Annotated in this window: 39 protein-coding genes (2 of these 39 cut by a window edge); 24 read left to right on the top strand and 15 right to left on the bottom strand. The window is 48.9% G+C overall.

What is annotated here, in order from left to right:
• On the bottom strand, positions 1–142 hold the beginning of the coding sequence (locus Q4491_RS04360) for an FIST N-terminal domain-containing protein (RefSeq protein ID WP_368393384.1). The gene continues 398 nt to the left of window position 1, outside the view; 142 of the gene's 540 nt are visible here — the first part of the coding sequence; its start codon is at positions 140–142; its stop codon lies beyond the left edge, outside the window.
• Positions 143–294: 152 nt separating this feature from the next.
• On the opposite strand from Q4491_RS04360, the gene Q4491_RS04355 reads away from it, so the two are divergent.
• From Q4491_RS04355 to Q4491_RS04295, 13 genes are all read left to right on the top strand, one after another.
• Positions 295–984 (top strand): SDR family oxidoreductase, encoded by a 690-nt coding sequence (locus tag Q4491_RS04355; RefSeq protein WP_303455013.1) that lies wholly within the window; start codon positions 295–297, stop codon positions 982–984.
• 781 nt (positions 985–1,765) lie between these two features.
• Positions 1,766–3,193 carry a cytochrome-c oxidase, cbb3-type subunit I gene (gene ccoN, locus Q4491_RS04350; protein WP_192017109.1) on the top strand — a complete coding sequence of 476 codons (1,428 nt, stop codon included), beginning with the start codon at positions 1,766–1,768 and terminating at the stop codon, positions 3,191–3,193.
• A gap of 12 nt (positions 3,194–3,205) precedes the next feature.
• On the top strand, positions 3,206–3,814 hold the full coding sequence (gene ccoO / locus Q4491_RS04345; RefSeq protein ID WP_192017110.1) for a cytochrome-c oxidase, cbb3-type subunit II: 609 nt from the start codon (positions 3,206–3,208) through the stop codon (positions 3,812–3,814).
• A gap of 9 nt (positions 3,815–3,823) precedes the next feature.
• Positions 3,824–4,000: a CcoQ/FixQ family Cbb3-type cytochrome c oxidase assembly chaperone gene (locus Q4491_RS04340; protein ID WP_027252218.1), complete on the top strand. Its 177-nt coding sequence runs from the start codon at positions 3,824–3,826 to the stop codon at positions 3,998–4,000.
• 2 nt (positions 4,001–4,002) lie between these two features.
• Complete coding sequence (gene ccoP, locus Q4491_RS04335) at positions 4,003–4,980, top strand: cytochrome-c oxidase, cbb3-type subunit III (RefSeq protein WP_192017111.1); 978 nt, start codon at positions 4,003–4,005, stop codon at positions 4,978–4,980.
• A gap of 120 nt (positions 4,981–5,100) precedes the next feature.
• Positions 5,101–5,592, top strand: a complete 492-nt coding sequence (locus Q4491_RS04330) for a FixH family protein (RefSeq protein ID WP_192017112.1) — start codon at positions 5,101–5,103, stop codon at positions 5,590–5,592.
• Positions 5,589–7,967 carry a heavy metal translocating P-type ATPase gene (locus tag Q4491_RS04325; RefSeq protein WP_303455005.1) on the top strand — a complete coding sequence of 793 codons (2,379 nt, stop codon included), beginning with the start codon at positions 5,589–5,591 and terminating at the stop codon, positions 7,965–7,967. The genes Q4491_RS04330 and Q4491_RS04325 overlap by 4 nt, the downstream gene beginning before the upstream one ends.
• Positions 7,960–8,157 carry a cbb3-type cytochrome oxidase assembly protein CcoS gene (gene ccoS, locus Q4491_RS04320; RefSeq protein WP_192017114.1) on the top strand — a complete coding sequence of 66 codons (198 nt, stop codon included), beginning with the start codon at positions 7,960–7,962 and terminating at the stop codon, positions 8,155–8,157. Before Q4491_RS04325 ends, ccoS begins: the two co-directional genes overlap by 8 nt.
• The gene (locus Q4491_RS04315; protein ID WP_192017115.1) at positions 8,154–8,831 is read left to right on the top strand and encodes a sulfite exporter TauE/SafE family protein; all 678 of its coding nucleotides are present in this window, start codon (positions 8,154–8,156) and stop codon (positions 8,829–8,831) included. The genes ccoS and Q4491_RS04315 overlap by 4 nt, the downstream gene beginning before the upstream one ends.
• Positions 8,832–8,906: 75 nt before the next feature.
• The gene (locus Q4491_RS04310; protein ID WP_303455000.1) at positions 8,907–9,656 is read left to right on the top strand and encodes an FNR family transcription factor; all 750 of its coding nucleotides are present in this window, start codon (positions 8,907–8,909) and stop codon (positions 9,654–9,656) included.
• A 164-nt stretch (positions 9,657–9,820) separates the two neighbouring features.
• Entirely contained in the window at positions 9,821–10,759 is a 939-nt protein-coding gene (uspE, locus tag Q4491_RS04305) for a universal stress protein UspE (RefSeq protein ID WP_303454997.1), read from the top strand.
• Positions 10,760–11,045: 286 nt separating this feature from the next.
• Complete coding sequence (gene ttcA, locus Q4491_RS04300; protein ID WP_192017118.1) at positions 11,046–11,975, top strand: tRNA 2-thiocytidine(32) synthetase TtcA; 930 nt, start codon at positions 11,046–11,048, stop codon at positions 11,973–11,975.
• A gap of 485 nt (positions 11,976–12,460) precedes the next feature.
• Positions 12,461–13,948, top strand: a complete 1,488-nt coding sequence (locus tag Q4491_RS04295; RefSeq protein ID WP_218384652.1) for a carboxypeptidase M32 — start codon at positions 12,461–12,463, stop codon at positions 13,946–13,948.
• A 58-nt stretch (positions 13,949–14,006) separates the two neighbouring features.
• Here Q4491_RS04295 and Q4491_RS04290 read toward each other — a convergent pair whose 3' ends face one another.
• The 5 genes from Q4491_RS04290 to Q4491_RS04270 form a co-directional block, all read right to left on the bottom strand.
• Positions 14,007–14,693, bottom strand: a complete 687-nt coding sequence (locus Q4491_RS04290; protein ID WP_218384653.1) for an RES family NAD+ phosphorylase — start codon at positions 14,691–14,693, stop codon at positions 14,007–14,009.
• A gap of 1 nt (position 14,694) precedes the next feature.
• Positions 14,695–15,099, bottom strand: a complete 405-nt coding sequence (locus Q4491_RS04285; protein ID WP_036759448.1) for an MbcA/ParS/Xre antitoxin family protein — start codon at positions 15,097–15,099, stop codon at positions 14,695–14,697.
• Positions 15,100–15,256: 157 nt separating this feature from the next.
• Positions 15,257–15,922 (bottom strand): DUF2987 domain-containing protein, encoded by a 666-nt coding sequence (locus Q4491_RS04280; protein WP_303454988.1) that lies wholly within the window; start codon positions 15,920–15,922, stop codon positions 15,257–15,259.
• Positions 15,923–15,928: 6 nt separating this feature from the next.
• Complete coding sequence (locus Q4491_RS04275) at positions 15,929–16,615, bottom strand: glucosaminidase domain-containing protein (protein ID WP_303454986.1); 687 nt, start codon at positions 16,613–16,615, stop codon at positions 15,929–15,931.
• A 77-nt stretch (positions 16,616–16,692) separates the two neighbouring features.
• The gene (locus Q4491_RS04270) at positions 16,693–17,499 is read right to left on the bottom strand and encodes a hypothetical protein (RefSeq protein ID WP_303454983.1); all 807 of its coding nucleotides are present in this window, start codon (positions 17,497–17,499) and stop codon (positions 16,693–16,695) included.
• Between the two features lie 386 nt (positions 17,500–17,885).
• On the opposite strand from Q4491_RS04270, the gene potA reads away from it, so the two are divergent.
• The 5 genes from potA (at position 17,886) to Q4491_RS04245 (ending at position 23,052) form a co-directional block, all read left to right on the top strand.
• Entirely contained in the window at positions 17,886–19,004 is a 1,119-nt protein-coding gene (potA, locus tag Q4491_RS04265; protein ID WP_303454980.1) for a spermidine/putrescine ABC transporter ATP-binding protein PotA, read from the top strand.
• Entirely contained in the window at positions 18,988–19,845 is an 858-nt protein-coding gene (potB, locus tag Q4491_RS04260) for a spermidine/putrescine ABC transporter permease PotB (protein WP_192017124.1), read from the top strand. Before potA ends, potB begins: the two co-directional genes overlap by 17 nt.
• A gap of 2 nt (positions 19,846–19,847) precedes the next feature.
• Entirely contained in the window at positions 19,848–20,618 is a 771-nt protein-coding gene (gene potC / locus Q4491_RS04255; protein ID WP_027252235.1) for a spermidine/putrescine ABC transporter permease PotC, read from the top strand.
• Positions 20,619–20,752: 134 nt separating this feature from the next.
• The gene (locus Q4491_RS04250; RefSeq protein ID WP_192017126.1) at positions 20,753–21,784 is read left to right on the top strand and encodes an extracellular solute-binding protein; all 1,032 of its coding nucleotides are present in this window, start codon (positions 20,753–20,755) and stop codon (positions 21,782–21,784) included.
• A 245-nt stretch (positions 21,785–22,029) separates the two neighbouring features.
• Positions 22,030–23,052: an extracellular solute-binding protein gene (locus Q4491_RS04245; protein ID WP_225445315.1), complete on the top strand. Its 1,023-nt coding sequence runs from the start codon at positions 22,030–22,032 to the stop codon at positions 23,050–23,052.
• Positions 23,053–23,133: 81 nt separating this feature from the next.
• Here the strand turns inward: Q4491_RS04245 and cobB are convergent, their stop codons facing one another.
• Positions 23,134–23,853 (bottom strand): Sir2 family NAD+-dependent deacetylase, encoded by a 720-nt coding sequence (cobB, locus tag Q4491_RS04240; RefSeq protein WP_192017128.1) that lies wholly within the window; start codon positions 23,851–23,853, stop codon positions 23,134–23,136.
• A 386-nt stretch (positions 23,854–24,239) separates the two neighbouring features.
• Here cobB and Q4491_RS04235 point away from each other — a divergent pair, with 386 nt between their 5' ends.
• Together Q4491_RS04235 and Q4491_RS04230 are read left to right on the top strand one after the other, a co-directional pair.
• Entirely contained in the window at positions 24,240–24,776 is a 537-nt protein-coding gene (locus tag Q4491_RS04235; protein WP_192017129.1) for an outer membrane beta-barrel protein, read from the top strand.
• 294 nt (positions 24,777–25,070) lie between these two features.
• On the top strand, positions 25,071–26,210 hold the full coding sequence (locus Q4491_RS04230) for a transglycosylase SLT domain-containing protein (protein ID WP_303454973.1): 1,140 nt from the start codon (positions 25,071–25,073) through the stop codon (positions 26,208–26,210).
• Between the two features lie 3 nt (positions 26,211–26,213).
• Here the strand turns inward: Q4491_RS04230 and Q4491_RS04225 are convergent, their stop codons facing one another.
• A complete protein-coding gene (locus Q4491_RS04225) occupies positions 26,214–26,531 on the bottom strand; it encodes a hypothetical protein (protein ID WP_303454970.1) in 318 nt (105 codons plus the stop codon).
• A 733-nt stretch (positions 26,532–27,264) separates the two neighbouring features.
• Here Q4491_RS04225 and Q4491_RS04220 point away from each other — a divergent pair.
• Complete coding sequence (locus Q4491_RS04220; RefSeq protein ID WP_192017132.1) at positions 27,265–27,975, top strand: DUF3581 domain-containing protein; 711 nt, start codon at positions 27,265–27,267, stop codon at positions 27,973–27,975.
• Between the two features lie 297 nt (positions 27,976–28,272).
• A complete protein-coding gene (gene rsgA / locus Q4491_RS04215) occupies positions 28,273–29,331 on the top strand; it encodes a ribosome small subunit-dependent GTPase A (protein ID WP_303454967.1) in 1,059 nt (352 codons plus the stop codon).
• 62 nt (positions 29,332–29,393) lie between these two features.
• Here rsgA and Q4491_RS04210 read toward each other — a convergent pair whose 3' ends face one another.
• The 4 genes from Q4491_RS04210 to Q4491_RS04195 all read right to left on the bottom strand — a co-directional run bounded on the left by Q4491_RS04210 (position 29,394) and on the right by Q4491_RS04195 (position 32,967).
• Complete coding sequence (locus tag Q4491_RS04210) at positions 29,394–30,941, bottom strand: BCCT family transporter (protein ID WP_303454963.1); 1,548 nt, start codon at positions 30,939–30,941, stop codon at positions 29,394–29,396.
• A 233-nt stretch (positions 30,942–31,174) separates the two neighbouring features.
• Positions 31,175–32,095: a Gfo/Idh/MocA family protein gene (locus tag Q4491_RS04205; protein ID WP_192017164.1), complete on the bottom strand. Its 921-nt coding sequence runs from the start codon at positions 32,093–32,095 to the stop codon at positions 31,175–31,177.
• A 96-nt stretch (positions 32,096–32,191) separates the two neighbouring features.
• Complete coding sequence (locus Q4491_RS04200; RefSeq protein WP_027252244.1) at positions 32,192–32,548, bottom strand: helix-turn-helix transcriptional regulator; 357 nt, start codon at positions 32,546–32,548, stop codon at positions 32,192–32,194.
• A 269-nt stretch (positions 32,549–32,817) separates the two neighbouring features.
• A complete protein-coding gene (locus tag Q4491_RS04195; RefSeq protein ID WP_192017135.1) occupies positions 32,818–32,967 on the bottom strand; it encodes a hypothetical protein in 150 nt (49 codons plus the stop codon).
• A 354-nt stretch (positions 32,968–33,321) separates the two neighbouring features.
• Here Q4491_RS04195 and Q4491_RS04190 point away from each other — a divergent pair, with 354 nt between their 5' ends.
• Positions 33,322–33,783 (top strand): DUF411 domain-containing protein, encoded by a 462-nt coding sequence (locus Q4491_RS04190; RefSeq protein WP_218384815.1) that lies wholly within the window; start codon positions 33,322–33,324, stop codon positions 33,781–33,783.
• 62 nt (positions 33,784–33,845) lie between these two features.
• Here the strand turns inward: Q4491_RS04190 and Q4491_RS04185 are convergent, their stop codons facing one another.
• The gene (locus Q4491_RS04185) at positions 33,846–34,808 is read right to left on the bottom strand and encodes a hypothetical protein (RefSeq protein ID WP_303454953.1); all 963 of its coding nucleotides are present in this window, start codon (positions 34,806–34,808) and stop codon (positions 33,846–33,848) included.
• Positions 34,809–34,985: 177 nt separating this feature from the next.
• On the opposite strand from Q4491_RS04185, the gene Q4491_RS04180 reads away from it, so the two are divergent.
• Positions 34,986–35,684 carry a DUF2786 domain-containing protein gene (locus Q4491_RS04180; protein WP_192017138.1) on the top strand — a complete coding sequence of 233 codons (699 nt, stop codon included), beginning with the start codon at positions 34,986–34,988 and terminating at the stop codon, positions 35,682–35,684.
• Between the two features lie 111 nt (positions 35,685–35,795).
• Here the strand turns inward: Q4491_RS04180 and Q4491_RS04175 are convergent, their stop codons facing one another.
• Positions 35,796–53,636: a non-ribosomal peptide synthetase gene (locus Q4491_RS04175; protein WP_303454950.1), complete on the bottom strand. Its 17,841-nt coding sequence runs from the start codon at positions 53,634–53,636 to the stop codon at positions 35,796–35,798.
• Positions 53,637–54,170: 534 nt separating this feature from the next.
• Positions 54,171–57,671: the 3' portion of an ATP-dependent RNA helicase HrpA gene (gene hrpA, locus Q4491_RS04170; RefSeq protein WP_303454947.1), read on the bottom strand. The gene runs 423 nt beyond the window's last position; the window shows 3,501 of its 3,924 coding nt (coding positions 424–3,924); its start codon lies off the right edge, out of view; it ends in the stop codon at positions 54,171–54,173.

The following is a 57,671-nucleotide window of genomic DNA, read 5'->3' as shown; positions in this document are numbered from 1 at the left end:
GGATAACTTGCGCATTGTCATGCCCTGAAAAGTACACCAACAACAGGCTGGGACGCACTAATCTGGCTTTGAGTTGACTGACAGCTTCATCTACTGCTGCTGCTGTCGTTTCTATCGTTGAGTAACTGGTAACAATTTCCATGTAGTGTTCACGGCTGGGTGTGTATCTTCACCATAATAGACAGTTTCAATTTGAGGATCAGCAGAGTATTGAATTTTTATAAAAAAAACTCTTAAGTCTGTGTGCGATTTACCGTTATTAGTATTTAACTATTCGACAAAGAAGATTTGGGTATGACAAAGCAACCAGTAATCATTGTCACAGAAGGAACAACAGAGTTAGGCAAACATATCTGTAAAGAGCTTGCTGCAACTCAGTCTATTGTCATGTCACTGAGCAATGACGAAAATGCAGGTTATGATTTGGTTGCAGAAGATCCACGAGTCCGGTTTCGCAATACAGATTGCAGTAAGGAATCAGACGTTGCCGCAGCCGCCCGGGAGATTGAATCTCAATTCGGCCGACTTGATGCACTTGTTATTAACCCATCGGTATCACTTCCGGATGTGGGCATCCCCTTCACTGAAATGGATTTATTTGATTGGAACCAGGCACTTCACCACCAGTTAACAGCAACCTTGTTCACCGCCAGACAATGCCTGCCTCTTCTGAAAACAACAAAGGGGGCTATTGTTCATGTTGTCCCTACCCCTCATGAATCTGCCATTAACAGCGAGTTACTCGCCGTATGCAGCCAAGGCCTGGTTGGACTGACTGAAGCTTTGGCCAATAGCTTATCACCTGATGTTACTGTCCATGCTGCCCGATACATTCTTAACCGGACAGATGTGCTAAAAAATGATGTAAATCAATTCAAAGACGTGGCAGCTATGGTACGTTTTCTGGTGAGTCACAAAGCCTCATACATCAACGGACAGGTTTTCAACGTTTCGAACCGAGTTTTGGATAAAAAACCATCATAACGACACAGGAAAAGATTCAACCTAGTGAATAGATGAGAGTTATGTTCTATGCGATTGTTTTTAATGAACTTTAATTATTTTCACATGAAAAATAATGTTCTGAATCCTTATCTGGTAATTGCAAGTTTGTCTTGTCAGAGCAACATGGCGTTAAAGCATTAAAATAACTCACATTTCAATAGCTTGAGTGCTAACACATACTCCTGATACCAAATTAATAAATCGTCCCCTTGCCCTGCAGAAGTTGACACCTTTAAATACAAAGAGAGCAGCTACTGGTACCCCTTTATTGCCTTTTTCCAAACTGATAACCCGGAGTGCTTTCAGCTTCTACTTTGCATCTTTGTCAGTGCATTCCTCTACTGAACCCTCGCAAGACATTAGTGCTTCCTCTGCCTTATTGTCAGATTTGTATGTAATTGTTCTCCATACGAATGCCGCAATCAGAACAGCTAGTAGGAGCAGAATTTGGATCAACCGAGCTTTAGTTAGTTTCTGTGCGGCCATGATTGTATACATTTCCCATGTTACATAGTTCAAACTTTTTGCATAAAAATAGTGAGCCGCGGCATGAGCCCACCCTTCACACTGTCAATCATTTCTTATCTCAAGTATCATGCGTGCTGAAAATGCCACTTTTACAACAAAATAGCAATTTCCGTGTCGAATTGTTTATAAAAACAACACAGGATTTGTCTAAGCTTTGGGTGGCATTGCGAAATGAAGTTGTTCGCAAAGAAAACAAGAGTGTAGTTGAAATTTTTTAGTGGAAGCATGCAACATGAGCCAAGAAAAGCAGCTTGATCAAAACTACAACTATACGGTCGTTCGGCAATTCACCCTAGCTACCATACTGTGGGGTATTGTTGGAATGAGCGTTGGTGTATTTATTGCCGCTCAGTTGGTTTGGCCGGCGCTTAACTTTGACACCCCTTGGTTGACATACAGCCGTCTGCGTCCGCTGCATACTAATGCAGTTATCTTCGCCTTCGGTACCAGTGCACTGTTCGCGACATCTTATTATGTCGTTCAGCGTACCTGTCAAACCACGTTGTTTGGTGGCAAGTTAGCGTCGTTCACCTTCTGGGGCTGGCAAGCCGTGATTCTATCAGCAGTTATTACGCTGCCGATGGGGTATACATCCAGCAAAGAATACGCTGAACTGGAGTGGCCAATCGATATACTGATTGCCGTTGTCTGGGTCTCCTATGCTGTCGTGTTCTTCGGAACGATGATTAAACGAAAGACCTCCCACATTTATGTGGCAAACTGGTTCTTCGGTGCATTCATTTTGACGGTAGCCGTTCTTCACATTGTGAACAGCATGGCGATTCCGGTCTCAATGACGAAGTCGTATTCTGTTTACTCTGGTGCAGTCGATGCCATGGTTCAGTGGTGGTATGGGCACAACGCCGTAGGTTTCCTTCTTACTGCTGGCTTCCTGGGTATGATGTACTACTTCGTCCCGAAACAAGCCGGTCGTCCTGTTTATTCCTACCGTTTGTCTATCGTGCACTTTTGGGCACTGATTTCTCTGTATATCTGGGCTGGCCCGCACCACCTGCACTACACCGCATTGCCTGACTGGACTCAGTCGCTGGGCATGGTGATGTCTCTGGTACTGTTTGCGCCATCCTGGGGCGGCATGATCAACGGTATCATGACGCTGTCCGGCGCCTGGCATAAACTGCGTTATGACCCGATTCTGCGCTTCCTGGTAGTGTCACTGTCGTTCTACGGCATGTCTACTTTCGAAGGTCCGATGATGGCAATTAAGACAGTCAATGCCCTGTCTCACTATACCGATTGGACAATCGGCCACGTTCACTCAGGTGCGTTAGGCTGGGTTGCCATGGTTTCTATCGGTTCGGTATATCACCTGATTCCAAAACTGTTCGGCCAAGAGCGTATGTACTCTATCAAACTGGTAAACGTGCATTTCTGGCTGGCTACTATTGGTACGGTTCTGTACATCGTAGCTATGTGGATTTCTGGTGTGATGCAAGGTCTGATGTGGCGCGCGGTGAATACCGACGGTACCCTGACCTACAGCTTTGTTGAAGCTCTGCAAGCGTCTTATCCGTTCTACTTCGTGCGTTTCTGTGGTGGTCTTATCTTCGTAACCGGCATGTTCCTGATGGCTTACAACGCTTACAGAACTATTGCCGCACCGAAAGACAGCTTGAAAGCCATAGAGCAACCAGCATAAGGAGTAAAACTGATGAGCTTTCGTCACGAACTTGTTGAAAAAAATGTTGGTTTGCTGGCCATCCTGATTGTGATTGCAATCAGTTTGGGTGCGCTGGTAGAAATCACGCCGCTGATTTATCAGGAACAAACGACTGAGCCTGTAGAAAACCTGCGCCCTTACACTGCCCTGGAAATGGAAGGCCGTGACATTTATATCCGCGAAGGGTGTAACGTTTGCCACAGCCAGATGATTCGTCCATTCCGTTCAGAAACTGAACGTTATGGCCATTATTCTGTTGCAGGTGAAAGTGTTTGGGAGCATCCATTCCTGTGGGGCTCTAAGCGTACAGGTCCGGATCTGGCTCGTGTAGGCGGCCGTTATTCCGATGAATGGCACCGTGTACACTTGCGTAACCCCCGCGATGTAGTACCAGAATCTAACATGCCCGGTTTCCCTTGGTTGGAAGAAAATGTACTGGATGGCGAAATAACCTCTAAAAAACTTGCCTTATTCCGCGATAAGTTCGGTGTACCTTACACTGACGAACAAGTTGCGAAAGCAGGTGATGATGTGAAAGGCAAGACTGAAATGGACGCACTTATTGCTTACCTTCAGTCTCTAGGTCACGCGATGAAATAAGGAGGCACCATGGATATCGGAACCATTCATAGTATCTGGACTGTGATTCTGTTCGGTAGCTTTATTGGTATTGTCCTTTGGGCCTACAGTAAACGCCGTAAATCCCAATTCGACGAAGCTGCTAATTTGATATTTGCAGACGAGGAGAAGGATGTGGCCACGCGTGAAAAAGACAGGAGCAAATAAGAATGTCGACGTTTTGGAGTGTATGGATCATCGTCATCACGCTTGGCACCCTGGCTGCAATTGCTGCCATTCTTGCTTGGTGTAGCAAGGACAAAATGGGTGTTGAAGAAGGTGAGGACATGGGCCACGAATACGATGGTATTCGCGAGATCAATAACCCACTACCTAAGTGGTGGTCTTATATGTTCTGGGGAACCATTGTTTTTTCTTTGGTATATCTGGCGCTATATCCTGGCCTGGGCAACTTTAAGGGGCTTTTGGGGTGGCAGAGTTCAGATCAGACTATTCGCACAGTAGCTGAGTCAAAAGCATCTATTGCTAACTCTCAGCAAGCGCAAGAGCTTGATCAATATGCCAAAGAATTGGGTGATGCAGAACGAGCTTATGGCGAGCTGTTTAAAACCCTTGCCTATGACGAGTCTGGTAACAACCTTCGTCCAATCGAAGAAATTGCAGCCGATCAAGATGCTCGCCGTGTAGGTCAGCGCTTGTTCCTGCAGAACTGTGCTCAGTGCCACGGCTCTGATGCGCGTGGTCAGCAGGGTTTCCCTAACCTGACCGATAACGATTGGTTGTATGGCGGTGAAGCTGAAACCATCAAAACCACCATCATGCATGGCCGTACAGGCGCTATGCCTGCATGGATTGACACCTTAGGCGAAGACGGTGTACAAGAAGTAACAAGTTACGCTCTGAGTTTGTCTGGCCGTAAAGTGAATGCCAAAGAGGCTGCGGCGGGTAAACAACGCTTTGTGGTGTGTGCTGCCTGTCATGGTACGGATGGTAAAGGTAACCCAGCATTTGGTGCGCCTGACCTGACTGATAATATCTGGCTATATGGTGGTTCACGTCGCGCGGTCGTTGATACTATTACTCACGGTCGTCAGGGTGTTATGCCGGCTTGGGATAACATTCTGGGCGAAGAAAAAGTTCAGCTTATCTCTGCTTATGTGTGGGGCCTGAGCAACAGCGAGCAGTAATCCTGATTTCTGTTACGAATCAGTTAATTGTTGACGTTTGCTGACAATTTCACTGAAGCTAAGTCATAGGGCCCCTGCTAAAATCAGGGGCTCTTTTTATAGATACTAAAAGGATTCACAATGCAAAAGCCATGGTATAAGCAGTTTTGGCCCTGGTTCATAATTGCGATTCCAGCCCTATCCATTACATACAGCATGACTGCGCTGTATATATTCTCTCAGAACAAAGTGGATCTGGTTGCTGAAGACTATTACAAGAAAGGAAAAGGCATTAATCAGGACTTTTCGCGACTGCGTGTCGCAGACGCCCTGAAAATAAAGGCGGATATCAAGGTTACTGAGCAAGATATCACCCTATCTCTGGACAAAGGTGAGCTGCCTGACTTTCCAACGCTGCGAGTTCTCTTTACTCACCGCACCTTAGCGGAAAAAGACTTCACCCAAATGATCAGCCCGGACCAAAAAGGCCGCTACCGATTCACAGCACCAGAGTCGATTGATGGCCCATGGTTTGTCGAAGTAGAGCCGTTTCAGGGAGAATGGATGCTGAATGGCCGTCTTAACCTGCCCTCATCCGATCCGATTAAGCTGTATGGACAAAACAAAGGATGACAACCTCTTGCTACCACTGTGGTGATCCTGTACCACATGATACCCATTTAACAGTCGACATCCTGGGAACAGCACGCAGTATGTGCTGCCCGGGCTGCCACGCTGTGGCAAGCACTATAGTCGACAGTGGTTTGACATCCTATTATGAGTATCGGACTGCAACAGCAGATAAAGCCGATCTGATTCCTCAGCAATTGCAGTCCCTTGCCCTGTATGACAACGAAGAAATTCAGCAAGACTTTGTCAGAACCAGCGACAACACCAACGAAGTCACACTGTCACTCGAAGGGGTATCGTGTGCCGCCTGCGCATGGTTAATTGAACGACAACTCAAACGCGAAACAGGCTTAGTTAACATTCGCGTCAATACCACCACGCACCGCGCTCTGCTCAGCTGGAACCCCGAGCAGACTAAACTCAGCACTCTTTTGTCCGCCATTCACCGTTTAGGCTACAAAGCGGCCCCTTTTGAGGCAGATAACCAAGAGCAGCATTACCACAATACGATGAAGAGCTACCTGTACCGTTTAGGTATCGCTGGCTTAGCCAGCATGCAGGTGATGATGCTGGCGGTTGCGCTGTACTTTGAGGTATTTGGTGATCTGGATGAAAGCTTCCGAAACTATTTCCGCTGGGTCAGCCTTCTTTTCGCCACCCCGGTGCTTCTCTACTCAGCACTGCCCTTCTATCTGAATGCCTGGCGGAACCTCAAAGCACGCACATTAGGCATGGATGTCCCTGTTTCTATTGCGCTGATCTTCGCTTACGTGGCCAGCTTTTATGCCACTGTTACAACAAAGGGCGAAGTGTTCTTCGAATCCATTTCGATGTTTACCTTCTTCTTATTAATCGGCCGTTATCTTGAGATGAGGGCGCGCCGTAAAGCCGCTGCAGCCAGCGCCAATCTGCTTAAATTGATTCCGGCTATGGCAAATCTGGTTGATGGTCGCCAGATTGCAGCGAAAAGCCTAAAGACAGGTGACGTTGTCACAGTTTTGCCCGGAGAAAGCTTACCTGCCGATGGTGTTATTGTGGCAGGTCACAGTGTAATCGACGAGTCAATGCTGACTGGCGAGCCGCTCCCCGTACGCAGAAGCAAGGATGATACTGTATTTGCCGGCACAATTAACGGTGACGGTAACCTGACCGTGAAAGTGACTCAGGACCGCCAGCACTCCCTTATTTCGAACATCATTCGTCTCCAGGATGAAGCACAGGCAACGAAGCCAAAAATTGCAGAAGTTGCCGACGTGGTAGCCCGTTATTTTGTCGCTGTTATTCTTATCATTGCAGCGGGTACCTGGCTTTACTGGCACCAGGTAAAACCCGATGATGCGCTATGGATTACGCTGGCTGTGCTGGTTGCCACCTGCCCTTGCGCCCTGTCGCTGGCAACACCAACCGCACTGACTTGTGCTACCTCACGTCTTGGCCGTCTAGGCATTCTGCTCCGGCGCGGACACGTTCTGGAAACACTCTGCAATGTGAACCAACTGGTTATAGATAAAACCGGCACCTTAACCGAAGGAAATGTCAGAGTCATCCAAACAGTCTGCTTTGACAGTTACGATGAAACAGAGGTCCTGAGCATCGCTGCCGAGCTGGAACGCTTTGCAAACCACCCTATCGCCCGGGCTTTTTCTGGTTATCGAAATTCAGCCTTTTCCTTTGATGAGGTTGAAAATGAAATCGGCTTTGGCCTCAAAGGCACGAGAGAGGGAAATGAATGGCGAATCGGAAAGCAGGCTTTTGCGTTAAACGGTGAAAACGCCCCTTCTCCAGACCAGGGCTTTCAGGTTTGGCTCACCTGTAACGGTAAAGCTATCGCCGCTTTCCAATTGGATGATCCCATCCGGCATGACAGTCAGTCACTGGTCAGTGCCTTTCAGGCCGAAGGGATTCAGGTCACAATGCTCACGGGCGATAACTCCGACAATGCCGCTCGCGTGGCAAAAACGCTTTCTGTAGACAAGCTGATTAGCGGCGCGACCCCACAAGGTAAACTCGATTACCTTAACAGTCTCGCCAAAGATCAGGTCGCCCTGATGATTGGTGACGGCGTTAATGATGCACCTGTGCTGGCTGGCGCTCATCTGTCACTTGCAATGGGTGGAGGTACGGATGTTGCTAAATCGTCTGCAGATATGGTTTTACTTGGTGATCACTTAAACCGAGTGCTGGAAGCACGACGCCTGGCGATGAAAACTAAGAAGATCATTCGGGAAAATCTATCATGGGCATTAGGATATAACCTTGTTATTCTGCCTCTGGCTGTTGCCGGACTGGTTGCACCTTATATTGCAGTATTAGGCATGTCTGCCAGCTCCATCATTGTTGTCTCTAATTCACTGAGGTTATTGAAAGAAGATGGCTAGCCTGTATTTACTCATCCCGATTGCAATCATCTTCGTCTGCATTGCCGTTGCCATTTTTATCTGGGCCGTCAAATCAGAACAATTTGAAGACCTCGAAAGACAGGGATACGACATCCTGTTTGATGAGAATGAAGAAAAGCAACCCGCGCAAAAAACGGATGATGAACAAACGGGCAAGGAAAAACAGTGAACACAGATTTTTTCGCTGCTTTTGTTATTGGCCTGCTGGGTGCAGGCCATTGCCTGGGGATGTGTGGTGGTATCGCTGCCGCTATTACCTTAGGTATGCCAGGGCAACAGCAAAGCCACCGTTTTCCTTACTTACTTTGCTACAACGCCGGACGCCTGATTTCTTACGCAGCAGCCGGAGCTGTTATTGGTGGCGCAGTGGCAGGTATGGCTGCATTAAGTGGATTAAGCACTGCGCTCCTTTTCCTGCGCATTTTCGCCGCAGTGATGATGATTCTTCTCGCCCTGTATATTGGCCAGTGGTGGCAAGGGGTCACCAGAATTGAAGCTCTCGGCCAATCACTCTGGCGTTTTATCTCGCCTTTAGCTAAGTCGATGTTACCACTGAAATCTCCCCTAGCGGCCTTTCCGTTTGGACTGGTATGGGGCTGGTTACCCTGCGGATTAGTTTACTCAATGTTGAGTTGGGCGGCTGTGGCTGGCAATGCAGGCTCAGGTGCCGGCGTCATGCTGGCCTTTGGTCTGGGAACTTTGCCAGCCATGCTGTTAGTAGGCAGCTTTGCAGAAACGCTTAAACAATGGCTTTCCAATCAGATATTTAAAAAAACCAGTGCATTATTGTTATTGGCATACGGTATCCACACAGGTTATGTCGCAATCACACAATTTTCCTAATGTTTTATACTCGTCATTATGAATAAGAGTGTGATAGAGTGACTCGAGTATCCGAACTTGGTCAGGCCACAGTTTATGAATTCAGATAAAATCTCCACAAAACGCATTCAATCCGGTGGATGTGCTATCCATTGTCAGGATTGCAGTATCAGTCAGTTGTGTATCCCCTTTACTCTCAATGACGCAGAGTTAGATCAGCTAGATAGCATTATTGAGCGTAAAAAGCCTATCCATAAGGGCCAGGAGTTATTTAAAGCCGGGGACGAGCTGAAAGCGCTGTACGCTATTCGTTCAGGCACAGTGAAAACCTATACCATCACCGAGCAAGGCGACGAACAAATTACCGCTTTTCATTTAGCTGGCGATTTGGTGGGTTTTGACGCTATCAACGACCATAAACACCAAAGTTTTGCCCAGTCTCTCGAAACCTCTATGGTATGCGAGATTCCGTTTGAAACATTGGATGAGCTTGCCGGTAAGATGCCTAAGCTCCGACAGCAAATTATGCGCCTGATGAGCAGTGAAATTAAAAGCGATCAGAATATGATTCTGCTGCTCTCTAAGAAAAATGCCGAAGAGCGTCTGGCAGCGTTTCTCTATGATTTGTCATGCCGTTTCTCAGAGCGTGGGTTTTCTGCCCGCGAATTCCGGCTGACTATGACCCGTGGAGATATTGGAAATTATCTGGGGCTGACGGTTGAAACAATCAGTCGTCTGTTAGGACGTTTCCAAAAATCCGAGATCATTGGCGTGAAAGGCAAGTACATCACGGTTCTTGATCGTGAGCAGCTAGCTCTGCTAGCCGGTGCGACTAATTGTAAATAGTTTTATAAAAATTGATGGGCTTGATGCCCATCAATTTTTACTGTAATTCCTCTCCAAAGTCCTCCATTTCCTCGCAGCAATCCGTTACAGTGAATATACTAATCTGAATACAAACAGTTTTTCAGATCAGGTCGATTGCGAATCCGTTGAGACAGGGGGCAGTTATGAACACATACAAAAACATCCTCGTAGTGGCCGACCCACTGCAAGACAACCAACCGGCTTTGTCACGCGCAATGCACCTCGCTGAAAAGAGTGAGGGTGTTCACATCACTGTATTCCTTGCCATTTATGATTTTTCTTACGAAATGACATCCATGCTCTCGTCAGATGAACGTCAGGCCATGCGACGTGGGGTTATCCAACAGCGCGAAGAATGGTTAAAAGACATTATCCGCCCTCATGTCACCGCTGGCGTTGATATCGACATCCTGGTTGTGTGGCACAATCGCCCCTATGAAGCCGTTATAGCCGAGGTGTACAGCCATCATCACGACCTACTGATAAAAGCCACTCATAAACACGACAAAATCGGCTCTGTGATTTTTACCCCTACCGACTGGCATTTATTGCGCAAATGTCCATGCCCCGTGCTTTTGGTCAAAGAGCACAGCTGGCCCGAAAACGGAAAAGTACTGGCTTGTGTCAACTTAGCAGCCGAAAGTGATACGCACGAAGCACTGAACGATAAAATCATCAGCGAAGCTAAGAACATGGCAGAAGTACTGGTTGCCGAAGTCAACCTGGTCAATGCCTACCCTGCCACCCCGGTTAACATTACGATTGAATTACCTGAATTTGACCCTGCAACCTACACAGATGCGGTACGAGGCCACCATCTGACATCAATGAAGGCACTGAGGCAAAAACACGGTATTGATGAAGGTAAAACCCATGTCGTCGAAGGATTGCCTGAAGACGTCATCCCAAAAGTGGCAGAAGAGTTGGATGCAGAACTCGTAATACTGGGCACCACCGGCCGGACCGGGCTTTCTGCTGTCTTCATCGGCAATACAGCTGAGCACACTATTGACAGCCTCAACTGCGACTTGCTTGCCCTCAAGCCCGACGGCTACATCAGCCCTCTGGATCCTAACCAATAATCTTGCTCTGAAAGCACGCCTTCAACCCGCAGGCGTGCTTTTCACCGACAACAATCGCTCAAACTGCCATTTAGCCGCTTAATTATCAATTAAGATGAAAATCACGCTGGAATCCGACGCTGGAATCCGTATCATACCCGCCATGAAATTTGCCAGTGAGCACAGATCGCGAACCCTGCTCACGGTAACCTTTATCGATGATAATTCATAACGACTTATATCATCGTGCTCAATGCATTTACCGTCGGTTGACAGAGTGATTCAATCGATGCGAAAGAGAGAAGCAATGACTCAGAATCAAGAGCTTACAAAGGCACAGAAATACAACTTCGATAAGCTGCAAAAGAAACTGCGCCGAAACACGGGCCAGGCGATTGCTGATTATAATATGATCGAAGATGGTGATCGCATTATGGTTTGTCTGTCTGGTGGTAAAGACAGCTATACCATGCTGGAAATGTTGAGCAGCCTGCAGCGCAGTGCCCCTGTCAGCTTTGAATTGATTGCAGTTAACCTTGATCAGAAACAACCTGGTTTCCCTGAACATATCTTGCCTGAATATCTTGAATCTCTGGGTGTTCCGTACAAGATAGTGAATGAAGATACTTATTCAATAGTCAAAGAGAAAGTACCGGAAGGTAAAACGACCTGCTCTCTCTGCTCTCGTCTGCGTCGCGGCATTTTGTATCGTACGGCGAAGGAAATAGGTGCAACTAAAATTGCGCTGGGTCACCACCGCGATGACATGCTGGAGACGCTTTTCCTGAACATGTTCTACGGCGGTAAAATGAAAGGCATGCCACCTAAGCTGGTCTCGGATAATGGCGAGCACGTAGTGATTCGTCCGCTTGCTTATTGCCGCGAAAAAGACATTGAACGCTACACCGAAATGAAAGCGTTCCCGATCATCCCATGCAACCTTTGTGGCTCGCAACCAAACCTTCAGCGTCAGGTCATCAAAGAAATGTTGCGCGACTGGGATAAACGGTATCCGGGCCGTATTGAGACTATGTTCACCGCTATGCAAAACGTCGTGCCCTCGCATCTGGCGGACTTTAACCTGTTTGACTTTAAATCAATCGACAAGGAATCAGGGGCGATTAACGGTGGTGATATCGCTTTTGATAAAGAAGACCTACCAAACTCACCCGTCTCTTCCGAAGGTGCCAGTGAATTTGATCCGGGTGAAAAGTTAGATATCTTGCAGGTTAATTAACTTTTACACCTATCAAAGCCGCAGACATTGCGGCTTTTTTAATCCTTTTATCATTTTCGCTGGCGAAGATACCTAATAGACATATTGCATATCAAACGCACCAGACAGAACTGATAAAGCTGAAAACACTAAAAACCAGCCAAAAATCATCACAACCTATAAAGATTTGTTCACAAAAAACCAAAAAAATTGCTAAGAACAGTCTGGTATATGGAAGTTTTATCCGTATCATACTATAGATACTTATGCGTTCAGGTACTCGCCGTGATATGTAACGCACCCCCCTGCTCAGTGGTACGTTGCGCAATAGGATCCGTGCTCATAACCAGCTATTCCTACGAATGATTTCTACAGGTTACCGAGCTGCTTCATTCCGAGTTGCATCTCCATACTCTGGCATTTTACAAGCGAGCCTGAAACTGAGTGAGGTCCAATTAAGTCTGTAGCCGTCCTGCACGCTACTAAGTCAAGATAAAGGATTAAAAATGACTTACTATCAGAAACTGGAGCAACACGCTAAAAAGCTTTCCAAGATTTCTCACTTATCCGCTATCTGCAGCTGGGATCAGGCTGCAAAAATGCCAGAAGGCGGAAATGCCGCCCGCTCCGAAGCAATGGCTGAACTGGCTCTTATCCATCATGAACTCGCAACGGCCCCTTCTCTGACTGAATGGTTCGCCAGAGCCGAAACCGAGTCTTTATCAAAAGAGCAAAAGATCAGCCTGCAAGAGATGAAGCGCTCCTGGCAGAATGACAATATCCTGCCGGCTGATCTGGTGGAGAAAAAATCGCTCGCCGGTTCAAAGTGCGAGCATGCCTGGCGGACGCAACGTAAAGAAAACAATTGGCACGAGTTCAGCCAGAACCTTGAAGCCGTTGTTAAACTGGCAAGAGAAGAAGCGCAGATTCGAGCTGAAGCAACAGGCTTAAGCCGTTATGACGCTATGATGGATCTGTATGAACCTGGCATGACGTGCGAGAAAATTGATTCTATATTTGGTCAGGTGAAAACATGGCTACCCGCATTGATTCAACAAGTCAGAGCAAAACAAGCCAGTGATCAGGTTATTACTCCTAAAGGTCCCTTCCCGATAGCTCAACAGAAAGCATTGAGTCTGGATATCATGGGCAAATTGGGATTTGATTTCAGACACGGCAGGTTGGACGTGAGTACGCACCCGTTTTGTGGCGGTGTACCGACTGATGTCCGCATTACCACCCGATATGATGAAGCTGACTTTACCAGTGCACTCATGGGGGTTATCCATGAAACTGGCCATGCCCGTTACGAGCAAGGACTCCCTGAGCAGTGGCATGGTTTACCTGTAGGTCAGGCACGCTCAATGGGCGTTCATGAGTCACAAAGCCTGTTTTTTGAAATGCAGCTTTCGCGCAGTAAGCCTTTTATTGAAATCCTCGCCCCGTTAGCTCGCGAAGCATTTGACCGTAATAACGATAAGGCGCTGAGCACAGACAATTTGGCATTGTTCAGTACCCGGGTCGAACCTGGCTATATTCGAGTCGATGCCGATGAAGTGACTTACCCTGCACACATCATTTTACGTTACGAAATTGAGCGTGATTTGATTGAAGGCAAAATCGAAGTGGCTGATATTCCTGAGTTATGGGACAAGAAGATGACCGAGTATCTGGGGTTATCGACCAAAGGTAACTTTACTGACGGATGCATGCAGGATATCCACTGGACAGACGGCAGCTTTGGCTATTTCCCGTCTTACACTCTGGGGGCTATGTATGCGGCCCAGTTCATGGCGGCTATGCGCCGTGAAATGAATGTGGAAAACCTCATTCGTGAACGTAACCTTCAGCCTATCTTCAACTGGTTAGACAGACATGTCTGGAAAAAAGCCAGCTTCCTTTCAACAGATAACCTGCTGAAAGAAGCGACCGGCGAAACCCTGAATCCGGAACATTTCAAAGCACACCTTGAAAGTCGCTACCTCGAAGACTAACTACCGAGCAGACTAACGTGACAAGGTTGTAAACAAACAAGGGCCTGCCGGCCCTTTTTTATACCATGCTGATCTCCAGCACAGTATTGATGGCACTGCCATTCCATTTGTACACATAATGATTGGACTGACATACCTTGCTGACCAGGTTTGGCTTGTACAAGGCAAAACAATCATGGCCCTGGTGCCGTACGGAGTGATACAAGACACCATCTTGTCTTGCTTCCTTCAGCGTTATCGCCTCGGCCTGAGAATGCGCATAATTCGTAGGGTGGTAAAGCGCAGAATCCAGATACGTCTTATCTGTAAAATCAACCAAAGCGGCAGAAAACCAAGCCTGTATACTTCTCATCTGGATATCCTGTGACGGCTCCTGGGTATAGCCCAGTATCCGCTCCATGTGGTAACTCGTTTCCTTGATCGCAGTATTAATGTCTCTTGTAGCATAATACGCGCCAAAGTCCGCGGTATTAAAACGGCCCCCATCGGGGTTTACATGGGTAAAGGCGGCCATCACGTAGCTGCAGTGAGGAATACCAACCAGCCTTTCCTCGACCGGCACACGAGCAAACTGCCCGGTTTCTTCAGCCAGACGAGGGTTGGTCAGAGCTTCAACGGCAAAAATAGCTTCAAGCTGATCGGGCTCAGCGACATCTTCATACAAATTGATTGGCGGATACTTGGAGGGAATTAATCGATAGCATGGCTGCTCCCTGAAGGGCTTGAGAGTGTATGCGTTCTGCATGTCAGGACCTTCCTCCGCGCCAGGCATTCAACCGTGTAGCCACTTCGTACAAATCGGCAACCTTGCCCTGGCCCATCACCTCCATCGCACTTCGCCCGGCAAAAAACGGGTGTGAATTAGGCTTCTGCACCCATTGATAAACACTGTCTTCATGGGTAAATAAAATGCGCAGGCATTTATGGATATTCAGTATGTAGCTCATCCGCTCCAGCAAGTCTTTAGACACTTTGGCCGACTCAGGGCTGGCACGGTATTTGTTCAGTGTTGAGCGGCTTGATAAACCAAGCAGAGCCATCTGCTGATTCTGGCTGCAACTCCACTTATCCAGAATGTTGAAAACGACTGGCAGTACCTTATTGCCTGCATGTTCAATCGGCTCATTCGCCGCCACGGTACGGGTGTTCATGATCACCGCCTCAGATTGTCCATTTATGGACTTAGTTTAGCATTAAGTCTATAAATGAACAAAATACTGAGGCTGTAGGTATCAAGCGACTTATCAATGTAAAACAGAGACCGGGCCGACCAACGCCGTGGTCAGCCCTAGATAGCGAGAAGTTAAGTTATTGCGGGGATGATTCCAGCCAGGGTGTAATGCGAATCGCTGGAGATGGTAAGGTCAACACAGTGTTTTCAGGGAGCTGCTTGACTTTCACAATCGCTTTCCCCGCTTCGATGGGGATCACGGCATCGTCAGAAACAGTGATAACACCCGTCTCCTCAGCAGCAAAATGCATCACAACACCGCTGACCTCTGGCATGAACCAGGATGAGAACATTCCCCCTAAGTCATTTAAGAGTATGTCCATTTGCGGTAGCAGGCGATCCAACGTTTCTTTGTTAATGGCTAACCCTAAAGGCTTGCTGACGATAACCTGCATAGACACATCGCAGGTGATTCCATCATCTATCACAAAAGTGACGTCAGGATTTGCCTGGCGCAGGTTATTGTCGATTGGCACTACCAGGGCATTATCGGCAGGAATAACGAGCTCTTCAAAATGCTCTTCTTTTTGCATCCAGCCTTTGCGGACAGTACAGGTTTCACCGGTTTGCTGGTTGATCAGATACAAGGCAATGTTCACATCAGGGTGAGATTCAGCAACATTGTGCTTGAGTTTGCCGAAAAGATTGCTGTAACGCATCTCAATATTCTGCGCCCATACATTACCGGAAAGAGTGAGCAGGCCGGAAGTAAGAAGAAGGGTTTTAATAAAAGAAGTGCTCATCAACGGTTAGCCCTGTTGCCAAAATTGTTTGTTATGACGGATCATACCCTGAATTTCATCCACGTACTCTTGTCCACGTTCAGAATATCGGTGCAGTCCTTCCGCAAGCTTTAACCCGGTAACAGGTTGACCTGCAGCACGCTCGTTAGCTCTGATATCCCGAAGCTCCGCATAAGCGCGATTGCGGTTCACATTCATAAAATAAGCGTGAACCGACTGAGCAGCATCAGAGAAAACGGCGACTTCATGCTTCGCTCCTTCCCCCCTGGCACTGGGAACCAAGCCACAGCCTTGGGTATAACACCACTGTCCAAAATAATTATGCCCTTCAACGGCAAACCGCGACGTCCCCCATCCCGATTCGTTGGCCGCCTGACTCAATACCAGCTCTTCAGGGATCATATCCACACGAAGCAACATAGCATCCAGCCAGGATTCTGTGACAGCGTCACTAGCGAGTTCGTGGTTATAAGCATCGCCAAGCTGGCGGGCTTCACTGAGATCGTTTGGGCTGATCGCTTGCCCGACTTTCAGCTGGGTTTGAATGGCCAGCAAAAAAGAACGCTCCTGACTGACTCTGGCATTCTCTTGCTGCACGAACGGACGTAAGAACGTAAAAAATGATTGCTTCTTATGGTTTACGTCTTCCATGACGTTAAAATCTGGCCGGGTGGCTTCATCTTGGGTATTCACTGCTTGCTTTTCAGGCTCAGCGCAACCTACAAAGAACAATGTGCATCCGGCAACCGCAAAGTGTCTGACATTTTTTATCACGCGTTAAATACCTTGCTTTCTTCTTCTGTTTTATTGCCTTGATCTTCCCCGTCACCGCCTTTATCAACTGTTGTAACTTGCAAGGTAATGCCGAACAAATTGCGGTAGACAATTGCTTTCACGTTAAAGAAGAAAGGAATTGTCCAGATCAATCCGATGCCAGCGGTAGCAAAGGAGATAAAGAACAAAACCAGCACCGCCAGAAAAATGGCCGATAAAGGCAAAATTTTACGGAATGTGGCCACGACAGAGTACTGGATCGCTTTTAATGGGCTGACACGTTTTTCACACACCAGTGTGATCGTCATGCTGAAAGCCATAGTTAAAAACAACCCAATTAATGGGAACAATGCATTACCTATGCCCTGCAGCGAGGATGTCAGCAACATAGTGACAACAGAGACTACGGCAAATGGAAACCCTTTCACCAAATAACGCGGTTTGGTTGGCAGGCCAACCGCATGGTTCAGCGCCATCAGGCTGACACCGGCATACAAGGGGGCGCTTAATACATCCGACCAGAAATTGGCCATAAAACCCGCTTCAACAATATCAGGTGTGATCCCTTCGCCACTGACAATAGCATCAAAGAAAATAGCAGGGTTACCCAGTTGCACTTGCAGCGCTATCAGCAAGAGAGCAAGCTGCGCTAAAAACAGCCCTGCAATTGCTGGGAAGAAGGTCAGAAAATGCTTTGCCGTCACCTTCCAGGCTTCTTGAAGTACCGCGACAGACTCTAAGTCTGCTTTGCCTGACAGCGCCTTGTCGATTGAGCCGCCAACCTGAAGACTTTTATTACTCATGCAGATAGTTGATTCACATTAAATTAGAACAATGGGCCCGATTGTACGCTACCGTTTGCGCTAAACAAATCGCGTCATCGTTAAAAAATGCTTCAATGCCTCAAAATGGTGGAAATTTGTCGTTCAATTTAGGGTTTTGTTCAGATTTCATCTAAGATCAGTAGTCAATTTGCAATCTAAATTCTGCATTATTAGCCTTTAAACCCCTCAGATAATGCGATGAACTCCGTTGAAATCATTTGCAAAACAGATGAACGAAAAAGTCGCCTGTACAATATAAAAAATACTTTGAATTATACCTATGGGGGTCTATCATCCGGCTCCTGAAATTGACCAAGAAAATGCAGGCAAAAAAATTGCAGGCACGATGTGGAGACCAGGTAGAGTTGAACACAAACATCACATCCAAAGAACCGGTTATTCAGCTCAAAGGGCTGAGCAAGAGCTTTGACGGTAAACAAATTATCACCGGGTTAGATCTCAACGTGAATGACGGTGAGTTTTTAACCATTTTAGGCCCCTCCGGCTGTGGTAAAACCACTGTCCTTCGCCTTATCGCTGGTTTTGAAGATGCTGACCAGGGGCAGATTATTATTGCCGGTCAGGACGTGACTGCCGTTCATGCGGAGCAGCGGCATGTTAATACTGTATTCCAGAGTTATGCCTTATTCCCGCACATGACAGTGTTTGAGAATGTTGCCTTTGGTCTGCGCATGCAAAAAGTGCCAGAAAAAGAGATCAAACCACGTGTGATGGAAGCTTTACAAATGGTTCAGCTGGAGCAGTTCGCTCCCCGCCAGCCACATCAGTTATCCGGTGGTCAGCAGCAACGCGTTGCCATAGCGCGAGCCGTGGTGAACAAGCCGAAAGTTCTGCTGTTGGATGAATCACTTTCTGCGCTGGATTATAAGCTACGTAAGCAGATGCAACTGGAGCTGAAACAGCTGCAGCGTCGTCTGGGCATTACTTTCATTTTCGTCACACATGATCAGGAAGAAGCGCTGTCGATGTCAGACCGCATTATCGTTATGCGTGATGGACGTATTGAGCAAGATGGCACACCGCGTGAAATTTATGAAGAGCCAAGCAACCTGTTTGTTGCCCGTTTCATCGGTGAAATTAATGTGTTCGATGCCACTGTGATTGAGCGTATTGACGAAAAACGTATTAAAGCCATTGTCGAAGGTCGTGAGGCTGTGATCCATTGTGATCTTGATGTGCAGCAACATGCTCCGCTTAAAGTGCTGCTTCGCCCTGAAGATATTCGTCTGGAAGAAATCAACGAAAACGAAGAAAGCTGGGGCCTGATGGGCCATGTGCGTGAGCGTACCTATAAAGGGATGACGCTGGATTCAGTTGTTGAGATCGAAACGGGCAAGTCTGTCATGGTGAGTGAATTCTTTAACGAAGATGATCCAGATGTAGACCACTCCCTGGATCAAAAAGTAGCTATCACCTGGGTTGAAAGTTGGGAAGTGGTACTGGCTGATGACGAAGAAGCTTAATCTGCAAAATATCATCATTTCGGTGATTGTAGGATGGTTACTGGTTTTTGTATTCATCCCGAACCTGATGATTATTGGCACCAGTTTTTTGACTCGTGATGATGCAAATCTGATTGATTTAACCTTCACGCTGGAAAACTACGCACGCTTGTTTGACCCTTTATATGGTCAGGTGATGCTGCATTCGTTCTACATGGCTGGCATGGCAACAGTCTTATGCCTGCTGGTGGGTTATCCGTTTGCCTACAGTATTGCCAAAATGCCGGCAAAGTGGCGCCCGTTCATGCTGTTTCTGGTGATCGTACCGTTCTGGACCAATTCACTGATTCGAACTTACGGCCTGAAAATCATGCTGGGCACCCAGGGCGTATTCAATAGCAGCCTGATGGCCTTAGGGATTATTGATAAGCCCCTGCGTATTATGTACACAGAGTATGCGGTAATGATTGGCCTGGTTTATATCTTGCTGCCATTCATGGTGCTGCCCTTGTATTCCGCCATTGAGAAGCTGGATAACACTTATATTGAAGCCGCTCGTGATCTGGGCGCGAACAAGCTTCAGACGTTTATTCGTGTTATTGCACCATTAACAATGCCGGGTGTGATTGCGGGCTGCCTGCTGGTCTTTTTGCCGGCAATGGGTATGTTCTACATTTCCGACCTGCTCGGCGGTGCCAAAAACCTGCTCATCGGTAACGTCATTAAGAGTCAGGTACTGAACGCCCGTGACTGGCCTTTTGGCGCAGCAACAAGTATCGCGCTGACAATTTCAATGGCAATTCTGCTGTATGCCTATTACCGGGCTGGCAAGCTACTCAACCGTAAAGTGGAGTTGGACTAACTGTGGGACGTTTTTTCAAAGTCAGTCTGATGTCGGTAGTGTACGCATTCCTGTACATTCCCATCATTATTCTTATCGTTAACTCATTCAACGCCAGTAAGTTTGGGATGAAATGGGGCGGCTTTACCACTAAGTGGTATGAGCAGCTTGTGAACAATGACAGCTTAATGCAGGCAGCCTGGCACTCACTGAACATTGCCGTTTACTCTGCAACGGCAGCGGCCATTATTGGCAGTCTGACTGCCGTTGCCCTGTTCCGTTACCAGTTCAAGGGTAAAAGTTTTGTCAACGGCATGCTGTTTGTGGTCATGATGTCACCAGATATCGTGATGGCAATTTCGCTGCTGGCACTTTTTATTCTTATGGGCGCGAAACTGGGATTCCTGACACTGCTGCTGTCTCATATCACTTTTTGTCTCCCATTCGTTGTGGTGACAGTGTATAGCCGTTTGAAAGGCTTTGATGTGAAAATGCTGGAAGCTGCCCGTGATTTGGGCGCCAGTGAATGGGTCATACTCAAGCAGATCATCCTGCCACTGGCTAAACCCGCAGTTTTTGCTGGTTGGCTGCTCAGTTTCACCCTGTCACTGGATGATGTAATTGTAAGCTCTTTCGTAACGGGACCAACGTATGAGATCCTGCCGCTGAAAATTTACTCTATGGTAAAAGTGGGTATTTCGCCGGAAGTTAATGCACTGGCCACTGTCATGTTGATCGTGTCGCTGACCTTGGTTGTACTGTCGCAAATCATTGTGCGGGACAAGACGAAATAAGTTGCGTTTAATTTTATCTGCATGATAATCGTACCGAAATACGGCCGAGGAAACTCGGCCGTTTACGCAGGAGACAAAGGTTTGACTCCTGTTTTATTAACCATCCCAGCAGGGATTTTGGAGTTATCACATCAATGAAAAAATGGTCCGCGTTTCTGGCCAGCGCCGCATGCGCCGCTACTCTGGTATCTGGTAGTGTCAATGCAGCCGATGAAGAATTAGTCTTTATGAACTGGGGTCCGTACATTTCTACGGAACTACGTGAACAGTTCACTAAAGAAACGGGCATTAAAGTCATTTATTCGACTTATGAGTCGAACGAAACCATGTATGCCAAACTTAAAGCGCACCCGGAAGGATACGATCTGGTTGTTCCTTCAACCTATTTTGTCGCCAAAATGCGCGATGAAGGCATGCTGCAGAAGATCGACAAGTCGAAACTGAGCAACTTCAAAAACCTTGATCAGAATTATCTGAATAAGCCGTTCGATCCGAACAATGAATACTCTATACCTCACGTTTTGGGTATCACTGGCCTTGCCGTGAACACTGAAATGTATGACCCAGCTGACTTTGACAGCTGGGAAGATCTGTGGGATCCGAAATATCGTGGTCAGCTGATGCTGATGGATGACACACGCGAAGTTCACCATATCGCCCTGAAGATTCTGGGTTACTCAGGTAACACCACAGATCCGAAACAAATCGCTGAAGCTTATGAAAAGCTGAAAGAGCTGATGCCTAATGTACTGGTGTTCAACTCGGATAACCCGGCTGCACCTTATATGGCTGGCGAAGTTGGCTTAGGCATGCTGTGGAATGGCTCAGCGGCGGCGGCTCAGCGTGAAGGCCTGCCCATTGAACTGGTTTGGCCAAAAGAAGGCGGCATTTACTGGGTCGATAACCTATCGATAACCAGCAATGCAAAAAACACGGAAGCCGCTCATAAGATGATCGACTTCCTGCTACGCCCTGATGTTGCCGCGAAAATTTCAGAAGAAACCGGTTATCTGACAGGTGTGGAAGCATCAAATGCAAAATATAAAGACAACCCTACTCTGTTTCCACCTAAAGAGGAATTAGAGCGCGGTGAGTTCCAGAATGCTGTCGGTGACGCCAACATTCTGTATGAGGAAAACTTCCTCAAGCTGAAAGCTGGTCAATAAGCGCTTTCTTTAGGCAACCAAAATGATTTGGTTGCCTTTTTTCTTATCCCCTCTGCTATACTCTCCCACTGATTCTGTAATAAATTCCATACGTTAGTAATGAGTTAATACCTCATTCTGACATATTTTGTCATCTGAAATGACACACCCTGTCCGCAAGAGAGGTGGGCATTAGTATAGCTACCAGAATGCTATGTAGGGCTTCTGAAGTTGGGAGTAACTAAATGAAAAATTGGTCTTCAATCATGGTCGGCGGTCTGTTTGCCATGTCGCTGACATCACATTCAGCGCTGGCTGCAGACGAAGAACTGTATTTCTACAACTGGTCTGAGTATATCCCAGCCAGTGTGCTGGAAGCGTTCACCAAAGAAACCGGTATCAAAGTCATCTATTCGACTTATGAGTCGAATGAGACGATGTACGCTAAATTGAAGACCTACGGTTCAGGTTACGATCTGGTCGTGCCTTCTACATATTACGTCTCTAAAATGCGTGACGAGAATATGCTGAAGAAAATCGAAAAGTCTAAACTGTCGCATTTTAAAGACCTGGATCCTAACTTCCTGAATAAGCCTTTCGACCCAAGCAATGACTACTCGATTCCCTACATTTGGGGCGCAACAGGTATTGGCGTGAATACAGATCTGATCAATGCCAAAACGATCACTGGCTGGAGTGACTTCTGGGACAGCAAATGGCAAGGCCAGCTAATGATGATGGACGATGCACGTGAATTCTTCCACATCGCATTACGTAAGTTAGGTTACTCAGCCAACACTCAAAACCCCGACGAAATTAAAGCCGCTTATGAAGAACTGAAAAAGCTGATGCCCAACGTACTGGTCTTTAACTCAGACTACCCTGCTAACCCTTACATGGCAGGAGAAACCTCTTTGGGTATGCTTTGGAATGGTTCTGCCTACATGGCACGACAGGAAGGCGCCCCAATTGATATCGTTTGGCCTGAAGAAGGTGCCATTTTCTGGATGGACAGCCTGGCAATCCCAGCCGGCGCGAAAAACGTTGATGCCGCACATAAGATGATCGACTTTTTGCTCAAACCTGAGAACGCAGCAAAAGTTGCACTGGAAATTGGTTATCCAACCCCAGTTGCAACAGCCAAAGATAAGCTGCCAAAAACATTTGTGGATGACCCGAGCATCTACCCGCCACAAGCTGTAATGGATGCCGGTGAGTGGCAAGACAGTGTCGGTGATGCGGTATCACTGTATGAAGAATATTACCAAAAACTAAAAGCTGGCCAGTAAACAACCTTTAAGGCGTCGTAAGACGCCTTATTTTTTAGCTTTACTTGTCTATACAAGCCTGCACTCAAGAATATTAATGTACTAGTCAGTTGGCGCTAGCAACTCATCGACGAGCTCAGGGACAATTCTTGACGCCGGTCCATAGCGTTTCTCATCAAATTCACTTTCCACAATACTCGGCTCTAAGTTGAGTTCAAGGGTGTGTGATCCGTGCATTGCAGCCTCATGAACAAAGCCCGCCGCCGGATAAACTGAACCTGATGTACCAATAGCGATAAAGAGATCGGCCGCAACCAGCGCAGAATAAATCTTATCCATTGACTGCGGCATTTCTCCGAACCAGACAACATTAGGCCTTAACGGCGCTGGAATCTGGCAGCAATGGCAGCTGTCATCCAGTGAAATATCACCGCTCCACTCAATAGTTTGACCACTTTGACTGCACTGAGCTTTAAGTAACTCACCATGCATATGAATGACATTATGGCTACCCGCTTTCTCATGCAGATTGTCTATGTTCTGCGTTATCACTGTCACCGTACCGTCGAGTTCCTTTTCCAAACGTGACAGCGCATAATGCGCAGCATTAGGTTGAACAGTTCCACTTTCTAACTGTTGACGGCGCTGATTGTAGAAGGATTGCACCAGGTAAGGGTCTCTGTTAAACCCTTCCGGTGTTGCTACATCCTCAATACGGTGGTTTTCCCACAGCCCATCCTGGTCACGAAAGGTTTTGATCCCCGACTCGGCTGATATTCCAGCGCCAGTGAGTATCACTATATTTCGATAGGGAAAATGCATCTTTCCTTGCCCTTGTTAACGTTTACCACAGTTATACCATCGACCGGACAGCAATATAACTCTTACCTTGTCAGACAATAGTCGTAAGTAGATATCGTATGAGTAATCGTTGAGGTGTGATTAATGTAAACTCTGCCAGATTAAAAGTTATAGTGCATTAAACAAAGCCATTAATCTCGTAATTAAGAATCTAACGGATGATTCTGCTTACACGACATGTTGTTTTGCCATTCGAATTTTTCCTGAGTTTTATTATAAGAATGATTAATAAAATAGTTTATGTATCTTTGTGAAACACGATGAAAACTTTGGAGTATTTATGCAACTTTGAATAGTCTCGTCTATGCTTCACCTGTATCACACACAAAAACAATGGAGTGATGGAAATGAAGCAAAAAGCATTGGCATTATTAGTAACAACACTGTTGGCTAGCCCGGCTGCACTTGCCGTAACTCTGGAAGAAGGTACGCAAGAATTCGGCTTACAAGGTAGTCTGGATCTTGATTATGTGGATGACTATTTATTCCTGTTGAACACCTCCTATGGCTATTTCCTGATGGATGACTGGGAAATCGGGGGGGTTTTGGATGTAAACATGAGTGACAGCACCAAGACCTTCCAGCTTGGTATGTTTACTGAGTACAACTTTACCAACGACAGTAACTGGGTTCCTTATCTTGGCGCCGCTGCTCAGCTAGCCAATCTTTCGGCAGATGCAGATGATGACGTCGATTTTGATATTGAAGATGTCACTGCTTTGAATATTAAAATCGCAGGTGGTGTGAAATACTTCATCAACCCACATGTTGCCATTAGTGCAGAGGTGAACTACAACATCGCGACCGACGATATCAGCGTCACAAAAGACGGCGTTGAGGACAGCTTCACCCGATTCATTTTTGGTACAAGATTCTACTTCTGACAGTTCCTCCCATACAACGCCGCAGCAATGTGGCGTTGTAGTTTCTACAGGTCCCAACCCATTTCACTTTATTGTTTATACCTCAGTTAAATATTTTCGAGAAATCACCGAAAAATTTTTCATGAGCTGTATCAAAAAACAGACAAGTTAAACAAACCAGTCTTGCTATACCTTAAAAAAACACAATAAAAATTTATTGCTGGGTTCGATCAGACTAAGGTTAGCAGGCCGATTATGAGAAACGCTTACCCGTTGTTGGTTTTGTCATTCCAGTTTCTGACAGGCTGTGGATCCATGTCTGTCACCAATGATGCACACAATGAAGCCTTCCAAAAAGCATTGCTGCTTGTTGCAAGTAAAAGCCAGCGATGCCCTATTCCGGAAGATGTTATTGATGGTCGCTATCTGGCAACAGGCTTACCTTCTGATTATTCGCCACCTCCCTTAACTGAGCTATCAATGATCAAAGAAGAGAGTCTCTGGCAAATTCTCGCAAAAGAAAGCGATCTTCCGGTACCAAACAACGCAAGAGTACGGAACTATAAACAATGGTATCTGAGCCGGCCATTACATCTCAAGACAGTATCAAAGCGAGCTCAACCATTTCTTTATTACATCTACCAAAATGCTCAAGCTCGTGATCTACCTATCGAACTTGTTTTACTACCTTTCATAGAAAGTGCATTTGACCCCTATGCTCATTCACATCAAGGTGCAGCTGGGCTGTGGCAGATCACGAAACCAACAGGTAAATCATTCGGATTGCAATTTCGGCCTGGATATGACGGCAGGCTTGATATTATTGCCTCGACTCATGCTGCACTTGATTTACTGGAATATCTTCATGATAAATTCAATGGTAACTGGCTACATGCGATTGCCGCATATAATTCCGGTGAAAGCAGAGTTCGCAAAGCAATCAAAGCCAACAAAGCGCTGGGGAAATCAACCGACTTCTGGTCGTTAGCATTACCCCGTGAAACAGAGCATTATGTCCCCAAACTGCTGGCATTAAGCCAGATAATTAAAGAAGAGAATCATACCTCTCTTCCTTTGGTATACATACCCAACAGCCCAGTATTGACGTCAGTAACGATAACACGGCAAGTGCCCCTTGCTCAGATTGCCAGTGATGCAGGACTGACCGGAAAAGCACTGTATCTGCTTAACCCAGGATACTCTGCCGGGCTAACATTAAGGCAGGAACAGAGCCAGTTACTCATACCTAAAAAACAGCTCAATCACTTTTATCAGCAGCCTGAGAAATTACACTATGTCAAGAATAAATACAGCGTTCGACATATTGAGCCTGGCGATTCTTTATATAAACTGGCCACGTTAAACAACACATCGATCAGAGATATAAAACAAGCCAACCAGTTGGTGAACAATAAAATACATGCAGGTCAGCTTTTGCTTATCCCAGTCAAATAACATTTATTCTGGAGCGTTGCCATTCACAAATTGCCAGGCTTGATTAATTTCCCAGTCAGGCTGGATGGCTAACTTCATCACTTCACCCATATTAATTAACAACTTTACGTCTGACTGATTATGCGATATTGCCAGGCCGACAATGACCCCGGCGAGTAAACAAGCCGGAGCAATCAGGCTACGAATAGCCATCAAACTTGTCAGTGCCAACACCATCAGGATAGTTGCTATATACAAATGCCCTGGTAGCTGTGTAAAAAACGCAACATAAATAGCAACGGCCTGAATGATTGCGCCCACAACTAAAAACACGATTGTCATTAATCCACCACAATAAATATTTTTATCTTATTTTTTATGAGTATAGACAAATATTTCGTCATAGGATGAAATTCTTATCATCATTTTTTATGTGAATTTTTTATGCTTATACACCAATTCTCAGTCTAATTGTTAAAACGAACTATACTGAAAATAAAGAAAGTGCCTTTCTTGCAATAATGAAAGGAGCATAACAACAGTGAGCAGTCACCGGGGGAGTATTCATGCATCATGACGAAATGATCGTACCAAGCGCCGTTGGTCTTATCGGCCGGACAGCAAGTGTGGCCGGTTTCATCTTAGCGGCAGGACTGCTATTAATGCTCTTTTAAACTCTACTCACTGGCACATCCAACTGAACGTCAACTGCCTGAGCACAAACTGGCGTTCGAGAGCGAATGCATTGACAGTTGTAGACGACAATTAGCATCAACCACATGAGATAAAATTTGGGTACTCAGCCAGCAATACTGACAGAGTACCCATTAGCATGCAGTTTCCCTACCGCTTATAATATCTGGCTCTTCTACACGCACAGATGGGTGATTCAGCAGAGCTGATTACAGCTCAAAGGTCTCGGATATTACCCTAGTATGTGATTTGTTGCATCACTTTTGTTTTCACCTCTGAATCAAATCAGTGTTCTGCCACATTTTCAGCTGGCTAGACCATTTACTCTGTTGATATCAGGTAAACTACCAGGATTACGATGATCTAAGGTAGTTCCAACTCAATGTTTTTAGATTCTTACTTCGCCGAGCATAATGGTGCTTATACATTTACCCGCGAACAAGCCAGCCATTTTGCCAAAAAAGTCGCTGGCGATTTCAACCCAATCCACGATGCCGATAACAAACGTTTTTGTGTTCCGGGCGACCTCCTCTTTTCTGTCATGCTGGCAAAAACAGGATTGAGCCAGAAAATGCGTGTGGAATTTGCAGGTATGATCACCGATGGCGTAGCCCTGGCTATCAACACGAAATCATCCAACGATCTGTCACTCGTCGATGAAAAAGGCAAAGAATACCTTCACGTCCTTCGCGAAGGTGAAGTCACCCACAATGCCAGCCTTATCGAAACAGTTACCAAAAATTATGTGCAATTTTCCGGAAAGAATTTCCCGCACATCATGGTGCCTTTAATGGAATCTAAGCAGGTAATGATCAATCCTGCCCGCCCGCTGGTTATCTATGAAAGCATGGAACTGGAATTCAGCCGGCTGGACCTTGAAGCGCCAACCGTTGAGCTTACTGATTCCATTCTCGAATCTGACGGTAAGCGTGGTAGCGTAACGCTGGCATTCAGCTTTACAGAGCACGGTGAAGTCGTGGGTGAAGGTCGTAAGCGTATGCTGATGAGTGGCCTTAAGCCATACTGCCAGAACGACATAGATGATCTGGTCGCCCGCTTTAACGCCAGAAAAGAAGCTTACCAGGCAGCATAATTTGACAAATGTGTCTGGAAACCTTAAACCGCTTCTAGACACACTTTACTCCGCCTGCTACATTTCATGCACTTAATACCTGTTTATTACTTTGGAGGACACAAGATGATTGTATTAACAACTCTCTGGGCACAGAAACAGGCAAAAAACCAGTAAGCGAAAAAGATAACAGGACACCCTCTCCGCTTCTGCCCTTTCCTCTTCTATTGCCCGGTTCTGAATAACCGGGGACATATTGCCCCTGAATTTTACCATTTCAGTTAATGACGCCTGTGCTGCGTCAGGGGTAAACACATCATGACAACAACGATTTCTACACCAACGTATTCTTTGCAAAAACTTGGTTGGAAACCTTATTTTCAACAGCAGCTGTCTCTCGACGAATGGGATCAGATGAAACCAGCCCGGGTATGTGCTTTACACAGAAACCGACTGGACGTTTTCTCAGAGCACGGCCATTTGTCGATACCTGTTCTGCCTAATATGCCTGTACTCGCTGTCGGAGACTGGATATTACTGTCTGGCGAAGACCATTTTGCCCGCCTGCTGGAGCGCTTTTCCCGCTTCTGGCGAAAAGCCGCAGGTAGCAAAATTGAAGAACAGCTCATCGCCAGCAATGTCGATACCGTTTTTATCGTCTGCTCACTGAACCAGGATTTTAATCTCAGTCGTATAGAGCGTTATCTGGCTCTTGCTCACCAGTCTGGTGTTGAGCCAGTTATTGTTCTGTCTAAGGCCGATTGTGTTGACGATCCCACCCTTTACGTCGAACAGGTACATCACATCGATAACATGTTATTGGTTGAGTACGTCAATGGATTAGACAGAGACAGTGTCGATAAACTGGCACCTTGGTGCAGAACAGGTAAAACGGTTGCTTTTCTGGGCTCTTCGGGTGCAGGGAAATCAACCCTGGTCAATACCCTGCTTGCCACTGAAACACAGCAAACAGCCAGTATCAGGGAGGAAGACAGTAAAGGCAGACATACCACGACCGCAAGGTCACTGCATCTGATGCAAGGTGGCGGTCTTCTGCTGGACACACCTGGTATGCGTGAACTCCAGTTAGCCGACTGCAGTGAAGGTCTGTCAACCACCTTCGCGGATATAGAAACGCTGGCAGAACAATGCCGGTTTGGCGACTGTGCTCACCAGTATGAGCCTGGCTGCGCCGTACTGGCTGCCATTGAATCCGGCGCGTTAGAAGAACGCAGGTTGCGCAATTATCTCAAGCTGAATCGCGAAGTGACCTTCAATACTGCCAGCATTGCGGAGAAACGAGCCAAATCGAAACAGCTGGGGCGCATGTATCGTACGATACAAAGCACTAACCGGAAGCATAAAAATCGGGAGTAACCAGCAACGAATAAACAACGCCCTCCGAAATGAGGGCGTTGTTTCAGGGTGAAAAAGTCTTGCTACTCAGTAACCAGCAAACTCTCAGATGGGGCAACTTCTGTTTCTCGGTGTAGCCTGATGGCGGCCAGCGGACCAGTCAGTAATGTGAAGACCATAAGCAATGAAACAGGTACAGCCGTAATCACAATAAAAGATTGCAGGGCATTCAATCCCCCATCACCGGCCAGCAGTAATACCGCGGCCACAGCCCCCATTGCGATCGCCCAGAACAAACGATGCCCTCTGGCCGGTTCATTCTTACCTGAGGTCACCATCGCAATGGCATACGCCATAGAATCCCCGGTTGTGACAACAAAAGTTGTCGTCAGCACAAGAAAAGCCGGAATGAGCCATTCGCTGAAAGGCAGTTGAGACAAGGTTGCTAATAACACTGCAGGCAAGCCCCCTTCACTTAAGGGTTCTGAAATGACACCAGGTTGAGTCAGTTCAAAATAAATACCTGAGCCGCCAAGCACAGTAAACCAGAAATGGGTCACCAGAGGCGCACCGATAGCCACTGTCATGACCAGCTCCCGAATACTGCGGCCAACCGTGATGCGGGCAATAAAGATTGCCATCATAGGCGCGAAGCCGATAAACCACCCCCAGAAAAACCATGTCCACCAGGCGTTCCAATCCGGAGAAGCGTTTGTCAGGCTCATCGCAGGAAAGTGCTGGATATAAACAGTCATCGCTTCGGCAAACTTTTCAAAGATGAAGCCCGTTGGCCCCAGCAATAACATAACCACCAGCAGCAAGACGGCGACGATCACATTAAAGCGACTCAACCACTGCAGTCCCTTATCCATCCCTGTCGCTGCAGATAAGGAATAAATTGTGACCACTACCGCCAGCAAACCAATCTGAGTCAGTACCGAGTTATCCAATCCGGCAACAACATGCAGGCTGTAACCCAGTTGTGAGGCTAAAAAGCCTATCGGTCCGATTGTGCCAGCGGCGACGGCAAGTATTGAGCTTGCATCAATCACCGAACCCAGCCAGTGATTTTCCAGCCGGTCACCCACCAGCGGATACAACAAAGCTCTCGGTCTGAGCTTGATCCCTTTCTGATGGTGCGCATACATCAGCACGATTGTTGCTAATGTACCCAGCACAGCCCAGGCCAGAAATCCCCAGTGCAAAAAGCTTTGACTCAGCGCAGGCGCAGCCGTTTCTGGCTGACGCGCCGCCAAGCCATCAAAGGATGGCGGCGTGGTAACGAAGTGATAAATAGGCTCAGCTGCAGACCAGAACACGCCGCCACCAGCAAGCAGAGTGCACATGATCATGGCCGTCCAGCGAAACTGACCGATTTCAGGCCGTTTTGTATTACCGAGCTTTATTTTGCCCAGGGGCGACAGCGCCAGACACAGTGCAAGAATAAAGTTCAGTACCATCAGCCATTGCCAAAAGTAGCCGAAGCTAGCGGTTGAAAGTGCAAAAAGGGATTGGATGGAAGAGGATACCCATGACAGGTCTACCAGCGCAGCAATCAGGAACAGACTGAGGAAACCAATAGTTAGAGCTGAAACCATTTTATCAGCACTATTTCGTTCGTAGGTTTGCATAAAATTCTCACCAGTTGTGTGAGGGGACGCACATTACCAGCTTAGAAACAGTAAATCTAACTCCATTGGTCAAATTAAGCTCAAAAAACAGCCAAAGAGAAGTAAGTGGTGAATTATTGAACAGGTAAACAAACCTGCATTGAATTTCCTTGCATTCTGAAAAAAGTTTGAACTCGAACCAATTTCCAATAACCAGACCCGTCAGATCTGGTTAAATTCAAGGGTCTCTGAGGCTATGGTTTGACTTTCTGGCAGATGGCTTCAGCAAGATAGTGAGTATTCAGGTTTCGTGCCACCAGAGAGGCTTCCATTTTTCCGTTCGCCACCACATCCAGCCAGTGGGCAATCATGGCAGTAAACCCTTTACTATCGAGCATGGGGGTCCAGTCTGGCAGCGCCAGCGCCTGTTCACGGCCTTCATCCCATTGCTTACCCGTTACCAGGGAATCAAAATGACAGGTCAGATTCTCATAGTTGATCGTCACATGTTCTGCTGTCACGCCATTCAGTCGATTCATTGATGCCTGAAATATGGCTTCATCAAGCTGCCATTCAACATCCAATCGCGCAAGTTTTCCCTGGTGAGACTGAGTTACAATATGCAGATCATTTTCACTCACCTGCCCGGAAATATTCACGCTGTCCAGCGCATGGATAAAATCATCAAACACAAAGGTTCGGGTATCACCGGGCAGATTCAGTCGGTGTTTTTGCCATTTCAAACCCAGTAATTTCTTACCCTCAGTCACTGACGAATCGCTCAGATAAGGCTTTATCAGTGGTAAATATCGGCGATTAAAACCAAGGAACAATGGGCATTGTTTTTCTTCGGCCAATTCATAAAGAGTCTCGCACTGCTGGTAATTATCGGTAAGAGGCTTATCAACGAAAACGGCAATGCCTTGATTCAGAAAAAAGCGCGCAATATCAAAATGGGAAGAGGTTGCGCTGTGGATCATGACACCGTCTACGCCCAGCGCCACCAGTCCGCGATAATCTGTCACCGCATCCTGAATTCTGTGTGTTCGGGCAAGTTGCTTTAGTGTGTCTTCATTGCGGGTACAGAATACCAGCTCAAGGTCCGGCCATTGAGTGAGTACAGGCAAATACGCTTTGCGAGCTATATCCCCTAAACCAATAATGCCAATCTTCATCATTCCTCCTTGTTAAAGCCCAAATGGCCGATACAAAAAAGCCCTCGTCTGTGACAAGGGCCTGATTCGCTGATTTGCAAACAACACGTGAACTGATCAGTGAGTTGTCACGCTGTGCTCATATTCAACAACGATTTGATTGCCACTATATCGCACATTTTTGATATTGCCATCAACTATATACGTATTTGTTAATGTGACAGTGTTAGGCAAACTGCTGCCAATCTGCTCCCTCAGAGAAGGAATGGTAAGTACAGGATCAACACCCATATACTGACAGAACTGACTGACAAAACGATGTTCAAGCGGTAAGTTACCACGCAGAATGTCAGAGAAAAACAGCTGGCTTACCCCAAGTTTCTTGGCCATTTCAATCTGAGTCACCCGCATTTTTGCCTTATAGCTCATCCATGTTTCATAGAGTACTTTTCTGTCTTCTTCTGTGTATTGCATACCTGTTCCTAGCGCAAAAAAATGTCAATTCACCGCAATTAAAGCCTAAACCCTGTCAGGAAATGTCAGAAAAACGTTAGGCTTGTTCCAAATGCGACCCTCGCAAACCCGCATAGAATCTGGGTACAAGGCAGTTCCCTATCTTTCAGCAAGTTAGAAAACTTACCGTTTCTTGATTTTGGTTATGAATCCAATTTGTACTGGGGTTATAATCTACAACATTGATCATTAAGGAAGACACTCGCTAACAGCATGTTGACTCAGTTGCTTCACCAGCCGCATTGTTCAACGAACAGGATAATCATTGTTATCTTGTGCTTGCTGTTGCTGCCGATCAATAACGCCAGTGCAACTTTATTCCCGGCAGTCATGTCAGACGGATGTCCGTCGGTAATGACAAACTCAGACTGTTGTGCCAATACTGTTACCTTACTTGCGAGTAAAGCACCCCATACCTCCTGCCAGGACGAGCTTCTGCATTCGGGGTGCTTACAGCATTGCCAGTCTTCCTGCCATACCACATTGATTCTTCCCGCTATTTTAGCGGCTCCAGTTTTGATGGCTGCAAGCCACAGTAACCATCCCTATTTATTAGGGTACTGGGACGAACCGGTCTCAACACTGTTACGGCCTCCTATTCATCTGTAACACAACGCTATTTATGTACTGCCTGAGTGACGCTTTCGATGAGTGCAGCTTTTCGATTGGCGCAGCCCGATTAAAGACTGCTGAGCCTGTATGCCCAGCATCACAGATGAATAAAAGGTTAAATGATGAAAAAATCACAATATCTCCTGACTGCCACACTGTTACTGGCGGCTTTCCCCTCGATAGCTGCCGATACGATCAAGGGAAAGAATTACCAGTCTCCGTCCTGCGGTTGTTGTAAAGATTGGGTAAAACACATGAACAGTAATGGTTTTGAGATTGAAATGAACATGGCAAATAATCTTCATCCAATCAAACAAGCCAATGGGATACAACCTGAGTATGCATCCTGTCATACCGCTATTATTCAGGGGTACGTCTTTGAAGGCCATGTGCCTGCGCAAGATGTGCAACGATTTCTGAAGGAAAAGCCCGCCAATCTGAAAGGCCTTGCTGTGGCTGGTATGCCGATGGGCTCACCAGGCATGGAGTATAACGACCAGAAAATGCCGTATGACGTCGTCGCATTTGATGAAGAAGGCAACACAATCGTCTGGGCCAGCCATAATCAGGCTCAGACTCAATAAAGTGCAGATAAAGGCCAGGTATTCTGGCCTTTTTTCTTTAACTACCTGAGTTTTTTCAAAGCTTATTTCTTTAGCAACTTAGCGAACCATTGCCTGTTGGGATCCTGAGTGAGCGCCCAGTGGGTATCCTCTTCTCTCTTCTCCAGATAAACCTGCAAGCCTGTGAAATAACGAAAAGCTGTCAGTTCTGAATCCTGACTGAAATGCGCCAGAAAAGCGTCTTCCAGTTCGGCCAACTGCATCAACGTTGTCACACCGTTTTGCAAAGCCCATTGCACCGCATACGGAGAAACTTCGGTGCGAAAAAGTATCTGGGGTTCAATATACTTGATGCCAACCTCAATGCCCTGACTGAGCGAGACGGTCTGTTCAGATTCTGCCTCTTCCTGCAGTCTTTCTCGCAAACTGGCCAGACTGACGGCACGCTGAGCGTCTGAATAACCATGGGTGGTTTTACAAAAGCGGATAGCAAACCCTAACTGGTGACGTCCAACCAGCTCTAAAGTTTGTTCAAGGTATTCCTGCGGAATCACGTAACTTTTGGCCAATTGCTCAACGGCCTGTGAAATATTGGGATAAATAATACCATTATATTCAACCTGAAAAGCATTACTTAGCTGCCCCACCGGCTGACCATCAATCGCCAGCGGCCAACCCGGATAATTAACTCTGTCCCGTGCAATTTCAAACATCATCCAGGCGCTGTGTTTAAAGCCTTCAAATGCCTTACCTTCCAGTTCAGAGTCTTCCAGCTCTTCTCTGCTCCATTGTGCACCTATCTGTAAATGCTTCTGATACTGCTGATGCAAGCGCCCTTTCACTCTGTCACGCAGTATATCCAGCCCGCTTGCTTTGGTGCGGGAACAAAAGCCATAGCATTCTTCGCAGCAAGGTACTTTGACCGGCGGATCATTATCATAGTTAGGCTCAGGACGGAACACATGGCATTCATAGTAAGGCTCACCGCAAAACCAGCAGGTATGGCGAAATTCAAATGGCACATCGATAGACTGGACAATCGTCATTACTTAGCTCGGTTTGATTTGCAAAAAGTGCGGCTCATTATGCGGTTCAACCACAATCAGTACAAGGCAAGCCCTTCATTTCCCATTCATCGCAAAAGAATACCAACAGAGAACTTTGCCTTCCTGATAGCGAACACGCTAAAATACGTGACCGTTTTTTTAATGTGAGTGGTGTGGATGTCTGAACAAAAGCGAAAGGCACTGAAAAAAATAGCCAAATGCCTTGAGTTAGGTAACTCGGCCAACGTCAATGAAGCAGCGCAAGCCATCAAAATGGCTCATCGCCTCATGCTCAAGTACGGCCTGGAGCAAGATGACATTGAATTCATCCAAATGGGCAAAACAAAATCAGCCACCCTGTTACCGTCAGACATCAGTTCACACATTTTGAAAATCATTCGTGGGATCAACCGCCGCTTTGGTGTCGAATGTGTGCTGACCAATTACAAAGGACTCAAACAGGCTGAGTTTATTGGCGTGGCCGAACGTGCAATTTTCGCCGCTTTTGCCTTCGATGTCGTGTACCGCGAAATGAACCAGCAAACCGGCCAGTTCCGTAACAGCTTTGCCGGCACAGGAGCCAGTACAACCGAAGTCACACGCCGTGTTTCCTCTTTCCTTGCAGGCTGGATAGAAGGCGCGCTGGAAAAGCTACCGATGCTGAACACCGACGATGACCATGACAAACGCATGAGTAATTTCATCGACCGTGAATTTGAAAACCTGGATCGTGAAACCTTCAAAAAACAATTACAGGAAGCCATGAAGGCGATGACAGATGATTACGAGAAAGGCATGAAAAAAGGCCGCTCTATTTCGGTTAACCGACCGGTCGGCGGAACACGCAAAGAAGCAACCAAGCTGCTGGAGCAGTAACTGCACAGCGTACAACATCATTAAAGAAACAGCATAATTAAACAACAAAATAGTCAAAAAATCCGGTGCCTGTCAAAGCACCGGATTTTGAGTCTTTCCAGAGTGATTCAGTTACCGCGTATTCTCTGTATCCATCGAGCGGTTAACTAAAGTATCAGCCGATATTTCCTGCAACACCGCATCAATACATTCCCCTAACCGGCGCCGATTCTCAGCATCCGCCATCATAGTGACATGATCGCCATCCACTTTTTTCACAATCAGCGAATGTGCCGGTAAATGGTGTTCCCATCCAAGTGCCGAGTTATCCGTGCGGTTAAAGTCCTGAGGTTTGATAGCTTCCCAATACCGAATCAGATCATCACTGCGCATGGGAGGCATGTCTTCTTTTGCTTTGAATAAATGCACTGCCAGTTCCGATGGCGAGAGAGTTGTTGCGCCAACCAAAGTCGCATAGTGATAACGCTGGTTCCACAACAACAGCTCTGCCTGATGATCATCCATCTGTGTACTGATCCCCCTATCTTTCAACGTCCTGAGCACAGCCTGTAGCGGCATATCACGCAACTGTGCCAGCAAGGCCAGATCAAGCTCTGCATGTTCCACTTCGAGCCAGCTCAGGAAAAGGGCTGTTACGCTGCTCATCGCCTGTTGAGGCCGCATGGTATCAAACAGTCCCAGCAGGGCCACTTCTTCCCCTTCCCTTTGCAATTGCAGTGCAATCTGGTAAGCAAGAATACCGCCAGACGAATACCCGAACAGGTGGTACGGCCCGCACGGCTGTATTTTACGAATCAGCGCTATGCTGGCTGCTGCCATGTCATCCATGGTTTCAGGCAACGGCTGAGCCATATCCGGCCAGGGTACGGCATAGACAGGGTGATCCGGGTTAATGACTTTCGCTATCTCATACACGTAAGAATGATCGCCAAAGCCTGTCGGCAGAAAGAACAAGGGTGGACGTATGCCACTGCGGCGAGCCGGTAACGCGCTTAACGGACGTCGCTCACCGAACTGGTTATCGAGCTGCTCAGCCAAGTCGGCCAGTACCGGATGATCGAATATGGCCTGTACCGGAAAACTCAGGCCAAGCGACTGTGCCATACTCACCTGACGCACCGCCAGCAGGGAGTGACCTCCCAATTCAAAGAAATGATCGTAACGACCCACCTGCTCCATTCCCAGCAAATCTCGCCACAGTTGAGCCAGCATGACTTCAGTGTCTCCCTGAGGCGGCACATAGCCTGCATCTGTAAAAGCCTGACCCTGCGGTGCAGGTAAAGCACGTCTGTCCACCTTACCATTCGGTGTCAGCGGCAGACATTCGAGCCATATGTAAGCCGAGGGCAGCATATAAGCCGGTAAAGACTCCGCCAGATACTTGCGCATTGCCGGTGTTTCCGGGGCTGATGCACCGTCATCGAGTGTCAGCCAGGCAACCAGTTGCTGACCATCCCCAAGATAATTTACATCGACCACCACATCACGAACCGCATCATGTGCACGCAGATACTGCTCGATTTCGCCCATCTCGATCCGGAAGCCGCGAATTTTCACCTGCCGGTCGTTGCGTCCCTGATATTCCAGACTACCATCCGGCAGATAACGCACCAGATCACCGGTCCGGTACATGTTTGCTCCCGCATTGAACGGATCGGGCAGGAACCGCTCGGCACTCATTTCCGGACGATTCAGATACCCCAGAGCCACACCGACACCACCTATGTAAAGCTCACCCACAGCGCCACGAGGAACAACCCGCCCCCGCGCATCCAGTACATAAGCACGCGTGTTACCTATCGGCTTACCTATAGGTAAACGATCGTGGCCATCAAAATGCTCTATATGCGCCGTGGTAGCAAAGGTCGTTGTTTCGGTTGGCCCGTAGGCGTGGATCAGTTTCACCGGCCCCTGGTATTGCAGCAGCTTCGCGAAAGCGGCCGGATCTTCCTTCTCGCCGCCGCAAATCAAATACCTGAGTTGAGACAAAGTGCTGCCAAGGGTATGAACATATTGATTAAACAAAGCGGTTGTCAGGAATAAGGCCGTGATCTGCTGCCTTTGCAATACCTCAGCAAAGGCTTTGGCATCCAGGACAGTTTGCGGGGAGATGACCACCAGCTGACCGCCATTGAGCAAGGCTGACCACACTTCCATCGTTGACGCATCAAAGGCCGGATTCGCTGCAAACGCGACAATGTCTGTCTCGTCGAAGCCCGCATAACCGTTGTTGATCACAAGCCGGCTGATACCCTGATGCGGTGTCATCACACCTTTAGGCTGTCCGGTCGACCCTGAGGTATACATGATATATGCCGTTGCTGTACTTGACCGCAGCCGTTCAGGATTGTCAGTGCGCTGACTGCGCTCATCGGCTAAGACATAAGACAATGCATCATCACCCGGCTGTTCTGTAATGACGATACATGCACCGCAATCACTGATGATCCATGCCTGCCGGGATTCCGGTAGTTTGGGATCAATAGGCACATAAACCGCGCCGGCCTTGAGTACAGCCAACTGTGCCACAACCAAATCCAGACTGCGCCCCAGCCTGACCGCCACAGGATCACCGGCTTGGAGACCCCGTTCAATCAGGACATGGGACAGTTGGTTAGCCTGAATATTCAACTCAGCATAACTGACAGATCGCAGACCATCGGTAACGGCAATCGCATCAGGATTAGCGCGTACCTGCTGTTCAAACACAGTGTGCACACAGCAGTCTGCCGGGTAAGCCATGGTCGTCTGGTTCCAGGTTTCCAGCTGCAAGCGATACTCAGCATCGGTGACAATGTCCAGCGTATTAACAGGCATGTCAGGCGTTGTGTCCAGAGCATGAGACAGTGAAGTCAGCGCCTGCAACATATATTCGCAAACCCTGGCTGCCTCAACCGGCTGACTGATTTGCGCCGTCAGACCAAGTGAATCACCGCCATCTTCAACTGACATAACGAAGGGATAATTGGTCCGTTCCTCAGCACTGAGCAGTTCAATGCCTGCCGGTAATATTAACTCGTCACCCTTGTTATGGCGGTAGTTCAGTAATGCACTGAACAATGGCGTTCCTGCCGGCAGACCACTGCAGCGCTGAGCCAGCGCCAGAGGCGCATGTTCATGCTCAAGCAAACCACTTACATTCTGGTGTGCCTGCTGCACCGCACTCACTACATCCTTATCATTAATATCCAGGCGAAGCGGCAGAGTGTTAATGAACAGTCCCATCGCCTGCTCTGCACCTTCACCGGCCTGCATCCGGCCAAGCAATACAGTGCCGAATACCACAGTATCCCGGCCCGTAACGCGAGAGAGCACCTGTGCCCAGGCCAGATGACAGAGGCTGGCCAGGCTGACCCCCAGCTTGCGTGCCTGCTCTCGCAAAGCACGATTGAGATCGCCGGGAACAGACAAGTGAGAAGTCACAACACGTGCGCCGTCCCCCCGAACATCGCTCAGCCCGAATGGCAGCACAGGCTCCTCGATATCAGCCAGCAGCTGGCGGAAAAACACCTCATGTTGTGCCTGGCTCATACCCAACCGACTTTGTGTAATCACGTTTCGGTATGGTGGCGCGACCGCCAGTTCGCTGGCTCTGCCAGCCAGAATAGTGGCAATCTCACTTTCTATCAGGGCAGACGTTGAATGATCGCCAATCAGATGGTGCCATTGCTGCAGCATTAACCAGCGACCGTCTTCATCCTGACTTACCACCATATTCAGCAGTGGCGCCTTCGTCAGATCCAGACGGGAACACCGGGAGTCAAAGCGAGCCAGTAACTGCTCGGCCACTGGCCCGTCGACCGGATTCAACGCTACCTCACTAACAGGTAAGGTGGCATGGCGCCAGACCACCTGTACAGATTCAGACAGACCATGGCTGATAAAAGCAGAGCGCAAAATATCATGACGATCAACTACTTGCTGCATGGCCGACAACCAATAGTCGAGCCGCTGGCGACTGTCAAAGCGCAGTAAAGCGGACAGCAGGTAGGTATCACCCTGTTCATTCAGTAAATGGTGGAAGTAAATCCCTTCCTGCAATGGCGACAAGCCATAGATATCCTGCACATTGCCCACACCGCCCGGAACCGTCGCCACTACCTGATCAATGTCCTGCTGATTCAGATCTGCCAGTGGGACTAACTCAGGGATAATACTTTTGGTGTCGACAGTGATCCGGTTCTCCGGAATCCGGACTTCCTGCTGTGAACCCAATGCTGAAGCCAGTGAGGCCAGCGTTGGGGCAGAAAACAGAGTTTTGACATCTGCGGCAAGCCCATAGCGACGGAGTTCAGCCATCAGTTTCACCACAAGCAGAGAATGACCACCCAGTTCGAAGAAATTGTCATTCCGGCCAATGTATTCACGTTCCAGTATTGTTGCCCAGATTTTAGCAAGCAAGATTTCCGTTTCACCCTGTGGCGCCGTATAAGCACGGCCAGCCTCAGCTTCCGGCAAAGGCAGCGCTCGGCGATCCAGTTTGCCGTTAGGGGACATAGGCAGCGCTTTCATGCGGACAAAATCTGACGGGATCATATATTCCGGCATACGCGTGCTCAGGAACAGGCGTAATTGATCAGTGAAAACAGACCATTCACTGTTCGCCTCCACCGAATCCTCAGGAACCACCCAAGCTATCAAACGTTTATCACCGCTGGTTCCTGCCGGCGCATCAATAACCACATCCTTTAACGCGGGATGAGCACCAAGCTGAGTTTCGATTTCGCCCAGTTCAATACGGAAACCACGGATTTTCACCTGATGATCATTACGTCCGAGAAATTCCAGACTGCCGTCAGCAAGATAACGCGCCAGATCGCCGGTGCGATACATACGTCCAGGCGGATGGAAAGGATCGTCAAGGAAACGCTCAGCCGTTAACGCTGGCTGATTCAGATAACCACGAGCCACCTGAACCCCGCCGATATACAACTCGCCAACAGCTCCCTTGGGTACAGGATTCCCGTAGTCATCCAGCAGATAGACGCGGGTATTACTCACCGGACGGCCAATCGAGGGAGCCGGGGCGTTGAGATCCAGCGGCATCGAAGTTGCCACCACAGTCGTTTCGGTAGGACCGTAGTTATTGACGACTGTGAGTCCCGGCGGAACATTCAGCGGCCAGCGGCGGACACTGTCTCCACCAATCAGCAACTGACGTAACGACTGAGGTACCATTTCGTTTGCCAGTGCGACTTCAGCAAGCGGTGTCACCATAAAAGACACCTGCGCGCCACTGTTTTGCCACCAACGCAACAAGGCATCACTGTCACCTTTTACTTGTAACGGCGGCAGCAGCAGCGTTCCGCCCAGCGACAAAGCAGGCCAGATCTCCCAGACACAGGCATCAAAACCCAGTCCCGCCATACAAGTGCTCTTCTCCCGAGCCTGCAACCCGGTTGCTTCAGCATGCCAGCCAATCAGATTCATCAGCTGAGCATGTTCAACCATCACCCCTTTAGGATGACCGGTAGAACCTGAGGTATACACCACATAGGCCAGATGCTCAGGACGAACCATCGTCTCTGGCGCACCAACAGACAAAGGTGTTGCCAGCGGCTCATCCAAAGCCAGAACAGGCACCTGCACATCACCCAGTGACTTACGGCCAGCCGAGTCGGCCAGCAAAAGCACCGGGGCGCTGTCTTTCAGAATATAGTGAAGCCGTTCAGCCGGATAATCCGGATCCAGCGGCACATATGCTCCTCCCGCCTTTAACACGGCCAGCAGTGCAACGATCATATCTGGCTTGCGGACAGCGCACACTGCCACTCTTGTTTCGATGCCGACACCACGGGCAATCAGTCCATGGGCTAATCGGTTTGCCCGGTTGTCCAGCTGGCCGTAGCTCAGAACTTCATCACCGCATACCAGGGCAACGGCCTGAGGAGAGCGGCTGGCCTGCTCTTCAATCAATTGATGCACACTGGCAGAGACGGAATACACACGTTCAGTCTGATTCAGGCTATGAAGCAACAGCTTACGTTCGCTGTCAGGCAATATATCAACCTGCGACACCGGCTGACTGACATCGGCCGCCATCGCTGTCAGCACCGCCAGCAAATAATCACTAAAGCGTTGTACTGTCTCGGCCTCAAACAATGCAGTGGCAAAATTCAGCATACCTGTGATCTGCTCACCGCTCTCTTCCAGTGCCAGGGTTAAATCGAATTTGGCAATATCGTAACCGAGACCGGCCTCGGCCACCTCCAGCCCTGGCAGCGAGATATCACGCACAGTGTTATCCTGCCAGGACAGCATCACCTGAAACAGCGGTGTTCTGTCAAGCTGCCGAGGCGGATTGAGCGCCTCCACCACCTGCTCAAAAGGTAAGTCACTGTTTTCACGTGCCGCAAGCACGGCCTGTCTGACCCTTGTCAGCAAGGTATCCAGAGAGGGATCCTCACGCAGGTCGATATGCAGGGCCAGTGTACTGACAAAGAAACCGACAATAGGCTCTACCTCCAGCCGCCCGCGGTTTGCATCAGGCATACCTACCACAACCTGCTGCTGCCCCGACAGCCGCGACAGCACGATCCCCCAGGCAGCCAGTACCGTCATAAACAGTGAGGTTCCGTGCTGTTTGCTGAGATGGCGTAATGACTGCGTCAGCGCCTCATCAATCTCAAGCGGCACCTCTGCGCCGGCAAAAGACTGAACCGGAGGGCGTGGTTTGTCCGTCGGCAATGTCAGTTGCGTCGGTGCATCGGCCAGCGAGTTACGCCAGAACTGTGCCTGCCTGTCCAGCTTATCCTGACTGAGGTGCTCTCGCTGCCAATGAGCATAGTCAGCATACTGCAGCCTGAGCGGCGACAGAGGATTTTCCCGGTTGTGACTAAACGCCTGATATAGCTCACCCAGCTCTTTCAGCAGGATTTTGGTTGACCAGCCATCTGAGACTATGTGATGGCAAACCAATACAAACAGAGTGTGATTATCTGTAATCTGCCAGACATGGGCGCGGACCAGTGGTCCCTCAGACAAATCAAACGGTGCAGTCATCTCGCGACGAGCTTGAACCAGCGCCTGACGCCGGGCGTCCGCTTCCGGTTCGGCTCGCAAATCATGCCATGACAGAGGCATAGCCTGCTCAGGCAGGAAACGAACCTGAGGCTGATCTCCCTGCGTTGCTACAGTACTGCGCAGGCTTTCATGACGTGAATACAATGCATCCAGACTTTGGCTGAAAGCGGCTTTATCTATCAGCCCCGTCAATGTCAGTGCTACCGGGATATGATAGGTCTCACTGGTGCCTTCGATCTGACTCAGAAACCACAGCCTTTGCTGGGCAAACGATAAAGGCACTGGCTCTTGCCTTGAAACAGGCGTAACAGGACGCTGCCGGATATCTCCCTCCCCCTGCAACTCTTCAGCCAGCGCATGCAGTACAGGCGTAGAGAACAGAGATGGCAGCGACAGTGTCCAGCCAGCCTGTTCAATCCGGTTAGCCAGTTGTACCGCCAGCAGAGAATGCCCGCCCAGGTCGAAGAAATTATCAAAGCGACCCACTGATTCCACACCCAGCAAAGAGGCCCACAAGGAAGCCAGCAAGCCCTCTTTTTCGCCCTTCGGTGGCTCATAAACTTCGCGGATCCCTGTCTGCTTTTCCGGTGCCGGCAGAGCACGTTTATCCAGCTTGCCATTGGTTGTCAGTGGCATTTCGTCCAGACAGACGAATGATGCGGGTACCATATAGTCCGGCAGACGGTTTGACAGGAACTGACGCCATTGAACGGCCAGTGTTTCCCTGTCAGTCTGACCCTTAGGGACAACCCAGGCCACCAGCCGTTTATCGCCATCAGCTGCCTGCCAGGCATCGACGGCCACATTGGTCACATTCTGATGGGCAAGCAGTGCTGCTTCCACTTCACCGCATTCAATGCGGAAACCACGAATTTTGACCTGCTGATCATTACGTCCTAAATACTCCAGCTCACCGTTTGGCAGATAGCGAGCCAAATCGCCCGACCGGTATAAACGCCCACCGTCATGAAACGGATCGTCAAGGAAACGCTCTGCATTCAACGCTGGCCGGTTCAGATAGCCGCGTGCGACACCGTCACCGCCCACATACAATTCACCAACCGCGCCATACGGCACCGGCTGACCGTGCGGATCCAGCAGATACAGACGAAGATCAGAGAGACGATGCCCGATCGGGCTGCCGCTGGCATGAATATCTGACGGTGACATGGCCCGATAAGTCACATGTACCGTTGTTTCGGTAATCCCGTACATATTCACCAACAACGGCGCATCAGCACTGTGGCGGTCGTACCAGGGCGTGAGATCGACCGGGTTGAGCATTTCACCGCCAAAGACGATGTATCTGAGCTGGTGCGGTGTATCATCCTGCGCTTGAATAAAGGCTTTGAACGCGCTCGGGGTCTGGTTCAGCACGGTGACACCGCTCTGGCAGACAAGGCGGTAAAAGTCCTTTGCAGAACGGGCTGTTGTCTGTGGCACCACCACTAACCGGCCACCGTGTCTCAGCGCCCCCCAGATCTCCCATACGGAGAAATCAAACGCAAAGGAGTGGAACAGACACCAGACATCCTCAGCATTGAAACCGAAATCGGCATCTGTGGCAGTGAACAGACGGTCAACCTGACGGTGCTCAACCATCACTCCCTTGGGCTGGCCTGTTGAGCCGGAGGTGTAGATAACATAGGCCAGATTGGCCGGTGATAAACCCGCAACCTGCGGATCACGGCTATCCCCTGCCAAGGGCTTATCCAGCGACAACAAAGGGATCGCCTGTTCTCCGAGAGCAGAACGACCCGCTTCATCAGCCAGTAACAACACAGGCGCAGCATCCTGAACAATGTATTGCAGACGTTCGCCGGAATAAGCCGGATCTAACGGCACATAGGCTCCACCTGCCTTGAGAATGGCGAGAATAGCAACAACAGTGCCGATTCCCCGCTCTGTACACAGCGCAACCAGAGTATCAGGCCCGACTCCACGTGCAATCAGTTCATGAGCGAGCTGATTGGCCTGCTGGTTCAGAGACTGATAACTCAGTTGCTGGTCGCCGGACACCAGAGCGATGGCATCCGGTGTTTTCGCTGCCATGGCTTCAAATCTATGGTGGAGACAACGCTGCTCTGTAATCTGATTTTCAGACTGATTACTACCATCTAATAACCACTGACGTTCAGCTTCCGGGAGAAGGTTAATGCGGTTAACCGGCTCTGACACATCTTTTGCTATCGCGATCAATACCTGATGCAGATACGCAACATAACGTTCAGCCGTAGCCCGATCGAACAAAGCGGTTGCGAAATACAATGCCCCTGCGACTTCCTGCCCGTGATCGGTGAGATCCAGCGTCAAATCATACTTAGCGGCCGCGTAGCCCGGCGCAAGAGGTTCCGCATCCAGTCCCGGTAAGCGAATGTTATGGGCTGTATTCTCCTGCCAGGTCAGCATCACCTGAAAAAGTGGCGTATAAGCACGTTGTCGTGGCGGATTGACCTGCTCAACCACTTGTTCAAACGGCAAGTCGCCATTTTCCTGCGCCAGAAGCAATGTCTCGCGAACTTGTTGTAACAGTGCCGGCCACTCAATGTCGCCGGACAAATCCAGTCGCAACGCCAATGTGCTGACAAAGAAACCCATCATGGGCTCGGTATCTAACTGCCTGCGATTGGCATCCGGCGTACCAATAACAACATCCTGCTGCCCCGAAAGTCGGGACAGCACTATGCCCCAGGCAGCCAGTACAGTCATAAACAAGGTGGCACCATTACGCTGGCTGAACTGGCGTAATGCCTGGGCCAGTTCGGCCTCCAGCCGTATCGCAACCTGATCACCGGCAAACGACTGCACGACAGGACGAGGACGGTCTGTCGGCAACGTCAGTAATACGGGTGCATCACTCAGCTGTTGCTGCCAGTAATCTGCCTGGCTCGACAGTCGCTCGGGCGTCAGCCACTGACGTTGCCAGCTGGCATAATCCGCGTACTGCACTGATAACGGGCGTAGCGGATTCTGTTCGCCTTGTGTAAATGCCTGATACAAAGCTGCCAGTTCACGCAACAAGATGCCGTTAGACCAGCCATCGGATACCAGGTGATGACAGGTAAAGGTAAAGATCTGCTCGTTATCACTGAGCCGGATAAGGCTGACACGCAGCAAGGGGCCATTCATTAAGTCAAACGGTTTGCTCGCTTCACTCGCGGCGATCTGGAGCGCTTGCGCTTCTGCCTTGTCTGAATTGGATAATTGACGCAAATCATGCACAGTCAGCGGCAGTTCCGCCGCAGGCAGGATCTGTGCACAGGGCAGGCCGTCCTGACTGCTAAACACAGTGCGCAACGCTTCATGGCGCGCATAAATGGTATCCAGGCTACGTTGCCAGGACGGGATATCCAGCGAACCCCGTAAACGCACCGCCAGCGGCATGTGATAGATTTCACTCATGCCATCCAGCTGTGTCAGGAACCATAATCGTTGCTGGGCAAATGACAATGGCAGCCGTTCACCGCGCACAACGGGCTCAATGGACGGTAATCCTTCTGTATTGTCTGTCGTCAGCTGACGGGCCAGTTGATGCAGCACAGGATTGGCGAACAACGCCGATAGAGCCAACGGCTGCCCTAACTGCTGCATCCGGTTAGCCAGACGTACGGCCAGCAACGAATGGCCTCCCAGCGCGAAGAAATTATCATCCCGGCCTACCCGCTCCACTTCAAGCAAAGTTTCCCACAAAGTTGCCAGCCGCTGCTCAGTTTCATTTTCGGGTGGCATATAGTCAGCACGTGACTGGCTTTGCGCCTGAGGATCCGGTAATGCACGGCGATCCAACTTGCCATTGGGTGATAACGGTATTGTGTCAATCGGCATAAAGGCCACAGGTACCATGTAGTCCGGTAGCAGACCTGTCAGATAGTCCCGCAATCCGGCTCCGTCCGGTTCACAACCCTCACCTGACACAAACCAGGCGATCAGGTGCTTGTCACCATGTCTGTCACTGCGGGCGTCCACAACGGCATCGAGCACCTGCGGGTGCGTCTGCAATACGGCCTCAATCTCACCACATTCAATACGGAAACCGCGGATTTTTACCTGCTGATCATTACGGCCCAGATATTCAATGTTGCCATCCGGCAGGTAGCGTGCCAGATCACCGGTCCGGTACATACGTCCGCCATGTTCGGCATTGAACGGATCACTGAGAAACCGTTCAGCGGTCAGCTCAGGACGATTCAGATACCCGCGTGCAACCTGTATCCCCCCGATATACATTTCACCCACTGCGCCTAAAGGCACTGGCTGACCATACTTGTCTAACAGATAAATACGGGTATTCGCCACCGGGCGACCAATAGGAACGGTCACCAGATTTGTCTCGCGAGAACAATGCCAGGCGGTAACATCAACTGCGGCCTCGGTCGGCCCGTAAAGGTTGTGCAATTGTGCATGTGGTAACTGACGGTAACATGCCTTCACTAAAGAGGCAGGCAGCGCCTCGCCACTGCAGATAACCCGCGCGACAGGCTGACAGCGTTCTGCCGCGCCGCTGTAGGCCAGAAAACTTTGCAGCATAGAAGGCACGAAATGCAGGGTTGTTACTCCATAACGGGCAATAGTACGGCTGAGATAATCCGGATCTTTATGCCCTTCAGGACGTGCCATCACCAGTCTGGCCCCATACATCAACGGCCAGAAAAACTCCCAGACCGACACATCAAAGCCAAACGGTGTTTTTTGAAGGACCGTATCCTCTGCGGTCAGCCCATAAGCTTCCTGCATCCAGATCAAGCGGTTAACTATGCCCCTGTGCTCATTCATCGTGCCTTTCGGTTTACCTGTTGAACCCGATGTATAAATGACATAAGCCAGATTGTCCGGCTGGGACTGTGGTACTGGATTCTCGCAGCTCACACCAGATGGCTGGTTGCCGTTTAACGACATTTCAGGAATAGCGTGCTTGCCGAGCGCATTGCGCCCGGCTTCATCAGTCAGCAGCAAGACGGGATCAGCATCTTGCAGAATGTACTGTAACCGCTCGCCGGGATAAGCCGGATCCAGGGGAACATAAGCGCCACCGGCTTTCAGAATACCAAGCAGGCCGATCACCATTGCCAGACTTCGCTCAGCACAAACAGCTATCCTGCTGTCTGGGCCAACACCATGTGCTATCAGTGTGTGCGCTAGTTGGTTTGCTTTCTCATTGAGCTGGGTATAGCTCAATGTCTGATCGTCACAAGCTTGATCTTCACAGACCTGATCGTCAAAAACCAAGGCAACGGCATCTGGTGTGCGTGCCACCTGCGCTTCGAACAAGGTCTGCAGGCACTCGGACTGAGGATAACCCCTGGCAGTGCTGTTCCAGCCATTGACGAGCATGGCATACTCATTGTCCGGCACAATCGGCAGTTCACAAACCGGAAGATCCGGCGTATAAGCCAGCGCATTGGTCAACGCACTCAGCGCCTGCTGCATATAACCGCATACCCGTTCTGCCTCTATCGGCGCAATGACCTGAGCCGTAATAGATAGCATGTCCAGACCGTCATCCACCGACAGTACAAAGGGGTAGTTGGTTCTTTCCTCTGCGGAAATCAGACTCACCCCTTCAGGCATAGGCAGGTTATCACCTTCGTTGTGGCGATAATTGAGCAATGCACTGAATAATGGCGTTCCTGCCGGTAAACCACTGCAACGCTGCGCCAGCGCCAGTGGGGCATGTTCATGAGCCAGCAGAGCACTCAGGTTTTGATGGGTCTGGCGAACGGCGTTTTCTGTACTGCGGCTATCCATTTCCAACCGCAAAGGCAAGGTGTTGATAAAGAGTCCCAACGCACTTTCAGCCCCTTCGCCGGATTGCATGCGACCCAGCAACACAGTGCCGAAAACAACACTGTCCTGACCGCTGGTTCTCGCCAGTACCTGCCCCCACGCAAGGTGACAAAGGCTGGCAAGGCTGACCCCCAGTTGTTTTGCATGTACCCGCAACGCCCGATTCAAATCAGCGGGCAGCGTCAGGCTTGCTTCATTGGTTTGCAAACCATCACCGTGAACATTGCTCAGACCAAAGGGCAGCACAGGTTCAGACATATCAGCCAGCATGCGACGGAAAAATGTTTCATGCTCGCTGTCACTGACGCCCAGCCGGGCTTGTGCCACCGCATTGCGAAATGGTTGTGCGGGTTTCAGTGCCGCTTCGTTACCTGCCATGATTTCGCAGACTTCTTCAACCATCAAGGCCAGCGTCGTATGATCACCAATAAGGTGGTGCCATTGTTGTAACGCGCACCAGCTGCCATCTTGCTCTTGCGCAATTACAACATGCAGTAACGGTGCCTGAGTCAGATCCAGTCGGGTATGACGGGGATCATAACGCGATGCCAGTTGCTGGCTGATCTGCCCCTCCGCCGGGTCCAGCACCAGCTCTGTTGCATTGAAATTAGCCTGCCGCCACACAACTTGTACCGGAGACGCTGTACCAGTTGCCACAAAAGCAGTGCGCAGAATGTCATGCCGAGTGATAACCTGCTGCATTGCAGCCAACCAATTATCCAGACGGGACCGGCTGTCAAACTGTAAGGTAGCGGACAGCAGGTAGGGATCGCCTTTTTCTGCTAACTGATGGTGAAAATAGATCCCCTCCTGTAACGGAGAAAGTGCATAGATATCCTGCACATTAACGACACCGCCCTGCACACTGTCAGTGATCGCAGTAATCTCTTCCTGAGCGAGATCGGCCAGAGGCAACATGTCTGGCGTGATTGTTTCACTGCCAACCCGAATTCTGTTTTCAGGTACGGCCACATCGGCCTGGGGGACCAGCGTCTGAGCCAATACCGACAGCGTCGGTGCAGAAAACAATGCCTGCAAATCTGTCGCCAGACCGACCTTACGCAGTTGAGCCAGCAATTTGACCACAAGCAATGAATGGCCACCTAATTCAAAAAAGTTATCATCGCGGCCTACACGCTCAACACCCAACAGATCCTGCCATATACGCGCCAGTAACAATTCTGTTTCACCCTCGGGAGCGACGTAAATCATTCGTCCGGTTTCGGTCAAATCAGGCGCTGGCAGTGCACGGCGGTCCAGCTTGCCGTTCGGCGACAAAGGCAAGGCTTTCAGGCTGACAAACACAGTGGGAATCATATAGTCTGGCAGGCATCCCGCGAGAAACGCTGACAGCTCGGTATTCAACTCTCCCCATCCGGACTCTTCTGCTGGTACCAGCCAGGCAACCAGCCGTTTCTCTCCTGTACTGTCTGACAGTGCATCGACAACCGCATCACAGACAAATGGATGGGACACCAGCTGCGCTTCGATTTCGCCGGGCTCGATCCGGAAACCCCGTATTTTCACCTGATGGTCATTCCGGCCCAGGTATTCGAGGCTGCCATCAGGCAAATATCGGGCTCGATCACCGGTTCGGTACATTCGCCCTCCCGGCTTAAATGGATCGTCAAGAAATCGCTCAGCAGTAAGTTCAGGCTGATTCAGGTAACCGCGGGCAACCTGCTCACCACCAATATACAATTCGCCTATCGCCCCCAAGGGTACCGGCTGCCCCGACTCATCCAGTAAATAGGCACGCGTATTAGCGATCGGGCGGCCAATCGATGGCACTACAGCACCAGTGTGCGGATTCCCCGATGTGGCAACAACTGTGGTTTCTGTCGGGCCGTAATTATTCAATAATGTCAGGCCATGCGGGATGTTCAGCGGCCAACGGCGAATACTGTCGCCACCAATCAGCAAAGTTCTCAGTGCCACAGGAAGATGACCGGCAGCAAGGGCGACTTCAGCCAAAGGTGTCACCATGAAAGATATCTGTGCGTCGCTATTACCCCACCAACGCAACAGCGCATCACTATCACCGGATACTTCTCTTGGCGGTATCAGCACTGTGGCGCCCAATGACAAAGATGGCCATATTTCCCATACACAGGCATCAAAACCCAGACCTGCCATACAGGTAGTGCACTCTCCGGCTTTCAGTTCTGTTGCCTCGGCATGCCAGTAAATCAGATTGAGCAACTGGCCGTGTTCGACCATCACCCCTTTGGGCTTACCCGTTGACCCTGAGGTGTATACCACGTAGACCAATTGATTGGGTTGGACCTGTATCGCCAGGTTTTCAGATGAAATCGTCGCAGGTAACGTTGCTTCCAGATCCAGCACAGGAACAGGATGCACACTTAACGCCGAACGGCCAACGGCATCGGCGAGCAACAACACAGGACGGCAATCATTAAGAATATACTCGAGCCGCTCACCAGGGTAACTGGGATCTAATGGAACATACGCCCCTCCGGCTTTGAGTACCGCCAGCATTGCCACAATCAGTTCCGGGCTGCGCGTGGCACAGATTGCTACCCGGGTTTCCGCCCCCACGCCATAAACCAGCAGTTCATGCGCGAGGCGGTTTGCCCGCGTATTGATCTCGGCATAACTGAATTCGGCGTCTCCGCAACGCAGAGCAATAGCATCAGGCGTTTTCTCCGCCTGCTCCTCAAACATGGCATGAACGTAACTCACCGGCGGGAAGTCAGCCGCTGTTACATTCATCTCCTCCAGTAAATAATGACGTTCGTTCGCATTCAGCAAACACAGCTCACTTACCGGGGTATCAGGTTCATTACGCGCTTGTTCTAGGACAAAAAGCAGGTGTGTACTGAGCCTGTCAACCTGCTCAGTTCCAAGTACTGCCTCATCATACAGCCAGCGGAATCTGTTCCCTGCTTTATCGATTTGCAGCAGTGCGCCGGCATCTATCGGGCAGTCAGTAGCGGCAGAGATATCAGAAATCAATTCAATCGTCAGTGGCCACCAGACGGTTGGCGACAGTAAAGCATGGAGCTCAGGATGGAAAGGCAGATGCGCCAGCACACGGTCACATTCCGTTTTCAATAATTGCTGGATAGCTGAAAAATGCTGCGTCATATCCAGAGAAACATGCACCGGCAACACAGCATCGGCTAACAGACTGTCTACTTGCCTCTGTAACCAGCCAATCTGGAAATCGGTTTGATCTCCCATTCGGGCAAGATAAACAGCGACAGCGCTCAGAAAAGTCGGCAGATCGGTCTTGCCCACAAACTGCCAGGCTGTAGCTTGCCAGTTTGTCTCTGACGGGGCGATTTGTCGGGCCGGAAATGCCGAAGGTATGGGTTGCTCCAGACGGGCTTGCCAAAAAGAAGCAAAGCCTTTCCCTTCATCAAACAGCGCAGTCAGGCGGGAAGCCTGCTCTTCGCTGAGTACAGGCAGACGCTGCCCCGGCTCCAGCTTATACTGACGTGCAAGCTGTTTCCCTGATTGCACTTTTCCGGATGCGTTAAACCAGCCACCAATGCGTACAATTCCCTGAGCTGTCGCAATGTCCCACCCCTGATCGTCAATATGCAGTATCGTGCCTGGTAAGGCCGTGGTTTGGCCTTCGCACACATCCACAGTGTCGATACCGAGCACACCATCCTTCAGTGCCAGTTTAACCGGACAAGCTTGCGAAGGATGACCTATGGCATAAGACAGCCGTTCCAATACCTGAGCGGATTGGTCCCAGCACAGCACCCCACCCGCAGCAGGCTGAAGACGGGATACATAAAAATTATCCTGCAAATCCGCCTCATCCGCTTTAGCAGCAAGACGTACAACATCTTCAAGCTGGCTGTCTGGTTTATGACAAAGCGACTGGAGAATGAACTGAAAGCGGCGCTGCAGGTTATCAAGCTGCGCCAGTGAATGGATATGCGGCGCATCGACAAACATGACATCCAGTTCCTGTGCCTGTCTGTCTTCAAAAAACAGAATCTGCATATCGCTGACCGAGATATTTCCGCCATAATGCCAGCGTGTTTTACATTGCCAAAAGCTATCACCGTTATCAAAAGCGACAATATTAATCGCAGGGCCAAACCAGGATACATCAGCAGCGTTCCTGTCCCGCCGGATATCCTCGCCCCGGTAGAGTTGACGCCGAACCGTTTTCCCCATTTCGGCTGTCACCTGCCGGGCCAGATGCTCAAGCGTGTCATCAGGGGTTAAGCGCAGAATCAGCGGAACCACATTCGCGGTCATACCTATGCCACTGCGCTCCCGAGTCCCTGCTACCGGCAGACTGAAATTCAACTCGGTATGACCTGTAACACTATAAAAACAAGCCGCCACTGCCGTTGTCAGCAGGTGTGCGCGGTGAACACCAATTTGTGCAGCACATTGATCAATCTGATCCAAATCTGCCTTGTCGAGCACATATTTACTGATGTTCATTTCTGAATAAGGGACGTGTTTTTCTTTGCGAGTCAGAGTGTGAACGGAAGACGCGGTATACTGCTTCCAAAACTGACTATCCTTGCCTAGCCTCGCCGAACCCCGATATTTTTTATCGTTCTCATAGAGTTGGGTAAAGCCACAGCTTTCAAACTCAGGAATAGGTTGCTGGCTCGCCAGCGCATTGTAAGTCAGCACAATCCGGCGGCTGAACTCTTCCCCGCCTCTGCCATCAATCAGCATGTGATGTAAGCGGCGGTAAAAAATGCACTTCTCTGGTGCCAGATTCAGTACAGCAAAATGATACAAATCGTGCTCAAGGACAGAAACGGCCCGGTCAGCGTCATCACGCATCCATGCTATAGCAGTGTCCAATGGATTATGGCTGGAGGAGAAATCATAAAAATACAGCGGCTCAGCCGTCTGCTTGGCATAATATTGATAAAGTTCCCCCTCCTTTTCAACAAATCGCGCCTGAAGAGCGGGTATATCGTTAATTGTTATCTCAACGGCCTGGCGCAGCAACTCAACATTCAATGGCCCATCTATCACGCCATAACCCCAGAAATTAAAGGGCTGCGTTTGAGACATGGTTTCGCTAAGCCAGAGTTCATGCTGAGCCGTGGTAATCCCATGCAAAGTATGTTGCTCTTCACCGACAAAATAAAAAGATTGAAGGCTATTATCGTTTAACTGAGCCTGTTTATTCATAATATTCCCTATCTTATTGTCAATACGCAATGAAACTCACCGTACAGCCAACATAAAAAATGCACCAACCGACAGAATGAGTGGTAATAAAAAGTGAGGGAACAGATTTGCCCCAACATGACTAATGAGTGTTATCAGCTATTACATTCAGGTATTTACCGGACTATTCACAGCGTAAACAAGTGTAGGAAAGAGAATTTAACTTGTCTAAACTGCATTCATCAGCAGGAGGTATTTTTGCGTGTTATAAGTGAAATCGATGTAATTTTCTGTAACTGACAAGATAGGTAATTAATAAAAAATAAGACACTTTTATCTCTCACAAAAAATAATGAGATAAAAATGCATTATGAATAAAACATGAATCTGGAGCGGGCTTATAACGAACCAGCTCAATTATTCTTCCAGTGCTTTATTATATATATCACCATGAAAACAGAACACATATAACACAAGCAAAAAAATTGACGAGTTATTAACTCGTCAATTTTTAATTATAATATTTTTTTAATGACGTTTAAATGAATCACTTCATTAACAGGAAGCGATGGCATTTCTGACTCGTTTATCAGAGACAGGATACGGTGTACCTAATTGTTGAGCGAAATAACTCACACGCAGTTCCTCTATCATCCAACGGATCTCCTTAACCTGTTCAGGTATCGGCTGACCTTTAGGAATCTTATTGAGTAATTCTTTGTAGTCATTGGTTACTGACTCAACTTTCAGTATATGTACTCTGTCTTTATTCGGGTCAATCGGCAGTTTTTCCATTCTGCGCTCAATCGCTTTCATGTAACGCAAGATATCCGGCAGACGTTGCCAACCACACTCAGTGGCAAACCCTTTAAAGATTAAACCTTCAATCTGGGCTTTGATATCAGACAACGCAAAGGCCATACTCAGGTCGACTTTCCCTTTCAATTTTTTGTTGATATTGAAGGCCGTAGTCAAAATGGCTTCTACCTGTTTGGCGATATCGACAACCGTATCTCCCAGCTCGGCCCGCACATGCTCTTTCAATGCTTCAAATGTATCGGCATCCCAAACCAGACCGCCCTTTTCTTCAATCAGTTTATCTACGCCACAGGCAATACAGTCATCAATCAGATCCATAACCCGCCCATACGGATTGAAGTACAGACCCAGCTTTGATTTGTTCGGCAAATTAGCATGCAAATATTTGATCGGCGACGGCACGTTAAGCAATATCAGACGACGCTGGCCTTGCTGCATAGCCGTACGTTGCTCTTCTTCTGTTTCAAACAGCTTGATACCGACCGAATCTTTGTTATCAATGATAGCCGGATAGGCTTTAACTTCAAACCCGCCACGTTTCTGCTGATAACGCTCTGGCAACGCGCCAAAGCTCCAGGTCTTCAGGCCGTCCTGCTCAATATCATCATCGGCAACCTTAGACAGCGTTTCCTGAACTTTCTCTTTCAGGCTGTCTTTCAGTGCGTACAAGTCCTTATTTTCCCGAAGTTTCCGGTTACGGTGATCCACAGCACGGAATGTGATCTTCAGGTGTTCAGGAATTTGATCCAAATTCCAGTCATCGCGCAGTACAGTCACACCTGTCATACGCTTGAGTTCTTTTTCCAGCGCATCCAGCAAAGGCATCGACAATGCCTGTACCCGGGCCAGAAAAGCATCCGCATAGTTAGGTGCCGGCACAAAGTTACGACGTAAGGATTTGGGCAACGACTTGATCAAAGCTACCACCAGCTCATGGCGCAAACCCGGTATCTGCCAATCAAAACCGTCCGGTTCCACCTGATTCAATACAGGTAACGGAAGATGAACTGTGACACCATCTGTGTCTTCACCCGGTTCAAACTGATAGCTCAGCTTGAGTTTTAAGCCGCCCTGATGCCAGAAGTTGGGATAATCAAGCTCAGTCACATGGCTCGCATCACCCCGTAACAGCATCTCACGTTCAAAGTTCAGCAGATCTTTGTCTTTCCGGGAAGCTTCCTTCCACCAGGCGTCAAAATGCCGCCCGGAAACCACAGTATGCTCAACCCGCTGATCGTAAAATTCATACAGCGCATCGTCATCGATCAGAATGTCACGCCGGCGGGACTTATGCTCAAGCTCTTCCACTTCCCGCAATAACTGCCGGTTTTGATGGAAGAACTTATGCTTTGTTTCCCAGTCCCCCTCGACCAGTGCCGAGCGAATAAAAATTTCGCGGCTGAGTACAGGATCAATCTTGCCGTAATTCACTTTACGTTTAGGCACAATCGGAATGCCGTACAGGGTGACTCTCTCAAAGGCCTGCACAGAAGCCTGCTTTTTCTCCCAGTGCGGTTCACTGTAGCTGCGCTTGATCAGATGGGGGGCCAACGGTTCGATCCATTCAGGCTGAATCTTAGCGGCAATACGCCCCCACAGCTTGGAGGTTTCCACCAGCTCGGCCACCATAACCCACTTCGGTTGCTTCTTGAAAATACCGGAACCGGGGAAGATGTTAAATCTGGCGTTGCGCGCGCCCTGATAGTCGTTCTTCTCCTGATCCTTCTGGCCAATATGCGACAGTAAGCCCGCCAGTAGCGAGGTGTGCACCGCCTGATAATCGGCAGGTTCCTCGTTATGACGCAGCTTCAGCTCACGCACAACCTGATGCACCTGAAAATAAATATCCTGCCACTCCCGCACGCGCAGGTAATTCAGGTAATCCGCTTTACACTGCTTACGGAATTGATTTGCAGACAGCGTTTTTTGCTGCTCTTTCACGTACTCCCAGAGGTTCACGAAGGTCTGGAAATCCGATTCTTTGTCATAGAAACGACGGTGTTTCTCATCCGAGGCCTGTTGTTTTTCTGTCGGGCGCTCCCGTGGATCCTGTATCGACAAAGCAGAAGCAATAATCATGACCTCTTGCAGCGCACCGTGTTTCGGTGCTTCCAGCACCATACGTGCCAAACGCGGATCAATCGGCAACTTCGCCAGCTGACGGCCAACCTCAGTCAAACGCTTTCGCGGGTCGGTCGCGTTAGCGTTCATCGCACCCAGCTCTTCAAGCAGGCGTACACCGTCCTGAATATTACGGCTGTCAGGCGGCTCAACAAACGGGAAGGCCTGGATATCACCAAGGCCAATCGCCGTCATCTGCAAAATAACCGATGCCAGGTTAGTACGCAGAATCTCCGGATCGGTAAATTCCGGACGCGACAGAAAATCATCCTCTGAATACAGACGAACACAGATACCTGCCGCCACCCGGCCACAACGGCCTTTACGCTGATTGGCACTGGCCTGCGATACCGGTTCTATCGGTAAGCGCTGCACCTTGGTGCGATAACTGTAGCGGCTTATACGGGCTGTACCCGGGTCGATCACATACTTGATACCAGGAACAGTCAGTGAGGTTTCAGCCACGTTGGTCGATAGCACAATGCGCCGGCCGCTATGCGACTGGAACACCCGGTTCTGCTCACTGGCTGACAGGCGTGCGTACAAAGGCACGACTTCAGTGTGTTTGATATTGCGCTTATTCAGGGCATCTGCCGTATCGCGGATCTCCCGTTCGCCATTCATGAAGATCAGGATATCGCCCATGCCTTCATCGCACAGCTCATCGACCGCATCGAAAATGGCCTGTAGCTGATCACGATCGTTATCGTCACTGTCATCCATGATCGGCCGGTAACGTACTTCAACCGGATAGGTACGGCCAGACACTTCGATAATCGGCGCATGGTTAAAATGTTTTGAAAAGCGTTCCGGATCGATAGTCGCTGAGGTGATGATCACCTTGAGATCCGGACGTTTCGGCAACAGGTTTTTCAGATAGCCCAGAATAAAGTCGATATTCAGGCTTCGCTCATGGGCTTCATCGATAATGATGGTGTCATACTGGCTCAGGTATTTATCGTTCTGAATTTCAGCCAGCAAAATACCGTCGGTCATCAGCTTCACTTGCGTTTTATCTGATACCTGATCGTTAAAACGGACTTTGTAACCTACGGTTGAGCCCATCTCGCAGCCCAGCTCTTCAGCGATACGGTTCGCCACTGACCGCGCCGCCAG

Origin of the sequence: Photobacterium sp. 2_MG-2023 (genome assembly GCF_030547675.1) — a bacterium.
Taxonomy (GTDB): Bacteria; Pseudomonadota; Gammaproteobacteria; order Enterobacterales; family Vibrionaceae; genus Photobacterium; species Photobacterium arenosum.
This window is presented reverse-complemented; position numbering and strand designations above follow the sequence as displayed.

Coding starts and splice junctions, on each gene's coding strand:
- Q4491_RS04225 (WP_303454970.1), bottom strand. CDS start 26,531: ATGACAATCGTGTTTTTAGTTGTGGGCGCAATCATTCAGGCCGTTGCT.
- ccoO (WP_192017110.1), top strand. CDS start 3,206: ATGAGCTTTCGTCACGAACTTGTTGAAAAAAATGTTGGTTTGCTGGCC.
- ccoS (WP_192017114.1), top strand. CDS start 7,960: ATGGCTAGCCTGTATTTACTCATCCCGATTGCAATCATCTTCGTCTGC.
- Q4491_RS04250 (WP_192017126.1), top strand. CDS start 20,753: ATGAAAAAATGGTCCGCGTTTCTGGCCAGCGCCGCATGCGCCGCTACT.
- Q4491_RS04185 (WP_303454953.1), bottom strand. CDS start 34,808: ATGACGATTGTCCAGTCTATCGATGTGCCATTTGAATTTCGCCATACC.
- uspE (WP_303454997.1), top strand. CDS start 9,821: ATGAACACATACAAAAACATCCTCGTAGTGGCCGACCCACTGCAAGAC.
- Q4491_RS04220 (WP_192017132.1), top strand. CDS start 27,265: ATGTTTTTAGATTCTTACTTCGCCGAGCATAATGGTGCTTATACATTT.
- Q4491_RS04290 (WP_218384653.1), bottom strand. CDS start 14,693: ATGCAGAACGCATACACTCTCAAGCCCTTCAGGGAGCAGCCATGCTAT.
- Q4491_RS04355 (WP_303455013.1), top strand. CDS start 295: ATGACAAAGCAACCAGTAATCATTGTCACAGAAGGAACAACAGAGTTA.
- ccoN (WP_192017109.1), top strand. CDS start 1,766: ATGAGCCAAGAAAAGCAGCTTGATCAAAACTACAACTATACGGTCGTT.
- Q4491_RS04180 (WP_192017138.1), top strand. CDS start 34,986: ATGTCTGAACAAAAGCGAAAGGCACTGAAAAAAATAGCCAAATGCCTT.
- Q4491_RS04285 (WP_036759448.1), bottom strand. CDS start 15,099: ATGAACACCCGTACCGTGGCGGCGAATGAGCCGATTGAACATGCAGGC.
- potB (WP_192017124.1), top strand. CDS start 18,988: ATGACGAAGAAGCTTAATCTGCAAAATATCATCATTTCGGTGATTGTA.
- Q4491_RS04235 (WP_192017129.1), top strand. CDS start 24,240: ATGAAGCAAAAAGCATTGGCATTATTAGTAACAACACTGTTGGCTAGC.
- Q4491_RS04310 (WP_303455000.1), top strand. CDS start 8,907: ATGAATTCAGATAAAATCTCCACAAAACGCATTCAATCCGGTGGATGT.
- Q4491_RS04280 (WP_303454988.1), bottom strand. CDS start 15,922: ATGAGCACTTCTTTTATTAAAACCCTTCTTCTTACTTCCGGCCTGCTC.
- Q4491_RS04175 (WP_303454950.1), bottom strand. CDS start 53,636: ATGAATAAACAGGCTCAGTTAAACGATAATAGCCTTCAATCTTTTTAT.
- Q4491_RS04270 (WP_303454983.1), bottom strand. CDS start 17,499: ATGAGTAATAAAAGTCTTCAGGTTGGCGGCTCAATCGACAAGGCGCTG.
- Q4491_RS04325 (WP_303455005.1), top strand. CDS start 5,589: ATGACAACCTCTTGCTACCACTGTGGTGATCCTGTACCACATGATACC.
- Q4491_RS04340 (WP_027252218.1), top strand. CDS start 3,824: ATGGATATCGGAACCATTCATAGTATCTGGACTGTGATTCTGTTCGGT.
- Q4491_RS04205 (WP_192017164.1), bottom strand. CDS start 32,095: ATGAAGATTGGCATTATTGGTTTAGGGGATATAGCTCGCAAAGCGTAT.
- Q4491_RS04295 (WP_218384652.1), top strand. CDS start 12,461: ATGACTTACTATCAGAAACTGGAGCAACACGCTAAAAAGCTTTCCAAG.
- cobB (WP_192017128.1), bottom strand. CDS start 23,853: ATGCATTTTCCCTATCGAAATATAGTGATACTCACTGGCGCTGGAATA.
- rsgA (WP_303454967.1), top strand. CDS start 28,273: ATGACAACAACGATTTCTACACCAACGTATTCTTTGCAAAAACTTGGT.
- Q4491_RS04245 (WP_225445315.1), top strand. CDS start 22,030: ATGGTCGGCGGTCTGTTTGCCATGTCGCTGACATCACATTCAGCGCTG.
- Q4491_RS04200 (WP_027252244.1), bottom strand. CDS start 32,548: ATGCAATACACAGAAGAAGACAGAAAAGTACTCTATGAAACATGGATG.
- ccoP (WP_192017111.1), top strand. CDS start 4,003: ATGTCGACGTTTTGGAGTGTATGGATCATCGTCATCACGCTTGGCACC.
- ttcA (WP_192017118.1), top strand. CDS start 11,046: ATGACTCAGAATCAAGAGCTTACAAAGGCACAGAAATACAACTTCGAT.
- Q4491_RS04190 (WP_218384815.1), top strand. CDS start 33,322: ATGAAAAAATCACAATATCTCCTGACTGCCACACTGTTACTGGCGGCT.
- Q4491_RS04330 (WP_192017112.1), top strand. CDS start 5,101: ATGCAAAAGCCATGGTATAAGCAGTTTTGGCCCTGGTTCATAATTGCG.
- Q4491_RS04230 (WP_303454973.1), top strand. CDS start 25,071: ATGTCTGTCACCAATGATGCACACAATGAAGCCTTCCAAAAAGCATTG.
- Q4491_RS04210 (WP_303454963.1), bottom strand. CDS start 30,941: ATGCAAACCTACGAACGAAATAGTGCTGATAAAATGGTTTCAGCTCTA.